53 protein-coding genes and 7 pseudogenes (1 of these 60 only partly in view) are annotated in these 56,084 nt (G+C 67.8%); 33 read left to right on the top strand and 27 right to left on the bottom strand.

Annotation, left to right across the window (positions count from 1 at the left end; genetic code table 11):
- Nucleotides 1–2,025, top strand: a 2,025-nt coding sequence (locus BN4332_RS01630) for a DNA translocase FtsK (protein WP_066896723.1), incomplete at its 5' end; no start/stop codon positions are given.
- Nucleotides 2,026–2,129: 104 nt separating this feature from the next.
- Here the strand turns inward: BN4332_RS01630 and BN4332_RS01635 are convergent.
- Nucleotides 2,130–2,651, bottom strand: a complete 522-nt coding sequence (locus BN4332_RS01635; RefSeq protein ID WP_235653993.1) for an amino-acid N-acetyltransferase — start codon at nt 2,649–2,651, stop codon at nt 2,130–2,132.
- Between the two features lie 42 nt (nt 2,652–2,693).
- Between BN4332_RS01635 and pgsA the strand changes: the two genes are divergently transcribed.
- The 5 genes from pgsA (at nt 2,694) to pspM (ending at nt 6,070) form a co-directional block, all read left to right on the top strand.
- Entirely contained in the window at nt 2,694–3,299 is a 606-nt protein-coding gene (gene pgsA, locus BN4332_RS01640) for a CDP-diacylglycerol--glycerol-3-phosphate 3-phosphatidyltransferase (RefSeq protein WP_066896726.1), read from the top strand.
- Nucleotides 3,277–3,765, top strand: coding sequence for a CinA family protein (locus BN4332_RS01645; RefSeq protein WP_066896729.1), 489 nt, complete (start codon nt 3,277–3,279; stop codon nt 3,763–3,765). Before pgsA ends, BN4332_RS01645 begins: the two co-directional genes overlap by 23 nt.
- 96 nt (nt 3,766–3,861) lie before the next feature.
- Nucleotides 3,862–4,203 (top strand): transcriptional regulator ClgR, encoded by a 342-nt coding sequence (clgR, locus tag BN4332_RS01650; protein WP_066896732.1) that lies wholly within the window; start codon nt 3,862–3,864, stop codon nt 4,201–4,203.
- A gap of 212 nt (nt 4,204–4,415) precedes the next feature.
- Nucleotides 4,416–5,231 carry a phage shock protein PspA gene (gene pspA / locus BN4332_RS01655; RefSeq protein ID WP_066896734.1) on the top strand — a complete coding sequence of 272 codons (816 nt, stop codon included), beginning with the start codon at nt 4,416–4,418 and terminating at the stop codon, nt 5,229–5,231.
- 20 nt (nt 5,232–5,251) lie between these two features.
- Entirely contained in the window at nt 5,252–6,070 is an 819-nt protein-coding gene (gene pspM / locus BN4332_RS01660) for a phage shock envelope stress response protein PspM (RefSeq protein WP_066896737.1), read from the top strand.
- 7 nt (nt 6,071–6,077) lie between these two features.
- Here pspM and BN4332_RS01665 read toward each other — a convergent pair whose 3' ends face one another.
- The gene (locus BN4332_RS01665) at nt 6,078–6,512 is read right to left on the bottom strand and encodes a limonene-1,2-epoxide hydrolase family protein (protein WP_066896740.1); all 435 of its coding nucleotides are present in this window, start codon (nt 6,510–6,512) and stop codon (nt 6,078–6,080) included.
- A gap of 41 nt (nt 6,513–6,553) precedes the next feature.
- Between BN4332_RS01665 and BN4332_RS01670 the strand changes: the two are divergent.
- The 6 genes and pseudogenes from BN4332_RS01670 to BN4332_RS01695 all read left to right on the top strand — a co-directional run bounded on the left by BN4332_RS01670 (nt 6,554) and on the right by BN4332_RS01695 (nt 10,266).
- A pseudogene (locus tag BN4332_RS01670) lies at nt 6,554–7,514 on the top strand (glycosyltransferase).
- Between the two features lie 9 nt (nt 7,515–7,523).
- Nucleotides 7,524–7,718 (top strand): DUF3046 domain-containing protein, encoded by a 195-nt coding sequence (locus tag BN4332_RS01675; RefSeq protein ID WP_066896744.1) that lies wholly within the window; start codon nt 7,524–7,526, stop codon nt 7,716–7,718.
- A gap of 69 nt (nt 7,719–7,787) precedes the next feature.
- Entirely contained in the window at nt 7,788–7,994 is a 207-nt protein-coding gene (locus BN4332_RS01680; protein ID WP_066896747.1) for a hypothetical protein, read from the top strand.
- A gap of 148 nt (nt 7,995–8,142) precedes the next feature.
- The gene (recA, locus tag BN4332_RS01685; RefSeq protein ID WP_066896764.1) at nt 8,143–9,192 is read left to right on the top strand and encodes a recombinase RecA; all 1,050 of its coding nucleotides are present in this window, start codon (nt 8,143–8,145) and stop codon (nt 9,190–9,192) included.
- Nucleotides 9,161–9,724, top strand: a complete 564-nt coding sequence (gene recX / locus BN4332_RS01690) for a recombination regulator RecX (RefSeq protein ID WP_066896767.1) — start codon at nt 9,161–9,163, stop codon at nt 9,722–9,724. The genes recA and recX overlap by 32 nt, the downstream gene beginning before the upstream one ends.
- Complete coding sequence (locus tag BN4332_RS01695) at nt 9,721–10,266, top strand: AAA family ATPase (protein WP_096866807.1); 546 nt, start codon at nt 9,721–9,723, stop codon at nt 10,264–10,266. Before recX ends, BN4332_RS01695 begins: the two co-directional genes overlap by 4 nt.
- Before the next feature lie 6 nt (nt 10,267–10,272).
- Here BN4332_RS01695 and BN4332_RS01700 read toward each other — a convergent pair whose 3' ends face one another.
- From BN4332_RS01700 to BN4332_RS01715, 4 genes are read right to left on the bottom strand one after another with little or no spacing between them, the layout of a single operon-like run.
- The gene (locus BN4332_RS01700; protein WP_066896771.1) at nt 10,273–11,169 is read right to left on the bottom strand and encodes an amino acid ABC transporter permease; all 897 of its coding nucleotides are present in this window, start codon (nt 11,167–11,169) and stop codon (nt 10,273–10,275) included.
- A complete protein-coding gene (locus tag BN4332_RS01705; RefSeq protein ID WP_066896773.1) occupies nt 11,166–11,846 on the bottom strand; it encodes an amino acid ABC transporter permease in 681 nt (226 codons plus the stop codon). Before BN4332_RS01705 ends, BN4332_RS01700 begins: the two co-directional genes overlap by 4 nt.
- Nucleotides 11,847–11,868: 22 nt before the next feature.
- Nucleotides 11,869–12,684: a glutamate ABC transporter substrate-binding protein gene (locus BN4332_RS01710; RefSeq protein WP_066896776.1), complete on the bottom strand. Its 816-nt coding sequence runs from the start codon at nt 12,682–12,684 to the stop codon at nt 11,869–11,871.
- A 25-nt stretch (nt 12,685–12,709) separates the two neighbouring features.
- Complete coding sequence (locus tag BN4332_RS01715; protein WP_066896779.1) at nt 12,710–13,438, bottom strand: amino acid ABC transporter ATP-binding protein; 729 nt, start codon at nt 13,436–13,438, stop codon at nt 12,710–12,712.
- Nucleotides 13,439–13,596: 158 nt separating this feature from the next.
- On the opposite strand from BN4332_RS01715, the gene miaB reads away from it, so the two are divergent.
- Both miaB and BN4332_RS01725 read left to right on the top strand, forming a co-directional pair.
- Nucleotides 13,597–15,132 carry a tRNA (N6-isopentenyl adenosine(37)-C2)-methylthiotransferase MiaB gene (gene miaB, locus BN4332_RS01720; RefSeq protein ID WP_066896940.1) on the top strand — a complete coding sequence of 512 codons (1,536 nt, stop codon included), beginning with the start codon at nt 13,597–13,599 and terminating at the stop codon, nt 15,130–15,132.
- A pseudogene (locus tag BN4332_RS01725) lies at nt 15,120–15,698 on the top strand (Rv2732c family membrane protein); the annotation flags it as partial. The gene miaB and the pseudogene BN4332_RS01725, both read left to right, overlap by 13 nt.
- 21 nt (nt 15,699–15,719) lie before the next feature.
- Here BN4332_RS01725 and BN4332_RS01730 read toward each other — a convergent pair.
- Nucleotides 15,720–16,658: pseudogene (locus BN4332_RS01730) on the bottom strand (DUF349 domain-containing protein); the annotation flags it as partial.
- A 3-nt stretch (nt 16,659–16,661) separates the two neighbouring features.
- On the opposite strand from BN4332_RS01730, the pseudogene BN4332_RS01735 reads away from it, so the two are divergent.
- The 3 genes and pseudogenes from BN4332_RS01735 to hflX all read left to right on the top strand — a co-directional run.
- Nucleotides 16,662–16,850 (top strand): annotated as a pseudogene (locus BN4332_RS01735) (diaminopimelate epimerase); the annotation flags it as partial.
- A 45-nt stretch (nt 16,851–16,895) separates the two neighbouring features.
- Nucleotides 16,896–18,080, top strand: coding sequence for a diaminopimelate epimerase (dapF, locus tag BN4332_RS34845; protein WP_268811506.1), 1,185 nt, complete (start codon nt 16,896–16,898; stop codon nt 18,078–18,080).
- Nucleotides 18,081–18,125: 45 nt separating this feature from the next.
- A complete protein-coding gene (gene hflX / locus BN4332_RS01745; RefSeq protein WP_066896785.1) occupies nt 18,126–19,535 on the top strand; it encodes a GTPase HflX in 1,410 nt (469 codons plus the stop codon).
- Nucleotides 19,536–19,538: 3 nt separating this feature from the next.
- On the opposite strand, the gene BN4332_RS01750 is transcribed toward hflX, so the two are convergent.
- Both BN4332_RS01750 and BN4332_RS01755 read right to left on the bottom strand, forming a co-directional pair.
- On the bottom strand, nt 19,539–21,035 hold the full coding sequence (locus BN4332_RS01750; RefSeq protein WP_066896787.1) for a PE-PPE domain-containing protein: 1,497 nt from the start codon (nt 21,033–21,035) through the stop codon (nt 19,539–19,541).
- 107 nt (nt 21,036–21,142) lie between these two features.
- Nucleotides 21,143–23,431, bottom strand: a complete 2,289-nt coding sequence (locus BN4332_RS01755) for a molybdopterin guanine dinucleotide-containing S/N-oxide reductase (protein ID WP_066896790.1) — start codon at nt 23,429–23,431, stop codon at nt 21,143–21,145.
- A 102-nt stretch (nt 23,432–23,533) separates the two neighbouring features.
- Here BN4332_RS01755 and BN4332_RS01760 point away from each other — a divergent pair, with 102 nt between their 5' ends.
- Nucleotides 23,534–24,694 (top strand): acyl-CoA dehydrogenase family protein, encoded by a 1,161-nt coding sequence (locus tag BN4332_RS01760; protein WP_066896792.1) that lies wholly within the window; start codon nt 23,534–23,536, stop codon nt 24,692–24,694.
- Nucleotides 24,695–24,881: 187 nt separating this feature from the next.
- Nucleotides 24,882–26,651 (top strand): LGFP repeat-containing protein, encoded by a 1,770-nt coding sequence (locus tag BN4332_RS01765; RefSeq protein ID WP_235653994.1) that lies wholly within the window; start codon nt 24,882–24,884, stop codon nt 26,649–26,651.
- A 36-nt stretch (nt 26,652–26,687) separates the two neighbouring features.
- On the opposite strand, the pseudogene lexA reads toward BN4332_RS01765, so the two are convergent.
- A pseudogene (gene lexA / locus BN4332_RS01770) lies at nt 26,688–27,098 on the bottom strand (transcriptional repressor LexA); the annotation flags it as partial.
- On the opposite strand from lexA, the pseudogene BN4332_RS01775 reads away from it, so the two are divergent.
- Together BN4332_RS01775 and nrdR are read left to right on the top strand one after the other, a co-directional pair.
- A pseudogene (locus BN4332_RS01775) lies at nt 26,984–27,385 on the top strand (LysM peptidoglycan-binding domain-containing protein); the annotation flags it as partial. The pseudogenes lexA and BN4332_RS01775 sit on opposite strands and share 115 nt — an antisense overlap.
- A 164-nt stretch (nt 27,386–27,549) precedes the next feature.
- A complete protein-coding gene (gene nrdR, locus BN4332_RS01780) occupies nt 27,550–28,005 on the top strand; it encodes a transcriptional regulator NrdR (protein WP_019348288.1) in 456 nt (151 codons plus the stop codon).
- A 9-nt stretch (nt 28,006–28,014) separates the two neighbouring features.
- Here the strand turns inward: nrdR and BN4332_RS01785 are convergent, their stop codons facing one another.
- The 4 genes from BN4332_RS01785 to sthA form a co-directional block, all read right to left on the bottom strand.
- Nucleotides 28,015–28,701 carry a PhzF family protein gene (locus tag BN4332_RS01785; protein WP_066896794.1) on the bottom strand — a complete coding sequence of 229 codons (687 nt, stop codon included), beginning with the start codon at nt 28,699–28,701 and terminating at the stop codon, nt 28,015–28,017.
- 65 nt (nt 28,702–28,766) lie between these two features.
- Entirely contained in the window at nt 28,767–29,789 is a 1,023-nt protein-coding gene (locus tag BN4332_RS01790; protein WP_066896795.1) for an alpha/beta fold hydrolase, read from the bottom strand.
- A gap of 36 nt (nt 29,790–29,825) precedes the next feature.
- Entirely contained in the window at nt 29,826–30,851 is a 1,026-nt protein-coding gene (locus BN4332_RS01795; protein WP_066896797.1) for a proteasome assembly chaperone family protein, read from the bottom strand.
- A gap of 140 nt (nt 30,852–30,991) precedes the next feature.
- Entirely contained in the window at nt 30,992–32,407 is a 1,416-nt protein-coding gene (sthA, locus tag BN4332_RS01800) for a Si-specific NAD(P)(+) transhydrogenase (RefSeq protein ID WP_066896799.1), read from the bottom strand.
- Between the two features lie 177 nt (nt 32,408–32,584).
- Here sthA and BN4332_RS35325 point away from each other — a divergent pair, with 177 nt between their 5' ends.
- Both BN4332_RS35325 and BN4332_RS35330 read left to right on the top strand, forming a co-directional pair.
- Nucleotides 32,585–32,833, top strand: a complete 249-nt coding sequence (locus BN4332_RS35325; RefSeq protein WP_435405142.1) for a DUF4192 family protein — start codon at nt 32,585–32,587, stop codon at nt 32,831–32,833.
- Nucleotides 32,827–33,264: pseudogene (locus tag BN4332_RS35330) on the top strand (DUF4192 domain-containing protein); the annotation flags it as partial. The gene BN4332_RS35325 and the pseudogene BN4332_RS35330, both read left to right, overlap by 7 nt.
- A gap of 4 nt (nt 33,265–33,268) precedes the next feature.
- Here BN4332_RS35330 and BN4332_RS01810 read toward each other — a convergent pair.
- From BN4332_RS01810 to BN4332_RS01820, 3 genes are all read right to left on the bottom strand, one after another.
- Nucleotides 33,269–33,958: an iron-dependent transcriptional repressor DtxR gene (locus BN4332_RS01810; protein WP_066896805.1), complete on the bottom strand. Its 690-nt coding sequence runs from the start codon at nt 33,956–33,958 to the stop codon at nt 33,269–33,271.
- A 177-nt stretch (nt 33,959–34,135) separates the two neighbouring features.
- Nucleotides 34,136–35,125: a sigma-70 family RNA polymerase sigma factor SigB gene (gene sigB / locus BN4332_RS01815; RefSeq protein ID WP_264076785.1), complete on the bottom strand. Its 990-nt coding sequence runs from the start codon at nt 35,123–35,125 to the stop codon at nt 34,136–34,138.
- Between the two features lie 117 nt (nt 35,126–35,242).
- Nucleotides 35,243–35,689, bottom strand: a complete 447-nt coding sequence (locus tag BN4332_RS01820) for a DUF3099 domain-containing protein (protein WP_235653995.1) — start codon at nt 35,687–35,689, stop codon at nt 35,243–35,245.
- A gap of 60 nt (nt 35,690–35,749) precedes the next feature.
- On the opposite strand from BN4332_RS01820, the gene BN4332_RS01825 reads away from it, so the two are divergent.
- Nucleotides 35,750–35,986 carry a DUF3039 domain-containing protein gene (locus BN4332_RS01825; RefSeq protein WP_003880577.1) on the top strand — a complete coding sequence of 79 codons (237 nt, stop codon included), beginning with the start codon at nt 35,750–35,752 and terminating at the stop codon, nt 35,984–35,986.
- Here BN4332_RS01825 and BN4332_RS01830 read toward each other — a convergent pair.
- A complete protein-coding gene (locus BN4332_RS01830; protein ID WP_074132938.1) occupies nt 35,976–37,001 on the bottom strand; it encodes a YihY/virulence factor BrkB family protein in 1,026 nt (341 codons plus the stop codon). The genes BN4332_RS01825 and BN4332_RS01830 overlap by 11 nt on opposite strands.
- Before the next feature lie 70 nt (nt 37,002–37,071).
- Nucleotides 37,072–37,263 (bottom strand): DUF7455 domain-containing protein, encoded by a 192-nt coding sequence (locus BN4332_RS01835; protein WP_066896811.1) that lies wholly within the window; start codon nt 37,261–37,263, stop codon nt 37,072–37,074.
- Nucleotides 37,264–37,433: 170 nt separating this feature from the next.
- Here BN4332_RS01835 and BN4332_RS01840 point away from each other — a divergent pair, with 170 nt between their 5' ends.
- The 4 genes from BN4332_RS01840 to BN4332_RS01855 all read left to right on the top strand — a co-directional run bounded on the left by BN4332_RS01840 (nt 37,434) and on the right by BN4332_RS01855 (nt 40,820).
- Nucleotides 37,434–37,805, top strand: a complete 372-nt coding sequence (locus BN4332_RS01840; protein WP_066896813.1) for a DUF952 domain-containing protein — start codon at nt 37,434–37,436, stop codon at nt 37,803–37,805.
- A gap of 43 nt (nt 37,806–37,848) precedes the next feature.
- On the top strand, nt 37,849–38,487 hold the full coding sequence (locus tag BN4332_RS01845; RefSeq protein ID WP_066896815.1) for a TetR/AcrR family transcriptional regulator: 639 nt from the start codon (nt 37,849–37,851) through the stop codon (nt 38,485–38,487).
- A gap of 87 nt (nt 38,488–38,574) precedes the next feature.
- Nucleotides 38,575–39,771 carry an LLM class flavin-dependent oxidoreductase gene (locus BN4332_RS01850; RefSeq protein WP_066896817.1) on the top strand — a complete coding sequence of 399 codons (1,197 nt, stop codon included), beginning with the start codon at nt 38,575–38,577 and terminating at the stop codon, nt 39,769–39,771.
- Entirely contained in the window at nt 39,771–40,820 is a 1,050-nt protein-coding gene (locus tag BN4332_RS01855; RefSeq protein WP_066896819.1) for an alcohol dehydrogenase catalytic domain-containing protein, read from the top strand. Before BN4332_RS01850 ends, BN4332_RS01855 begins: the two co-directional genes overlap by 1 nt.
- A 90-nt stretch (nt 40,821–40,910) precedes the next feature.
- Here the strand turns inward: BN4332_RS01855 and BN4332_RS01860 are convergent, their stop codons facing one another.
- Genes BN4332_RS01860 through BN4332_RS01875 form a run of 4 tightly spaced genes read right to left on the bottom strand, consistent with a single transcriptional unit; the run spans nt 40,911 to nt 45,137 of the window.
- Nucleotides 40,911–41,684 carry a glucose 1-dehydrogenase gene (locus BN4332_RS01860; protein WP_066896821.1) on the bottom strand — a complete coding sequence of 258 codons (774 nt, stop codon included), beginning with the start codon at nt 41,682–41,684 and terminating at the stop codon, nt 40,911–40,913.
- Nucleotides 41,684–42,481 (bottom strand): SDR family NAD(P)-dependent oxidoreductase, encoded by a 798-nt coding sequence (locus BN4332_RS01865; protein WP_066896823.1) that lies wholly within the window; start codon nt 42,479–42,481, stop codon nt 41,684–41,686. The genes BN4332_RS01860 and BN4332_RS01865 overlap by 1 nt, the downstream gene beginning before the upstream one ends.
- Nucleotides 42,482–42,519: 38 nt before the next feature.
- Complete coding sequence (locus BN4332_RS01870; protein WP_235653996.1) at nt 42,520–43,494, bottom strand: alpha/beta hydrolase; 975 nt, start codon at nt 43,492–43,494, stop codon at nt 42,520–42,522.
- Complete coding sequence (locus BN4332_RS01875; protein ID WP_074132939.1) at nt 43,491–45,137, bottom strand: AMP-binding protein; 1,647 nt, start codon at nt 45,135–45,137, stop codon at nt 43,491–43,493. The genes BN4332_RS01870 and BN4332_RS01875 overlap by 4 nt, the downstream gene beginning before the upstream one ends.
- Nucleotides 45,138–45,283: 146 nt before the next feature.
- On the opposite strand from BN4332_RS01875, the gene BN4332_RS01880 reads away from it, so the two are divergent.
- Entirely contained in the window at nt 45,284–46,786 is a 1,503-nt protein-coding gene (locus BN4332_RS01880; protein WP_235653997.1) for a wax ester/triacylglycerol synthase family O-acyltransferase, read from the top strand.
- Entirely contained in the window at nt 46,786–47,883 is a 1,098-nt protein-coding gene (locus BN4332_RS01885) for an acyl-CoA dehydrogenase family protein (RefSeq protein ID WP_066896826.1), read from the top strand. Before BN4332_RS01880 ends, BN4332_RS01885 begins: the two co-directional genes overlap by 1 nt.
- 4 nt (nt 47,884–47,887) lie before the next feature.
- Here BN4332_RS01885 and BN4332_RS01890 read toward each other — a convergent pair whose 3' ends face one another.
- Nucleotides 47,888–48,697 (bottom strand): IclR family transcriptional regulator, encoded by an 810-nt coding sequence (locus BN4332_RS01890; RefSeq protein ID WP_066896947.1) that lies wholly within the window; start codon nt 48,695–48,697, stop codon nt 47,888–47,890.
- A gap of 204 nt (nt 48,698–48,901) precedes the next feature.
- Between BN4332_RS01890 and BN4332_RS01895 the strand changes: the two genes are divergently transcribed.
- Nucleotides 48,902–49,969 (top strand): acyl-CoA dehydrogenase family protein, encoded by a 1,068-nt coding sequence (locus tag BN4332_RS01895; protein ID WP_066896828.1) that lies wholly within the window; start codon nt 48,902–48,904, stop codon nt 49,967–49,969.
- 80 nt (nt 49,970–50,049) lie between these two features.
- Here the strand turns inward: BN4332_RS01895 and BN4332_RS01900 are convergent, their stop codons facing one another.
- Entirely contained in the window at nt 50,050–50,841 is a 792-nt protein-coding gene (locus tag BN4332_RS01900; RefSeq protein ID WP_066896830.1) for an SDR family NAD(P)-dependent oxidoreductase, read from the bottom strand.
- Nucleotides 50,842–50,875: 34 nt separating this feature from the next.
- Nucleotides 50,876–51,652, bottom strand: a complete 777-nt coding sequence (locus tag BN4332_RS01905) for an SDR family oxidoreductase (protein ID WP_066896832.1) — start codon at nt 51,650–51,652, stop codon at nt 50,876–50,878.
- Between the two features lie 295 nt (nt 51,653–51,947).
- Here BN4332_RS01905 and BN4332_RS01910 point away from each other — a divergent pair, with 295 nt between their 5' ends.
- Nucleotides 51,948–53,594 (top strand): flavin-containing monooxygenase, encoded by a 1,647-nt coding sequence (locus BN4332_RS01910; protein WP_235653998.1) that lies wholly within the window; start codon nt 51,948–51,950, stop codon nt 53,592–53,594.
- A 54-nt stretch (nt 53,595–53,648) separates the two neighbouring features.
- Here BN4332_RS01910 and lipP1 read toward each other — a convergent pair whose 3' ends face one another.
- Nucleotides 53,649–54,626: a LipP1 family hormone-sensitive lipase gene (gene lipP1, locus BN4332_RS01915; RefSeq protein ID WP_066896836.1), complete on the bottom strand. Its 978-nt coding sequence runs from the start codon at nt 54,624–54,626 to the stop codon at nt 53,649–53,651.
- A gap of 225 nt (nt 54,627–54,851) precedes the next feature.
- Here lipP1 and BN4332_RS01920 point away from each other — a divergent pair, with 225 nt between their 5' ends.
- Nucleotides 54,852–56,084: the 5' portion of a histidine phosphatase family protein gene (locus BN4332_RS01920; protein ID WP_084459143.1), read on the top strand. It continues 231 nt past the right edge of the window; 1,233 of the gene's 1,464 nt are visible here — the first part of the coding sequence; it begins with the start codon at nt 54,852–54,854; its stop codon lies beyond the right edge, outside the window.

The raw sequence follows: 56,084 nt of genomic DNA on the forward strand, positions 1-56,084 counted from the left end.
TCGCCGCAGGATCCCGTCGCGCGCCAGCACGCCGCCGGCTTCGTCGGGTTCGCCATCGGCGGGCCGCTGTCCGACGGCCTGACCGAGTGGATCGCCGCGCCGCTGCTGTTCATGGGCGTGTTGTTCGGCCTGCTGCTGGTCACCGGCACCACGATTCGCGAAGTGCCCTCGACACTGCAGGCCATGTTCACCACCCGGGCGTTCCGGGACGACTACGACGACGAGTACGACGAGTACGACGGCGAGTACGCCGACGACTACGACGGGCCCGAGTCGGACGATTTCTCCGACGGCTACTACGACGACGACGCCGCGCGCGGCGACGCCCAGACGTGGCCCACGCCTGCGATCGAAGCCCCCAAGCCGCCGGCGGGCACGCCGATGGACAACTACCCGCTGCCCGACGACGTCGACGCGCCGACCATCCCCGAGCCCGCGGTCAAACCGCGCCGCAAGAAGGCCGAGAGCAAACCCAAGACCGACGACACCCTGGTGATGGACCGGGTGGTCGAGGGGCCGTACACGCTGCCGTCACTCGAGCTGCTCATCGCCGGCGATCCGCCGAAGCTGCGCACCGCCGCCAACGACCAGATGACCGACGCCATCACCTCGGTGCTCGAACAGTTCAAGGTCGACGCCGCGGTCACCGGCTGCACCCGCGGCCCGACCGTCACTCGCTACGAGGTGGAGCTCGGCCCGGGCGTCAAGGTCGAGAAAATCACTGCGCTGCACCGCAACATCGCCTACGCGGTGGCCACCGAGAGCGTCCGGATGCTCGCGCCGATCCCGGGCAAGTCCGCCGTCGGCATCGAGGTGCCCAACACCGACCGCGAGATGGTGCGGCTGTCCGACGTGCTCACCGCACCGTCGACCCGACGTGACCATCACCCGTTGGTGATCGGTCTGGGCAAGGACATCGAGGGCGACTTCGTCTCGGCCAACCTCGCCAAGATGCCGCACCTGCTGGTGGCCGGTTCGACCGGTTCCGGTAAGTCCAGCTTCGTCAACTCGATGCTGGTGTCGCTGCTGGCGCGGGCCACCCCCGAAGAGGTCAGGATGATCCTGATCGACCCGAAGATGGTGGAACTCACGCCGTACGAAGGCATTCCGCACCTCATCACGCCGATCATCACCGAACCCAAGAAGGCCGCGGCCGCACTGGCCTGGCTGGTCGAGGAGATGGAACAGCGCTACCAGGACATGAAGGCGTCCCGGGTGCGGCATATCGACGTGTTCAACGAGAAGGTGCGCAGCGGCGAGATCAGCACACCGCTGGGCAGCGAGCGGGTCTACAAGCCCTACCCGTACATCCTGGCCATCGTCGACGAGCTCGCCGACCTGATGATGACCGCGCCGCGTGACGTCGAGGACGCCATCGTGCGCATCACGCAGAAGGCCCGCGCGGCGGGTATCCACCTGGTGCTGGCCACCCAGCGGCCGTCGGTGGACGTCGTCACCGGTCTGATCAAGACCAACGTGCCGTCGCGGCTCGCGTTCGCCACCTCATCGCTGACCGACTCGCGCGTCATCCTGGACCAGCCGGGCGCCGAGAAGCTGATCGGTATGGGCGACGGCCTGTTCCTGCCGATGGGCGCCAACAAGCCGCTGCGTATGCAGGGTGCGTTCATCACCGACGAGGAGATCCACGCGGTCGTCGAGGCCACCAAGTCTCAGGCCGAGCCCGAGTTCGTCGAGGGCGTCACCGCGGCCAAGGCGGGCGAGCGCAAGGACGTCGACCCCGACATTGGCGACGACATGGACGTCTTCCTGCAGGCCGTCGAGCTCGTGGTGTCCTCGCAGTTCGGTTCGACCTCGATGCTGCAGCGCAAGCTGCGGGTCGGGTTCGCCAAGGCCGGCCGCCTGATGGATCTGATGGAGACCCGCGGCATCGTCGGGCCGTCCGAGGGCTCCAAGGCCCGCGAGGTGCTCGTCAAGCCCGACGAGCTGGCCGGAACGCTGGCCTTGATCCGTGGGGGCTCCGACGCCAACGGTGCCGACACCGACGACGATCCGGACGAGTTCTGACGCTTACGTAGCCGTCGCGCCGACGGTTGTCACGCTGGAGTGGCGTTCGCCACCGAGAGCCACTCCAGCGTGACAAGGCGGGAGTGGTACCGAGCAGCGCCCACTCAGAGCGTCAGCAACATCCGGGTGTTGCCCAAGGTGTTGGGCTTGACGTAGGACAGGTCGAGGAACTCCGCCACACCGGTGTCATAGGAGCGGCACATCTCCTCGTACACCTCGGCCGTCACCGGGGTGCCGTCGATCTCCTCGAACCCGTGCTTGCCGAAGAAGTCGACCTCGAAGGTCAGCACGAAGATCCGGCTGAGGTGCAGCTCGCGAGCGACGTCCAGCAACTGCTCCACCAACACGTGGCCGACACCGGTGCCGCGGACCTTCGGATGCACGGCCACAGTGCGCACCTCGCCGAGGTCGGCCCACAGCACGTGCAGCGCACCGCATCCGACGAGTTCGCCGTCGAGTTCGGCCACCCAGAATTCCTGGACCGCCTCGTACAACGTCACCAGGTTCTTCTCCAGCAGGATCTTGCCCGCGTAGACGTCGACGAGGCGCTTGATCGCCGGGACATCGGACGTGCGGGCACGGCGCACCACAGGGTGTTTGCGCTCCTCGACACTGCCTGGGTTCACAGGCGCAAGAGTATCGGCTGCGGCAACCGATATTCTGTTGCGGTGCCGGGCCAACCTTCGACCGATCCGGTGGTCCCGCGTGCGCGCGTGGCCAACCTCGCCAACGTGCTCACCGGAGTGCGGTTGGTGCTTGTTCCGGTCTTCCTTGTGTTTCTGTTCGTCGGAGACGGTCATGAAACCGCCTGGCGGATCGCCGCTTTCGCGGTGTTCGCGATCGCGGTGATCACCGACCACTTCGACGGGGCGCTGGCCCGCAGCTACGGCATGATCACGGAGTTCGGCACGCTGGCCGATCCGATCGCCGACAAAGCGCTGATCGGGGCGGCGCTGATCGGTCTGTCGATGCTCGGTGACCTGCCATGGTGGATCACCGTCGTCGTGCTGACCCGCGAGATCGGCATCACGGTGCTGCGTTTCGCGGTGTTGCGCCACGGGGTCATCCCGGCCAGCCGCGGCGGCAAACTCAAGACGCTGGTGCAGGCGATCGCCATCGGGCTGTTCATCTTGCCCCTGCATGCGTGGCCCGACATCTGGCTCACCGTGGCCTGGGTGATCATGTGGGCGGCAGTCGTGCTGACCGTGCTCACCGGTGCCGACTACGTCATTTCCGCGATCAGGGATTCGCGTGGACGATCCGCTGCTCACTGACGACGCCAGGGCGCTGGTCGCCGACCTCACGGTGCGCGCCCAGAGCGTGGCCACCGCCGAATCGCTGACCGGCGGGCTGCTGGCGGCCACCCTGGCCGGGGTGCCCGGCGCCAGCTCTGTGCTGCAGGGCGGCCTGATCACCTACACCGAGGACACCAAGATCTGGTTGGCGGGCGTGGCTCCGCAGGTGCTCGACGCGGTCGGCCCGGTGGCGGCGCCCACCGCCCGGGCACTGGCCGTGGGCGCTCGCCAGCGTTGCGCAGCTACCTGGGGCGTGGGCCTGACGGGCGTGGCCGGACCGGAGGCGCACGGGGGACACCCGGTGGGCACCGTGTTCATCGGCCTGGCCGGCCCGGTCGACACCGAGGTCATCGAGCTCTCGTTGTCCGGTTCGCGCTGGGACATCCGCCGCGGCGCGGTCGAGGAGGCGATCTCCCGGTTGCGTTTTCTGGTCGAGCATCAGTGACCGAGATCTCGGAGTGCACGGGATCGGGAACCTTGCGGTGGCCGGTGGCGTTGGTCTGTTAGCGAACCTGTCACAGGCCAGGCGAAGGAGGGCACGATGACGGCATTGCTGCGCGAGGTGATTGGCGACGTGCTGCGTAACGCCCGCACCGAGCAGGGACGCACTCTGCGCGAAGTCTCCGATGCGGCGCGGGTCAGTCTCGGATACCTGTCCGAAGTGGAGCGGGGCCGCAAGGAGGCCTCGAGCGAATTGCTGAGCGCCATTTGCGACGCCCTCGACGTCCCGCTGTCGCGGGTGCTCACCGACGCCGGTGAGAACATGGCCGAACGTGAGCACGCGACCGCGTCGGCCCACCTCGACGTCGCTGCCACCGTCGCCCACATCGACGCGGCGACCAAGGTGGTCATCCCACAGGTCGTCTCGATGGCCGTCGCGTGACCGTGGCATGAGGATGGCCCCGATGCCGGGCTGATTGCGCTGTTCGGGGGTGCGGGCGAATTTTCGCGAAACACCCATGCGAACGGCCTGCGGGACTGTGGCGGCATGCCCGGAACCGATAAGTTGGCATCAGAGGAATGCCGCAACGTGAATCGTGAGGCCCGACCATCGGGCCGGACCGACAAGCCCGACAGATAAGGCGGAACGAACCCATGGCCAATCCGTTCGTCAAGGCGTGGAAGTACCTGATGGCGCTGTTCAGCTCCAAGGTTGACGAATACGCCGATCCGAAGGTGCAGATCCAGCAGGCCATCGAGGACGCACAGCGTCAGCACCAGGCGCTCACCCAGCAGGCCGCCCAGGTCATCGGCAACCAGCGCCAGCTCGAGATGCGCCTGAACCGCCAGCTGGCCGACATCGAGAAACTGCAGGTCAACGTCCGCCAGGCGCTGACCCTGGCAGATCAGGCCACCGCGGCCGGCGACGCCGCCAAGGCCACCGAGTACAACAACGCCGCCGAGGCGTTCGCCGCCCAGCTGGTCACCGCCGAGCAGAGCGTCGAGGACCTCAAGGGTCTGCACGATCAGGCCCTGCAGGCCGCCGGCCAGGCCAAGAAGGCCGTCGAGCAGAACGCGATGATGTTGCAGCAGAAGATCGCCGAGCGCACCAAGCTGCTGTCTCAGCTGGAGCAGGCCAAGATGCAGGAGCAGGTCAGCTCGTCGTTGCGGTCGATGAGCGAGCTGGCCGCCCCGGGCACCACGCCCAGCCTCGACGAGGTGCGCCAGAAGATCGAACGCCGCTACGCCAACGCCATGGGCGAGGCCGAGCTCGCGCAGAACTCGGTGCAGGGCCGCATGATGGAGGTGCAGCAGGCCAGCGTCCAGATGGCCGGTCACTCCCGGCTGGAGCAGATCCGCGCCTCGATGCGAGGCGAAGCCCTGCCCAGTGGCGGTGCGGCCCCCGCGACACCGGCCACCCCCGCGACCAACCAGACTCCGGCCACCCCCGAAAACCCGCTCGGCCAATAGAGATTCGAGTGTTCTAGATCATGGCTACCAAGACCGGCCGACCAGAAGCCTGGAAGTCGTTGGTGCAGCGGGGTATTGACACCGCCGCGGATCTCTCGGGCGCGCTGACCGAAAAGCTCAGTGCGGCTGCCGATCCGCGTGCCAAGCTGCTGCGCAAGCGGCGGTGGGCGGTCCGCTTCGCGGTGTTCTTCACCCTGTCCAGCGTGTTCTGGGTGCTGGTCACAGGTCTACTGGCGTCGTGGAGCACGCCGGTCTGGGGCCTGATCATCACCGGTGCGATCGCCGCCGGTGCGGCCTTCCCCGCGACGCTGTTCTGGCTGCGCTACCGGTGGCTACGCGCCGAACCTCTTCCCGCCGAGCGGCCGATCTCCGGACGCCGGCTGCCGCCGTGGGGTTCTGCGGCGCGCCAGCCCATGGCGGCACTGATGGCTTCTGAACGGGGCATGTTCTCGTTGCTCGGTGTGCTGGAGCGCGGACGGATGCTGCCGGCCGACGAACTGCGGGAGCTGACCGCGGTGGCCAACCACACGGCACGGACGATGGCGGCCACGGCCGCCGAGGTGGTCTCGATGGAACGCGCGATCAGCAATGCGCCGCAGTCGCGCCAGCACCTGGTGCCCACCATCAACGCCTTCGCCGCGCAGCTGGGTCAGGGTGTCCGGCAGTACAACGAAATGGTCACTGCCGCAGCGCAACTGGTGTCAACGGTGAACAGCGGCCAGGGCACCGCGTCACCATTGTCGCAACAGCGCTACCGCAACGAGTTGACCGGTGCCACCGATCGTCTGGTCGGCTGGGCGCAGGCGTTCGACGAACTCGGTCAGCTGCGCCGCGCCTGAATCACGACTACAGCGAGGTGCGCAGTGACGGCACCACCACGCCGGCCAGGCCGCGCAGTGTCGCCTTGAACATGTCGAACATGTCGAAGTAATCCCGCCACAGCGTGATTCGGCCCTCGTACACCTCGAATACCCCGCACACCCAGAATTGCAGCCGCAGCGGGCCGAACGTGATGGCATCGGTGCGCTCGGTGAGCACGGTGGCGCCGTCGGCGGCGATCCGGTGAATCTTCACCTCGAAGCCCATCGGGCCCGGCATCGAACGGAACAGCTTGATCGCCCGGTTGCGGCCGTAGATGGTCGGAAAACCCACGTTCTGGTAGACGAGGTTCTGCGCCAATGCGCTCTCGGCTGTGTCGAAGTCCTGCTCCTGCAGTGCGTTGAGGAACGTCTCGACCGTGGCGGCCGTGCTCTGCACCGCGGTGGATGATTGGTCAGCCATGTCCGCAGCCTAGTGGGATCGTGCTGTGGCAGGGTAGGCCGGTGCGCGTAGCAGTGGTGGCCGGACCCGATCCCGGACATGCCTTCCCGGCCCTTGCCCTGTGCCTGAAGCTTCTGGCCGCCGGGGACACTCCGACCCTGTTGACCGGGGTGGAATGGCTCGACACCGCTCGGGCCGCGGGCGTCGACGCCATCGAGCTCGCCGGCCTGGATCCGACCGAGGACGACGACGACGCCGACGCCGGCGCCAAGATCCACCGGCGGGCCGGCCGGATGGCGCAGCTCAACGTGCCCGGGCTGGCGGAGCTGCGGNGGCCTGGCGCAGCGTGCCGCGGTCCGGGCCCAGATCGGGCTGCCCGCCGCCGACCCGGGTCCGTTGCGCCGGCTGATCGCCACGCTGCCCGCGCTGGAGGTGCCGCGTCCGGACTGGCCGGCCGAGGCGGTGGTGGTGGGACCGCTGCATTTCGAGCCGACCGATGCGGTCCTGGCCGTGCCAACGGGTTCGGGGCCGGTCGTCGTGGTGGCACCGTCGACGGCCATCACCGGAGCCCAGGGAATGGCGGAGCTGGCCCTGGAGACGCTGCGGCCGGGGGAGACCCTGCCCGAGGGTGCCCGCGTGGTGGTGTCCCGGTTGGGCGGCGACGACGTCGAGGTCCCGCCGTGGGCGGTGGTGGGGCTGGGTCGTCAGGACGAGTTGTTGGCCCGCGCCGATCTGGTGATCTGCGGGGGCGGGCACGGGATGGTGTCCAAGACCTTGCTGGCCGGGGTGCCGATGGTGGTGGTTCCCGGCGGCGGGGACCAGTGGGAGATCGCCAATCGTGTTGTGCGCCAAGGTAGTGCGCAGCTGGTGCGGCCACTTTCCGGCGATGCGCTGACCACGGCGGTCGGCACTGTCCTCGGATCGCCGTCCTACCGCGCCGCCGCGCGCCGGGCCGGCGCGTCGATGGCCGGGGTGGCAGATCCGGTACGGGTGTGCCATGACGCGCTGGTCGGTGCTGGGTAGGTTGGGCCCGTGCGGTTGACGGAATTCCATGACCTCGTGGACGGCCAGTTCGGCTCGATTCGGGGTCGCTCGTTGCTCGTCGACCATGTGCTGGCAGCACTCGACGGCCGGACGGCGGCCCAGGCGATCGAGGATGGCGTGGAGCCACGCGCGGTGTGGCGGGCGTTGTGCGCGGACTTCGACGTCCCGCGTGATCAGTGGTGACCGAAGCGGATTGATCAGAGGTGCGTAGGCGGGCTTTTCCCGGCCGCATTTTCGGCGTATACCGGAGTTATGGGTCTCGGTGACCATCCGATGCGGACTCCGCTCTACGGTGTCCTGCTGGTGATCGCAGCGGTTCTGCTGTGCTGGTTGGTCGCGTCGACGTTGGGCGGATGGCAGGCGGCGATCGGATATCTGCTGGCCATCGCCGTCGGCGGCGTGGGCTTCGTGATGACCCTGCGGGATCTCGACAACTTTCCGAACTGGCGTCGTCGCTGACCCGCGCCCTCTCCGGCGTGTCTGCTTGAATCGAACAGATGTTCGTCTAGTGTGGGCGATGTTCGACCGACTTGTCGGTGCCCTGGCCTAGCGTCACGGTCAACCGATCGGAACACCGGTCAGCACGACTACTCGGAGAGGCACCATCATGGCGCAACAGGCCCCTGATCGCGAAAAAGCGCTCGAACTGGCGATGGCCCAGATCGACAAGAATTTCGGTAAAGGCTCGGTGATGCGCCTCGGCGACGAGGTCCGCCAGCCCATCTCGGTGATTCCCACCGGCTCCATCGCACTGGATGTGGCGCTCGGTATCGGTGGCCTGCCGCGTGGCCGCGTGGTCGAGATCTACGGCCCGGAATCCTCGGGTAAGACGACGGTGGCACTGCATGCAGTGGCCAACGCCCAGGCCGCCGGCGGCATCGCGGCGTTCATCGACGCCGAGCACGCCCTGGATCCCGAGTACGCCAAGAAGCTCGGCGTCGACACCGACTCACTGCTGGTGAGCCAGCCCGACACCGGTGAGCAGGCGTTGGAGATCGCCGACATGCTGGTGCGCTCGGGCGCGCTCGACATCCTGGTCATCGACTCGGTGGCGGCGCTGGTGCCCCGCGCTGAGATCGAGGGCGAGATGGGTGACAGCCACGTCGGTCTGCAGGCCCGCCTGATGAGTCAGGCGCTGCGCAAGATGACCGGCGCGCTGAACAACTCGGGTACCACCGCGATCTTCATCAACCAGCTGCGCGAGAAGATCGGTGTGATGTTCGGCTCGCCCGAAACCACCACGGGCGGTAAGGCATTGAAGTTCTACGCCTCGGTCCGGATGGATGTCCGGCGTATCGAGACGCTCAAGGACGGCACCGACGCGGTCGGCAACCGGACCCGCGTCAAGATCGTCAAGAACAAGGTCTCGCCGCCGTTCAAGCAGGCCGAGTTCGACATCCTCTACGGCCAGGGCATCAGCCGCGAAGGCTCACTCATCGACATGGGTGTCGAGCACGGCTTCATCCGCAAGTCCGGCTCCTGGTTCACCTACGAGGGCGAGCAGCTGGGCCAGGGCAAGGAGAACGCCCGCAAGTTCCTGCTGGAGAACGTTGACGTCGCCAACGAGATCGAGAAGAAGATCAAGGAAAAGCTCGGTATCGGTGCCGTCGTGACCGCTGAAGCTGATGACGTCCTTCCCGCTCCGGTCGACTTCTGAGTCCTCCGGCGAGCCAGAGGGGGAGCAGACGCAGGATCCTCGCAAACGTGAGGAGCAGGCCAAGAACGTCTGCCTGCGTCTGCTCACCGTGCGGGCCCGCACCCGCGCCGAGCTGACCGAACACCTCGCCAAACGGGGTTACGAAGAAGGACTCAGCGCGCGGGTGCTCGACCGGCTCGCCGAGGTCGGGCTGGTCGACGACGAGGACTTCGCCGACCAGTGGGTTCGTTCCCGCCATGCCAACGCGGGAAAAGGCAAGCGCGCCTTGGCTGTCGAGCTTCGCAAGAAGGGCGTCGACAACGATGTGATCGACGCAGCGCTGGCCGACCTGGACCCTGCCGCCGAACGCAGGCGGGCCGAGCAGTTGGTCCGCGACAAGCTTCGACGCGAGCGGCTCAACGACGATGACGGCGACGTGAAGGTGACCCGCCGGCTGGTCGGCATGCTGGCCCGGCGCGGCTACTCTCAGTCGATGGCCTTCGACGTGGTCAGCGTCGAGCTGGCCAGTGAACGCGAGCGGCGCCGGGTGTGACTGTGCCGGGAGATGTGGTGATCCTGTCCGGTCCGCCGGCTTCCGGCAAGACCACGGTGGCAGAGCTCATCGCCGCCTCGGCGGCCAGGCCCACCGTGCACATGACCACCGACCAGTTCTACCGCGCCATTCGGGCGGGCTACATTTTGCCGTATCTGCCTGAGGCGCAACGTCAGAACGAAGTCGTCGTCGACGCCATCGTGGCCGCTGTGGCGGCCTATGCCCGGGGTGGATTCGATGTGGTGGTCGACGGCATCGTCGGCCCGTGGTTCTTGGCGCCGTTCCGCGATATGGCGGCCGAGGCCGGATTCTCGTTGTCCTACATCGTGCTTCGGCCCGCGCTCGACACGTCGTTGCGACGTGCGCACACCCGCAGTGGCGACGACCTGAAGGACCCCACCGCCATCACCGGTCTTCACGACGCGTTCAGTCGACTCGACGAGCTGGAGACTCACGTCATCGACAACACGCATCTCGACGCCGAGGGCACCGCCGGCCAGGTCCGGCAGGCGATCGCATCGGGCCGCTACCGGCTGGTCTGAACGCGGTCAGTCGCGCTGGGTGTGCAGCACCTGAGCGCCCGGTGCGCCTTCCTGCTCGACGGCCTCGGGCTCCAGCGGCGCGGGGCCGCGGCTGGACCGGCGCAGCCGGCGTTCGATCCGCGTCGCCAACACCGACAGTGCGAAGTTCACGCTGATCATCAGGATCGCGATGACGATCAGGGCCGGCAGGATGTTCGTGTAGGCCGAGCCGATGTTCGTGCCCTGGCGCACCATTTCGACGAAGGTGATCTGGTAGCCGATCGCGGTGTCCTTGAGCACCACCACCAACTGGGAAACCAGCACCGGCAGCATCGCGGTGATCGCCTGCGGCAGCAGGATCAGCCGCATCGTCTGCCCCCACGTCAACCCGAGCGACCACGCGGCCTCCTGTTGCCCGCGGGGGAGGGAATGGACGCCCGCGCGCACGATCTCGGCGATGACCGCGGCGTTGTAGAGCGTCAGACCCGTGACCACACCGGCCAGCGCGATGTGCTTGGACGGGAACAGGTCGTACATCCCGTAGAGGAAGTACGCGAAGATCATCATGATCAGCACGGGCACCGCGCGGAAGAACTCGACGATCACCGCGCAGATCCAGCGCACCGGGCCGACCGGGGACAGCCGGCCGACGCCGAGCAGCAGACCGAGGATGAGCGCCAGCACGATCGATATCCCGGCCGCCGTCAACGTGCCCTCGATGCCAGGCAGCACGTAGGTGGTCCACAGGTTCGAGGTGAGGAACGGCTCCCATTTCTCGGCCTGGAACTGGTCTTTGGTCCACAGCTGGAACAGCACGAACGCGATCACCACACCGGCCACCACCACGGTGAGCGCGGTGAAAACGTGGTTGCGTGCGCGCGCCCGCGGACCCGGGGCGTCGAACAGGACCGATGCGCCGGTCACCTTGCAACCGCCAATCGCTTACCCAACCACCCGAAGAACAACCCCAGCGGCAGCGTCAGCAGGATGAACCCGGCCGCCATGATGACGCCGATGGTGATCACCGCCGCGGTGTCCTCGATCATCTCCTTCATCAACAGCGCGGCCTCCGCCACCCCGATCGCCGAGGCGATCGTGGTGTTCTTCGTCAGGGCGATCAACACCGAACCCAACGGGATGATCACCGCCCGAAATGCCTGGGGCAGCAGGATCAATCGCAGGTTCTGCCCGAAGGTGAAACCGAGTGATCGCGCGGCCTCGGCCTGCCCCAGCGGCACCGTGTTCACCCCGGACCGGATCGTCTCGCAGACGAAAGACGCCGTGTACACGGTCAATCCGAGCAGGGCCAACCGGAAGTTGGTGTCCACGATGGAGGTTGGCGAATCGGGGTCGGTGAACGTGATCTGCAGTGTCTGGCCCACCCCGAGCGAGCAGAACACGATGATCAGGGTGAGCGGGGTATTGCGAACCACGTTGACGTACGCGGTGCCGAGCCAGTTGAGCACCGGCACCGGCGCCAGCCGCATCGCGGCCAGCACCGTGCCGAGGATGAGTGCCCCGATCGCGGAGAACACAGTCAGCTGGATGGTGGTCCAGAACGCCGCGAATATCTCGTCGCGGTACTCGGTGAAGATCTCCACGGTCGGAGCGCTACCTCGCCGCTCAGTCGCGATCGACGGACGGCGGCTGCGGCGCCTCGATGCCGGCCGGGCCCAGGTTCTTGTCGAAGGCTTCCTTCCAGGCGCCGCTGGATTCCATCTTCTCGATCGCGTCGTTGATCTTGTTGCGCAGCTCGGTGTCGCCCTTCTTCAGGCCGATGCCGTAGCGCTCCTCGGAGAAGGTGTCGCCGACGAGCTTGAACGTGCCTGGGCTCTGCGCGGCGTACCCGGCCAAGATCACCTCGTCGGTGGTCAGCGCGTCGATGTTGCCGTTCTTGAGCGCTTCAAGGCACAGCGAGTAGGTGTCGTACTGCTGCAACTGCACCTTCGGGTACTCGTCCTTGATGCGCTGTGCCGGTGTCGAACCGGACACCGAGCACAGTTTCTTGTTGTTCTCCAGCGACGCCGCACCGGTGATGTCGGTGTTGTCGGCGCGCACCAGCAGGCTCTGCCCGGTGAGCAGGTACGGCCCGGCGAAGTCCACCTTCTCCTTGCGCGCGTCGGTAATGGAGTAGGTGGCCACGATGTAGTCGACCTGATCGTTCTGGATCAGCGTCTCACGCTGAGCGGACGGCGCTTCCTTCCATTCGATCTGGTCGTCGGTGTAGCCGAGTTCCTTGGCCACGTACTTGGCGACGTCGACGTCGAATCCGGACATCGTCCCGTCCGGATTCTTCTGGCCCAGGCCGGGCTGGTCGTACTTGGTGCCGATGACGATCTTGTTGCCGTCATCACCACCGCCACCACACGCGGTCGCGGCGAAGGGGAGTGCGATCGCGAGAGCGACGGTACCGACCAACTTGAACGGCACGGAGGGCATGTCGGGGTTTCCTTTCGGCGGAGCGTCAGTGATGGAGAATCTTGCCGAGAAAATCTTTGGCGCGGTCGGATTTCGGGTTGTCGAAAAACTCGGCGGGCGCCGCGTCCTCGACGATGGCGCCGTCGGCCATGAACACCACCCGGTCGGACGCACGGCGGGCGAAGCCCATCTCGTGGGTGACGACGACCATCGTCATGCCCTCACCGGCCAGTGAGGTCATCACCGCCAGCACCTCGTTGATCATCTCGGGATCGAGGGCGCTGGTGGGCTCGTCGAACAGCATCACCTTCGGACTCATCGCCAGCGAGCGGGCAATCGCCACCCGTTGCTGCTGACCACCGGACAACTGGGCCGGGTACTTGTCGGCCTGGTTGGCCACCCCGACCCGCTCCAGCAGGGCCATCGCGTTGTCGCGGGCCTGTGCCTTGGACTTCCGCCGCACCTTGACCTGGGCGAGAGTGACGTTCTCGAGGATCGTCTTGTGCGCGAACAGGTTGAACGACTGGAACACCATGCCGACGTCCGAGCGCAGCTCGGCCAGCTTGCGGCCCTCGGCGGGCAGCGCCTGGCCGTCGATCGCGATCGTGCCGGAGTCGATGGTCTCGAGCCGGTTGATCGTGCGGCACAACGTCGATTTCCCGGAGCCCGACGGGCCGAGCACCACGATCACCTGGCCACGCCCCACATCGAGATCGATGTCCTTGAGTACATGCAGCGAACCGAAGTGTTTGTTGACCCCCTGAAGTGAGATCATCGGCACATCTGGTGGCGCTGCGTCGTCGACCTGCGGCTGCTCGCCGGGGCTTCCCATGGCAGGTGACCTTACCCAGGGAATGCCCGGCCTGCCCGGATCTTGTGAATCCGCCGGGTTAACGTTTCCGGCGCCTCCGTACCATTGAGGCCGTGACGACGATGGTGCCCCGGGCCGCGACGGCCGACGAGGAGTCGACGGCACCCGACGCAACCGTGCGTACCTATCAGGTGCGCACCTATGGCTGTCAGATGAATGTGCATGACTCCGAGCGGCTGTCGGGCCTGCTGGAGGACGCCGGATACCGGCGCGCCGAGGACGGCACCGACGCCGACATCGTGGTGTTCAACACCTGTGCGGTGCGGGAGAACGCCGACAACAAGCTGTACGGCAACCTCAGCCACCTGGCCCCGCGCAAGCAGGCCGATCCGAACATGCAGATCGCGGTCGGCGGGTGCCTGGCGCAGAAGGACCGCGACTCGGTGCTGAGCCGCGCCCCGTGGGTCGACGTGGTGTTCGGCACCCACAACATCGGATCGCTGCCCACGCTGCTGGAGCGCGCCCGTCACAACCGCACGGCCCAGGTCGAGATCGTCGAGGCGCTGCAGGAGTTCCCGTCGACCCTGCCCGCGACGCGGGAATCCGCTTATGCGGCATGGGTTTCGATCTCGGTGGGCTGCAACAACACCTGCACGTTCTGCATCGTGCCATCGCTGCGTGGCAAGGAGGTCGATCGCAGGCCGGGCGACATCCTGGCCGAGGTGCAGACCCTGGCCGATCAGGGCGTGCTCGAGGTCACCCTGCTGGGCCAGAACGTCAACGCCTATGGCGTGTCGTTCGTGGACCCCGATGTTCCCCGGGACCGAAGTGCGTTCGCCAAGTTGCTGCGCGCCTGCGGTGACATCGACGGGCTGGAACGGGTGCGGTTCACCTCGCCCCATCCGGCGGAGTTCACCGACGACGTGATCGAGGCGATGGCGCAGACCCCGAACGTGTGCCCGACGCTGCACATGCCGCTGCAGTCGGGTTCGGACCGCATCCTCAAGGCGATGCGCCGCTCCTACCGGGCCGAGCGCTACCTGGGCATCATCGACAAGGTCCGGGCCGCCATCCCGCACGCCGCGATCACCACCGACCTCATCGTGGGCTTCCCCGGGGAGACCGAGGAAGATTTCCAGGCCACCCTCGACGTTGTCGAGCGGTCCCGATTCGCCAGCGCGTTCACCTTCCAGTACTCGATCCGGCCCGGCACCCCGGCTGCGGAGATGCCCGACCAGTTGCCGAAAGCCGTTGTCTCCGAACGTTATCAGCGGTTGATCGAGCTGCAGGAGCGAATCTCGCTTGAGGAGAACCAAGCTCAGGTCGGCCGGGAGGTCGAGCTGTTGGTAGCCACCGGCGAGGGTCGCAAGGACGCCAGCACCGCCCGCATGTCGGGCCGGGCCCGTGACGGCCGGCTGGTGCACTTCAGCCCCGGCGCGGAAGCGGATCGCATCCGCCCCGGCGACATCGTCACCACCACCGTGACCGGTGCCGCGCCGCATCATCTGATCGCCGACGCCCCGGTGGTCGGCCATCGTCGTACCCGCGCCGGCGATTCCCATGAGGCGGGGCAGCGCCCCCGTACCGGCGTCGGCCTCGGGTTGCCCCGAATCGGCGCGCCGGCAACCCAGCCGTCATCAGGAGGATGTGGCCGTTGAGCAACGAGAGCGACTTCGACCGGTTCAAGGACGATCTCGCCGCCGTCGAACGCAAGGTCGCCCGAGAATTCGACTCGGGCCCGCGGGCGATGGTGGTGGCGATCCTCGTGTTCGTGGTGCTGATGACCTTCGTGCTGCCGCACACCGGTTCGACCAAGGGCTTCGACGTCCTGGTCGGTGATGCCACCGCCGTCCGCGACGGTGTCTCGCTGCCGTCGCGCGTGTTCACCTGGCTGGCGCTCGTGTTCTCGGTGGGATTCTCGACGCTGGCGCTGATCACCCGCCGCTGGGCGCTGGCCTGGGTGGCGCTGGCCGGATCCGCGGTGGCCAGTGCGCTCGGGATGCTCGCCGTGTGGTCGCGCCAGACCGCCACCGGCCATCCCGGACCGGGGATCGGCCTGATCATCGCCTGGCTCGCGGTGATCGTGCTGACCTTCCACTGGGCCCGCGTGGTGTGGTCGCGCACGGCCGTGCAACTGGCGGCCGAGGCGGATCGTCGTCGCGAGGCCGCCCAGCATCAGCAGCGCGGCCTGTTCGACGACATCACCGGGCCGGACGCCCCCGAGACCGATGCCCCCAAGGCCGAGGGCANGGGCCTCGGGGGGGATGCCCCCGGCCGGGGCGTCGCGGACCTTCTTCTCGATGGCACGCAGCCGCCGCTCCAGATCGGCGGCCCGCTCGCGGGGAACCTTGCCGATCGCGTCCCACTTGTCGCCGATCGTGCGCAACGCCGCGCGGGCCGCGTCCAGGTCGCTGGTGTCGATCTTCTCCGCCTCGGCGAGCAGAGCCTCCTTGGCGGTGGCGTTCGCCTTGAACTCGGCGTCGCGCTCGGCGTGGGCGGCGTTACGAGCCCCGAAGAACGTGTCCTGGGCGGCCTTGAAGCGGTGCCACAGCGCGTCGTCGACGTCCTTGGCGGCGCGTCCGGCGGCCTTCCACTGGGTCAGCAGATCGCGGAAGGCGGCGCTGGTGGCGCCCCAGTCGGTCGAGCCCGACAACTGCTCGGCCTGTTCGCACAGCGCCTCCTTGACCTGGCGGGCGCCCACGCGGCCACGGTCCAGTTCGGCGAAGTGTGATCCGCGGCGGCGGTTGAAGGTCTCCCGAGCCGTCGAATAGCGCTTCCACAATGCGTCGTCGAGCTTGCGATCCAGCCCCGTGATGGTGCGCCACTCGTCGAGGATCTCGCGCAGGCGATCACCCGCGGCCTTCCACTGAGTGGAGTTCGCCGCCAGGTCCTCGGCCTCCGCGGCGAGGGCCTCCTTGCGTGCGGTCTGCGCGGCCCGATGCTCGTCGCGTTGGGCGCGTTCGGTCTGAGCGGCGGCGTCGGCGTGCTCGAGGATGGCCGCCAGCCGGGCGCTCAATGCGTCTACATCGCCGAGAACCGCTGCGGTGGGCAGGCTTTCGGCCAGGGTGGCCGCCGCCGACTTGATCTTGCGGGCATCGCCGGTACCGGAGGACAGCCGGCGCTCGAGCAGCGCCACCTCGGTGTGCAGATCATCGAAGCGCCGGCCGAAGTGGGCGTACGCCGACTNGGCACCGTCGCGGCCACGCTGGCGGCGCTGGCCCACCAGGGCGCCGACACGGGCACGTTGCGGGTACGCATCCCCGGCGGCGAGGTCACCGTGACGATCACCGAGTCGACCAGTTACCTGCGTGGACCCTCTGTGCTGGTGGCACGCGGTGATTTGTCGCCGCAGTGGTGGGATGCTGCGCACACCTAATTGGGGTGCGCGCGGCCCGATCCACGTGACAACCTGTAAGTACATATGACTGATCCAGAACATCCCGTCACCCCCAGCACCGGTGAGCTGGCCCTCGAAGACCGCGCCTCGTTGCGCCGCGTCGCCGGGCTGTCCACCGAACTCACCGACGTCACCGAGGTCGAATACCGCCAGCTGAGGTTGGAGCGGGTGGTCCTGGTCGGGGTGTGGACCGACGGCAGCGCGGCCGACGCCGATGCCAGCCTGGCCGAGTTGGCCGCGCTGGCCGAAACCGCGGGCTCAGAAGTGCTCGAGGGGCTCATCCAGCGCCGGGACAAGCCGGACCCGTCCACCTACATCGGCTCCGGCAAGGCCATCGAGCTGCGCGAGGTGGTGCTCGCCACCGGTGCCGACACCGTCATCTGCGACGGCGAACTGTCACCCGCCCAGCTCAACGCACTGGAGAAGGCCGTCAAGGTCAAGGTCATCGACCGCACCGCGCTNGGCGCCGACGGCGTGCTGCGGGTGACCACGGCCGGTGCCGCGCAGGCCGCGGGGGTGTTCGAGCGACTGCCCGACGGGGTGGCTGCCACCGACTGGTACATGGACTACCGCAACGCGGACGGCTCGATCGCCCAGATGTGCGGAAACGGGGTGCGGGTGTTCGCGCACTACCTGCGCGCCTCCGGGCTGGAATCGGCCGACGAGTTCGTCGTCGGTTCGCTGGCCGGGCCGCGGCCCGTGGTCCTGCACAGCGTCGACGACACCACCGCCGAGGTCACCGTCGAGATGGGCAAGGCGAACCGGTTCGGCACGGGCACCGCCGAGGTCGGTGGCCGCAGCGTCAGCGGCATCGCCGTGGACGTGGGCAATCCGCATCTGGCCTGCGTCGGGCTGACCGAAGCCGAATTGGCGAACCTCGACGTGGGCGCACCGGTGTCCTTCGATGAACAGCTGTTCCCCGACGGCGTCAACGTCGAGGTCCTGACCGCCCCGGCCGACGGGGCGGTGTCCATGCGGGTACACGAGCGCGGCGTCGGCGAGACCCCGTCCTGCGGCACCGGCACCGTCGCGGCCACGCTGGCGGCGCTGGCCCACCAGGGCGCCGACACGGGCACGTTGCGGGTACGCATCCCCGGCGGCGAGGTCACCGTGACGATCACCGAGTCGACCAGTTACCTGCGTGGACCCTCTGTGCTGGTGGCACGCGGTGATTTGTCGCCGCAGTGGTGGGATGCTGCGCACACCTAATTGGGGTGCGCGCGGCCCGATCCACGTGACAACCTGTAAGTACATATGACTGATCCAGAACATCCCGTCACCCCCAGCACCGGTGAGCTGGCCCTCGAAGACCGCGCCTCGTTGCGCCGCGTCGCCGGGCTGTCCACCGAACTCACCGACGTCACCGAGGTCGAATACCGCCAGCTGAGGTTGGAGCGGGTGGTCCTGGTCGGGGTGTGGACCGACGGCAGCGCGGCCGACGCCGATGCCAGCCTGGCCGAGTTGGCCGCGCTGGCCGAAACCGCGGGCTCAGAAGTGCTCGAGGGGCTCATCCAGCGCCGGGACAAGCCGGACCCGTCCACCTACATCGGCTCCGGCAAGGCCATCGAGCTGCGCGAGGTGGTGCTCGCCACCGGTGCCGACACCGTCATCTGCGACGGCGAACTGTCACCCGCCCAGCTCAACGCACTGGAGAAGGCCGTCAAGGTCAAGGTCATCGACCGCACCGCGCTGATCCTGGACATCTTCGCCCAGCACGCCACCAGCCGCGAGGGTAAGGCCCAGGTGTCGTTGGCCCAGATGGAGTACATGCTGCCCCGGCTGCGCGGCTGGGGTGAGTCGATGTCGCGTCAGGCCGGTGGTCGTGCCGGCGGGGCCGGCGGCGGCGTGGGCACCCGTGGTCCCGGCGAGACCAAGATCGAAACCGACCGCAGGCGCATCCGCGAGCGGATGGCCAAGTTGCGCCGCGAGATTCGCGACATGAAGAAGATCCGCGACACCCAGCGCAGCCGGCGGCTGTCCTCGGATGCCGCCTCGGTGGCCATCGTCGGCTATACCAACGCGGGGAAGTCCAGCCTGCTCAACGCGCTGACCGGCGCGGGCGTCCTGGTGGAGAACGCCCTGTTCGCCACGCTCGAACCCACTACGCGCCGCGGGGAATTCGATGACGGCCGGCCGTTCGTGTTGACCGATACCGTCGGTTTCGTCCGGCACCTGCCCACGCAATTGGTCGAGGCGTTCCGGTCCACACTCGAAGAGGTGGTCGACGCGGACCTGCTGGTGCACGTGGTCGACGGCTCCGATGCCCATCCGCTGGCGCAGATCAACGCGGTTCGGCAGGTGGTCAACGAGGTGGTCGAGGAGTACGGCATCGCCCCGCCGCCGGAGCTCTTGGTGGTCAACAAGATCGACGCGGCCACCGACCTCGGGCTGGCGTCGCTGCGGCGCGCGCTGCCCGACGCGGTGTTCGTCTCGGCGCACACCGGGGACGGACTGGACCGGTTGCGGGCCAAGATGGCGGAGATGATCCCGCCGACCGATGCCACGGTCGACGTGACGATTCCCTACGACCGTGGGGATCTGGTGGCCCGGGTGCACGCCGACGGTCGCGTGGACGCCACCGAGCACACCGCCGAGGGCACCCGCATCAAGGCACGGGTACCCATGGCGCTGGCCGCCAGCCTCAGCGAGTTCGCCACCTTCTGAGCCTCAGGCCGCGGGTTCGGATTTGTCGTCGGACTTGTCCTGGCCGAGCGCCTTGCGCACGGTCTTGCCGAGTGACTTGGTGATGTCGCGAGCCGGGTGGGCCTTGACGCCGAGCGTTTTCCGCGACGACGGGCGCTGCGGGCCGCTGGTCTTGGTGTCTTCGGCGGTGGACAGGGCTTCCTTGGGGCCGGGAGTCGCGCGCAGCCGCAACGACGGCTTACGGTCGGGCTCGGCCACCACCGCGAGGTTCGCGTCCTCGGGTGTGCTCACCGGCACGCGCGAACCTTCCCCGCTGTCAGGCACTTTCGCGGTGTCGGCGGACTGCGTCGGGTCGGTCCAGCCGGGCAAGGGGTCCAGGCCCGGGTTCAGCGCCGCCCGGATGCCCTCGGGAACGTCGTTGACGAGATCGCCGACCAGCTTGACCGGATCGACCCGCGGTACCAACTGGAACGGCGTCGGGTTGCTGTAATCGGTGCGGGTGTAACCGGTTTCGATCAAGGTCTGCGCCATCGGAGAGATGAGGTCGACGAGCGGAATCACCACCGCGGACGTTCCGGTGGCCGCGCCCAGGTCGAGGAACGGCTGCATGAGCGGCAGCGTCTTCGCCGGCAGGGTGACGTAGTACGTGTCGCTGCCGTCCACCTTCTGACAGTGTGTCTCGGCGCTGCAGTTCGCCTTGGCGTTCTCGATCGCGGCCTGCACCTGTTCGGGCGTGTAGCCGTACGGGGTGGCGGTGGCCGGATCGTCGCCGCGCGGGTCCAGGTAGGTGCCGTGGACGTACTGGAAGCCGGCGAGCGCGTTCGCCAGGGCGAGCGGGTTGAGCACCCACGAGGGTGCATCGGCGACACCGTCGTATTGCAGTGCGATGTCCCAGGTCTCGATGCCGGTGTCGGTCGGGGTCGGTTGACCGAACGTCGCGTCGAGGATCGGGACGGTGCCCAGGATCGCCAGTCGTTCGAACAGCCCGCCGTCCGGCCGGTTGGGGTTGCCGATCAGGACGAAGCTCAGATTCTGTTTCTGCTCGTCGGTCAGATCAGCCAGGTTGCCCTTGACGATGCCGGCCACCGTGGCGCCCTGCGAATAGCCGAACACCACCACCGGGTGCGCGGCGCTGGGGTTGTTGGCGCCGACGAGCTCACTGGTCAGCCGGGTGACCCCGCTGGCCACCGAGACGTTCCACTTGGCCCCCTCCAGCCCGCCCCAGCCGGCGAACGGGAACGGCCAGAACTGCGCGATGTAGGGGACCGCGACCGGGGCCGCACAGGCGGTGTCGCCGCAACTGCCGCTGGGTTCGACGTAGTAGGCGACGGCGTTGGCCATGTAGTTGTCGGAGTCCTGGGGGTTCGGGGTTCCGGTGCCGGGCACGACCAGCGGCGTCGTCGCCACCACCAGGCCGACGGCGGCGGTCCCGACGGGAGTGAGACCGATGGCCACCGAGCCGGACACCGCGACGGCGCCGACCAGCAGGGACCTGGCGGCAGAACGGGGTGAAAAACGCATCGGCCCGGATCTCCTTCTGCTGACGCCGCGGTCAGCGCTGAAGGGATCTTTGCACCGGCTTGCATCGGCCACCGGCCAAACGACAGAAGTGGCAGCGGGCCAAGTCTTTACCGCGCGTGGAGCACCGGCGGCTGATGTGCCCGGACCGCGGGCAGCGGCCCGGTGAATTTCTCGATCTGCACCAGCACGTGGGCGCCGGTGCACCCACGAGCCAGCGCAGAGGTCCCGACATCGTCGGTCAGCACATTGGGATTGCCGTGCACACACATCGAATCGGGGTCCGCCGGATCGGCCGGGTCGTACCAGGCCCCGGTCGCCAGTTGCACCACCGCGCGCCGCAGCCGGTCGTCGATCACCACCCCGGCCAGGCAGGCCCCGCGGTCGTTGAACACCCGCACCACGTCGCCGTCGGCGAGTCCGCGCGCCGCCGCGTCCACCGGGTGGATCCGGATCGGTTCGCGCCCGTGCACTTTGGACGACTGACTGGTGGCGCCGCCGTCGAGCTGGCTGTGCAGACGGGTTGCGGGCTGATTGGCCAGCAGATGCAGGGGAAAGGTCTGCGCCCGCTCACCGCCGAGCCACTCCGCCGGTTCATACCAGCGGGGGTGCCCACCACAGTCGGGGTAACCGAATCCGTCGATGACGTCGGAGAAGATCTCGATGCGGCCGCTCGGGGTGGCCAGCGGGCGCCCGACCGGGTCGGCGCGGAAATCGCCGAGCAGGGTCAGGCCCGGTTCGGTGGGCAGCCGCAGGTGCCCGGCGGCCCAGAACTCCTCGAATGCGGGTACGTCGAAATCCAGCCCGGCCGACCACTTCTCGTACATGTGGACCAGCCATTCGCGGGCGGTGCGGCCTTCGGTGAACCGGTCGGCGAATCCGAGCCGGTGTGCCAGTGCCGAGAACGTGGTGTAGTCGTCGCGCGAGTCGGCGAACGGCGGTGCCAGCGCGGGCATGGCCACCAGCATCGGGTCGTTGCGGGATCCGGAGTAGTCCTCGCGCTCGTAGGCGGTGGTGGAGGGCACCACGATGTCGGCGTGCTTGGCCATCGCCGTCCAGTACGGATCGTGCACCACGATGGTGTCCACCCGGGACAGGGCCCGGCGCAACCGGGGAATGTTCTGGTGATGGTGGAACGGGTTGCCCCCGGCCCAGTACACGCATTTGATGTCCGGGTAGGTCAGCAGCCTGCCGTTGTAGTCGAACGGCTGCCCCGGTTGCAGCAGCATGTCGGTGACCGCGGCGACCGGGATGAAGGTCTGCACCGGGTTGGGGCCTTGCGGCAGGACCGGCAGGGGGCAGCGCAGCGGCGGCAGGCCTGGCTCGTTCATCGAACCGTAGCCGTGGCCGAAACCTCCTCCGGGAACACCGATCTGACCCAGCATGGCCGCCAGGGTCAGGCCCATCCACGGGGCCTGCTCGCCGTGCCGGACCCGCTGCAGCGACCAGCTGACGGTGACCAGCGTGCGGGACGCGGCCATGCGCCGGGCCAGTGCAGTCAGGTCCTCGGCGGGCAGACCGCTGAGCGCCGCGGCCCACTGCGGCGTCTTGGCGACACCGTCGTCGCGGCCCAGCAGGTAGCGCTCGAACCTCGGGTATCCGGTGCAGTACGTATCGAGGAAATCGCGATCGGCCAGGTCCTCGGTGGCCAGCACGTAGGCGAGCGCGAGCATCACCGCCACGTCGGTCCCGGGCACCGGCGCCAGCCATCGGCAGTCACCGTCGACGTCGTCGCGCAGTGGGCTCAGCGACACGATCTGTCCGCCGCGTGCACGTAGCCGGCGCAGGGCATCGCGGGCCGGATGTGCCGTGGTGCCACCGTGATTGGTGCCGGTGTTCTTCAACGCCAGCCCGCCGAAGCACACCAGCAGGTCGGTGTGCTCGGCGATGACGTCCCAGTCGGTGGAGCGCTTGAACAGATCGTCGTGGGTGCCGACCACCCGGGGCATGATCACCCCGGTGGCACCGAGGCTGTAGGAGTGGCGGGACGACGTGTATCCGCCGAGCATCTTCAGGAACCGGTGCACCTGGCTTTGGGCATGGTGGAAGCGCCCGGCGCTGGCCCAGCCGTAGGACCCGCCGTAGATCGCCTCGTTGCCGTGGGTGTCGACGACCCGGCGCAACTCGTCGGCGAGCAACTCGGTCAATTCGTCCCACGACACCGCGACGTATTCGTCGGCGCCTCGATCGGCGCTGGGGCCGGGGCCGTCGCGCAGCCAGCCACGCCGCACCGCCGGGCAGGCGATCCGTGAGCGGTGCCGGATCGAGCCCGGCAGGTTGCCCAGCAAGGGAGAGGGATCGGCGTCGCCGGTGAGCGGGGTGACGGCGGCGATGTCGCCGTCGGTGACATCGGCGGTGAAGGCGCCCCAGTGCGCGAGGCTCGCGGGGGACTGGGGCATGGCCCGAGTTTACGGGCGGTACCCGACCTCCCCGGGACTGACCAACCACTCGGTTGGTATAGGTTGGCCCCAAATCCGTAACCCAGTACCGGAGGTCACACCATGGGCAGTGTTGTGAAGTACGAGCGCACGTTGTTCGAGCCCGAACACGAGTTGTTCCGCGAGTCGTACCGGGCGTTCCTGGACAAGCACGTCGCGCCGTTCCACGAGCAGTGGGAAAAGGACAAGATCGTCGACCGCGGGGTCTGGCTCGAGGCCGGTAAGCAGGGCTTTCTCGGCATGGCGGTGCCCGAGGAGTACGGCGGCGGTGGCAACGACGACTTCCGCTACAACACGATCGTCTGCGAGGAGACCGTCGCGGGCCGCTACAGCGGCATCGGGTTCAGCCTGCACAACGACGTCGTCGCGCCGTACCTGCTGCGGCTGGCCAACGAGGAGCAGAAGCAGCGCTGGCTGCCCAAGTTCTGTACCGGGGAATTGATCACGGCGATCGCAATGACCGAGCCGGGCACAGGCAGCGACCTGCAGGGCATCAAGACCCGGGCGGTCCGCGACGGCGACCACTACGTCCTCAACGGGTCCAAGACCTTCATCACCAACGGCATCCACTCCGACCTGGTGATCGTCGTCGCCCAGACCGACCCGGAGAAGGGGGCCCTGGGCTTCTCCCTGCTGGTGGTGGAGCGCGGCATGGAGGGCTTCGAACGGGGCAGGCACCTGGACAAGATCGGCCTGGAGGCCCAGGACACCGCCGAGTTGTCGTTCACCGACGTCAAGGTGCCGGTCGAGAACCTGCTCGGCGAGGAAGGTCAGGGTTTCGTCTACCTGATGCAGAACCTGCCGCAGGAGCGCATCTCGATCGCGATCATGGCCGCCGCGGCGATGGAGGCGGTGCTGGAGCAGACGGTGCAGTACACCAAGGAGCGCAAGGCGTTCGGCAAGCCGATCGGCAGCTTCCAGAACAGCCGGTTCCTGCTGGCCGAGCTCGCCACCGAGGCCACCGTGGTGCGCATGATGGTGGACGAGTTCATCCGGCTGCACCTCGACGAGAAGCTCACCGTCGAGCAGGCCGCGATGGCCAAGTGGTACTCCACCGAGAAGCAGGTGGAGCTCATCGACCGCTGCCTGCAACTGCACGGCGGCTACGGCTACATGCGCGAATACCCGGTCGCGCGGGCCTACCTGGACGCGCGCGTGCAGACCATCTACGGCGGAACGACCGAGATCATGAAGGAGATCATCGGACGTAGTCTGGGGGTCTGATGACCCGGGTCGGCCCCGCGTGATCCCGCCGAGAGGCCCAAATCTGGGTCGCTTGGCCCGGATATTGCGCCTTTTTTGGTCATGATCGGCCGCGTTCCTTGGTTATCGTCACGTGCTGAAGCAGAGTTGTCGGGCGGGACATTTCTGAGAGAACTTTGCCGAACGAGCGGGNGCCGGTGTGCTGGGCGTGCCCGCCGAAGACGAGTCGTTCGACGGCGACGTGATCTCGCAGAAGTTCACCGGTGGCGAGATCTCCTGGAACCGGAAGACGAAGGCGTTCACCACGGTTCCACCGGAGCTGGTCGATCAGCTGGCCGGCCTGGAGGTGCCGACGGACCCGGCCTCGGCGATCGCCATGGCGCGCCGCGCGGCCGGCGGGGCGATGGGACCGTTGGGAGCCAAGGACGGCGACCAGTACCCGATCGGCGACGACGGCGTCGGGCAGAACTTCGCCGGCGGCAAGATCTTCTACACCCCGGCCACCGGGGCCAACGCCATCACCGGCCAGCTGCTGGAGAAGTACGAGAGCGTCGGCGGGCCCGAGGGCGATCTGGGCTTCCCGACGGCCAGCGAGGCCGAGGGCGGTCTGGGGCCGAACAGCCGGATCAGCACGTTCGCCGCGGCGGACAACCCCGTCATCTTCTGGACACCCGATTACGGCGCCGTGATCGTCCGGGGTGCGATGAAGGCGGCCTGGGACAAGCTGGGCGGGGCCAAGGGCACGCTCGGTGCCCCGATGGCCGACCAGACCGAGGACGGCACGGTCATCACCCAGCGGTTCAGCGGGGGTGCCATCTCCTGGGACCGCGCCGCCAACAAGTTCACCACCGAGCCGTCGAAACTCGCCTCCGAGCTGAGCGGACTGCAGGTCCCCGGGGCCGACCAGCCCCAGGCCGGCGGTCAGCAGCCGTCCGGCGCCGACGCCGACAAGCCCTTCACCTGGCGGTGGAGCTGGTGGTGGCTCATCGCCCTGGTCCCGGTCCTGTTGCTGGCGGCCCTGATCGTCGGCGCCGCGCTGTGGCACCGTCGCCGGGCCGGTGACGACGACGACTTCGATCACGACCCCTTCGACGACGATTACGACGACGGTCGCGAAACACACTATGACGACGGCCGATACGACGACGCCCGCTATGGCGCCCGCGGATACGACGAGGACGAGTACGGGCGTGACCATGGCGCCGAGTACGGCGGCGAGCCCGCTACGGCGCGCTTCGCCGGATCGGCCGAGGAATCGCCCGCCGCATCGCCGTACGACGGTCCGACCGACACGGCCATTCCGGTCAGTCAGTGGGCCGCCCCGCACGGTGCAGCGCGCGGCTACGGCTCTCCCGGCGAGGACGACGAGCCGCCGGAGGATTCGTCGCGGCTGGCCGGTCCCGAGGGATACGACGACTACGGCGATGACGACTACGAGGGCGACGACTTCGAAGAAGACGACTACGAGGACGATTTCGAGGACGACGACTTCGACGAGGAAGAGAACCTCGACGAGCCGATCGACGCCGACTTCGAGGAGGTCGCCGAAGGCGAGCAGGGCGATCTGGAGGCCGAACTCGCCGACGAGGACATGGCCGACACCAGTGCGCTCGCCAGTCCGGGGGCCGGTCCCGGCGAGGCATCCGCATTCGCCACCCTGGGTGGCCTGGCGGCCGGCGATCAGGACAACGTCGACACGGCGCCCACTCGTGTGATCACCGAGGCCGAGGCGTACGGCGGTGAGGCCCACAGTGGGCGTCACGCCGCGATCGAACTCGACGAGATACCCACGGCCACGGCGATCCACCTGCCGCTGGACGATCCGAACCGGGCGCCCGAGGGCTATCCGATCAAGGCCGACACCAAGACCGGCCGGTATTGGTCACCCGACAGCAGTGAATACGACGATGCGGTGGCCGAGATCTGGTTCGCCAGTGAGGAGTTCGCTCGCACGAACGGATTCGTGCGAGCGGACTGAGATCCTCGGCGGGGCGTCACCCACCCGGTCCTGGGATCAGATCTTGCGGATCACGGTGACGACCTTGCCGAGCACCGCTGCGTCGTTGCCCGGGATCGGGTCAAAGGCCGGGTTGTGCGGCATGAGCCAGACCTGACCGCGGGTGCGCTTGAAGGTCTTGACGGTGGCCTCGCCGTCGATCATGGCCGCCACGATGTCGCCGTTGTCGGCCACGCTCTGCTGGCGCACCACCACCCAGTCGCCGTCGCAGATCGCGGCGTCGACCATCGAATCGCCCACCACCTTGAGCAGGAACAGCGAGCCCTCGCCGACCAGCTCACGGGGGAGTGGGAAGACGTCCTNGGCCGGTGCGCCGGGTCCGGCGGCCGGAGCCCGCGCGGCCGGCCGGTGGTTCGATCCACTACCGCGGCACGGGTGTGCTGATGTCGCGGGCATCGCATCGCAGCCGTCCCATCACCCCGTTGACCACGGTGTTGTTGGCGCTGGTCGCGGCAGGCATCACGGTGTGGCTCGGGTTGGTGGCCCAAATGGGCGGCGTGCTGGGTACCGAGGCCACGATGCCCACCGAGCTCGCCGTGGTGCAGGTCAAGTCGGGCGAGACACTGCATCAGGTGGCCCGGCGCGTTGCCCCCGATGCCCCCGTTTCTCAGGTGGTCGAGCAGATCCGCGATCTCAACCAGCTCGAATCCTCCGCGGTCGACGCAGGCCAGACGCTGCTCGCCCCGGTTGGCTGAGCAGCCCGATGGCCGTTGAATCGTCCTGGCGGGCAGTCACACTGGCCGGCGGCGGCATGACCACCTACGCACCACTGGACCCGGCGGTGAGTCTCCCGCGGGCATCGCGGGTACGCTCAAGGGCGCTCGAACTAGTTGTCCGGCGGCATGACGAAGGAGCGGTGATGCACTGTCCGTTCTGCCGTCATCCTGATTCGCGTGTGGTCGATTCCCGCGAGACCGACGAGGGCCAGGCCATCCGGCGCCGGCGGTCCTGCCCGGAATGCGGCCGGCGGTTCACCACCGTGGAGACTGCGGTGCTGGCCGTGGTGAAGCGCAGCGGGGTGACCGAACCGTTCAGCCGGGAAAAGGTCATCCGTGGGGTGCGCCGGTCCTGCCAGGGCAGGCAGGTCGACGATGACGCGCTCAACGTGCTGGCGCAGAAGGTCGAGGACGCCGTCCGTGGTCTCGGCACCCCGGAGATCCCCAGCCACGAGGTCGGTTTGGCCATCCTCGGGCCGCTTCGGGAACTGGATGAGGTGGCCTACCTCCGATTCGCCTCGGTGTACCGCTCGTTCTCGTCGGCCGAGGATTTCGAACGCGAGATCGAGGCACTGCGGGCCCACCGAGCCGAGGCCTAGTTCACCGGCTCACTCCAGGCGGGTGGTGCCGTCGTTGACGACGCGGCCGGCGATGCGTACCCAGCCCTCCGGGCTCCATCGGGTTTCGATCACCGAACCCTTTCCCTGCACGATCGTCAGGTCACGGCTCAGATAGTCGGTCATCCGCACGGCCGCCGCGCCGGTGGCCTCATCCTCGCGGATACCCAGGTGTGCGGCGAACATCCGGGACCGCACCACGCCGGCATCCCGGTCGAGCCAGGTCCACAGGTAGTTCTCCACATCGTCGGCGTAGTCGTCCGGTTCGGCGGCGAAAAGTTCGTCGGTCGAGGACAGGTCGTGGATGGCGAACTCCGGAGCCCACTCCGAACGGGCGCTGACCGCGGCCAGGTCGCCGTCGTAATCGACCTGAACGATCCCGGCGGGAACCTGCAGTGTGCGTACCGGCCGTCCGATGTCACGCAGCCACCACGACGCCCCGACCGTGGGATGTCCCGCGAAGGGCATCTCGGCGACCGGGGTGAAGATGTGGGCATGTGCCGAGCTGCCGCCCGGCTGCGGTAGGTCGATGAATACGGTTTCGCTGTAACCCAATTCGGCGGCGATGCGTTGACGATCACCCGGTGCGACGGTGCTGTTGTCAACGACACCAAGGGGATTGCCGTACTTGCCCTCGGAGTCGGTGAATACGCGTAACACGGTGACGTCGATGGCCATAGACCGATGCTACGTTGCGACGCGTCCTCGCCGGGTGGATCAACCCGCGTCGGGGGTGAGGTGGGTCAGGTCGCGCTGCGCTCGTCGGCGTCCATCGCGTCCAGCACCGCGACCTGGGTGTCGAGCGGTCCGCTGATCGCGGTATCGCTTCGCCCGGTGCGCAACAGCCGGCGCAGCCGATCCTGGTCGTACACCGATGGATCGGTGGAGTCGATGAAGCGTTCGACCACCTCGACGAAGCGGTCGGGGTCGTCATGAAACGGGAAATGCCCGGATCCGGGGAAGATCTCCAACTGGGAACCGGGCATGGCGGCATGTGCCATCTTGGCGTGGCTGACGGGGATGACCGAATCGCGTGAGCCCCAGATCAACTGGACCGGAACGGATTCGGTCAGATAACAGCGGTCCAGCATGGTCACCACCTGGCCACGCCAATCCACCACGGCGCGCAAGGTCCGGGCGAACGCCGACGATGCGGTCGGCTCAGGGAGGTCGGCCAGGATGCGCAACATGTCCGGAATGTCCTGCCCGAGACCGGTCGAGCCCAGCACCGTGCCCGCGGCGCGGCCGACGAGCTGCAGCGCCGGCAGCACCAGGGGCAATCGCAGCAGGGCCAGCGCCTCGCTGCCCATCGGCAGGGAGGCGACCCGCAACGCCGCATTGACGTCCTTGGTCACCCCGCCGGCGCCGACGAGGATGAGACGGTCCACCAACTGCGGGAATTGGTAGGCGAACTGCATGGCCACGCCGCCGCCCAGGGAATGGCCGATCACGGTCACCCGGTCGATGTCGAGCACGCTGAGCAGGTCGCGCATGCCGTTGGCGTAGGCCGCGACGGAATAGTCGGCACGGGGCTTGTCAGAACTGCCGTGGCCCAGCAGGTCCGGCGCGATGACGGTGAACCGCTGCGCCAACGTCGATTGCACGGTGTGCCAGGTGGTCGAGTTGTCCCCGATGCCGTGGATCAACAGGATCGCCGGCCCGGAGCCGGCTACCCGGAACGCCCGCCGGTATCCGTGAATCGTCCGGAATTCGAGCGTCGGAGTGAGCTCGCGGACGGTTCGCAGATGGGTTTTGCGCTCGGTCATGGTGGTCAACCTCGCTCTCAGCCCGGCACCGGGCTCCTATGAGTGGCTGTCGCCGTTCGGGAATCCGTCGCCGAACCCGTCTCGTCCGTCCTTGTACTTGTCGTCTTTGTACTTGTCGCCGGTCTGCTGGGCGAGGAACCGTTCGAACTCGGCGCCCAGCTCGTCACCGCTGGGCAGCTCCTCGTCCCTCGCCAGCAGAGACCGATTCTCCTGTGCGGCAACGAACGCATCGTACTGGCGCTCCAACCCCGTCACCACCTGAGCGACCTCGGCACTGGCCTCTACCTGCTCATTGATCTTGCTGTACACCTCCGCGCCGGCCTCGGACAGCTTCTCCAGCGGCAGTTGCAGCGAACCTGTTCGGGCCACCTCGGCCAGCAACGCCTCGGCGGCCGGCGGGTAGGCCGTCTGCGCCAGATAGTGCGGCACGTGCACGGTGTAGCCGACCACTTCGTGGCCGTGCTGCGCCATCCGGAACTCGAGCAGGTTGGACACACTGGCCGGCACCTGGACCTCCCCGACCCACGGCGTGTGGTCGGCGATCAGCTCCTTGTCGTTGGCGTGTGCGGTGAGCATCACCGGGCGGGTGTGCGGCACCGCCATCGGAATGGTGCCCAGCCCGATCACCCGCCGGACCCCGAGCTGTTCGGACAGCAGCCGCACCGCGGTGATGAAGCGCTCCCATCGCAGGTCGGGCTCCAACCCGGCCAGCAGCAGAAACGGCGTGCCCACGTTGTCGTGCAGCGCGTACAGGTTGAGCTCGGGCTCCTCGTAGCCGGTGAAGTGGTCCGTCTTGAACGTCATCAGCGGTCTGCGGGACCGGTAGTCCAGCAGCTCGTCGATGGCGAAGGAGGCCACCAGTTCGGTGTCGAGGGTGTCCTTCAGGTGCTCGGCGGCGAGCCGGATCGCGTGGCCTGCGTCGGAGAACCCCTCCAGGGCGTGGATCAGCACCGGGCCGCGGCCGTCCGACGACGAAAGCTGCGGCGCCGGGAATTCGAGCTCGTACATGCCGCTCTGGTCGGGCTGGTAGTGCTGTTCGGGGGTATCGCTGCTGTCGGTCATCTCGCTTCGTCTCCTCGTTGCGGCAGGGGCGCTGTGACGGCCTGCCACCGTTGTATCCAGTGTCTCGCATACCCACGTCGCGGGTTCGTGCCGCCCCGNGGGCCCGGCGACGCGGCGCCGGCGGCGCTCGGCTCCGACTGTTAGCCGCGGAACTGGCTCAGCGCGCGCAGCTTGTTCATCACGTCGAGGGCCGCGACCTTGTAGGCCTCCGAGAACGTCGGATAGTTGAACACGGCGTCGACCAGGTATTCGACGGTGCCGCCGCAACCCATGACGGCCTGGCCGGTGTGCACCATCTCGGTGGCGTTGGTGCCGAAGATGTGCACGCCCAGCACCCGCAGATCCTCGGTGGACACCAGCAGTTTGAGCATGCCGTAGGAATCGCCGGCGATCTGGCCGCGAGCCAGTTCGCGGTAGCGCGACACCCCCACTTCATAGGGGATCGAGTCCTTGGTCAGCTCCACCTCGGTGGCCCCGACGAAGGACACCTCGGGAATCGAGTAGATGCCGATCGGCTGCAGGCTCATCATGCCCTTGGTCGGTTCGCCGAAGGCGTGGTAGGCGGCCAGCCGGCCCTGTTCCATCGACGTGGCGGCCAGGGCCGGGAATCCGATGACGTCGCCGACGGCGTAGATGTGGTCGACCTTGGTGGTGAAGTTGTCGTCGACGTAGATGCGGCCGCGGCTGTCGGCTTCCAGTCCGGCGTTGGCCAGGTCGAGCTGATCGGTCTGGCCCTGGCGCCCGGCCGAGTACATCACGGTCTCGGCGGGGATCTGCTTGCCGCTGGCCAGGGTGGTCACCGTGCCGGCCGGGCCGACGTCGACCGCGGTCACCTCCTCGCCGAACCGGAACGTAACCGCGAGGTCGCGGAGATGGAACCGCAACGATTCGATGATCTCGGGATCGCAGAACTCCAGCATGGTGTCGCGCTTCTCGACCACGGTCACCTTGGTGCCAAGCGCGGCGAACATCGAGGCGTACTCGATGCCGATCACCCCGGCGCCGACCACCACCATCGAGGCGGGCAGCGTCGTGAGGTCGAGGATGCCGTCGGAATCCAGGACCCGCGCCTCGTCGAACTTCACCCCGGCCGGCCGGGCCGGTTTGGTCCCGGTGGCGATGACGACGAAACGGCCACGGACCGAGACGAGTTCGGCGCGGGTGGGGTCCTCGACGACGATGGTGTGTTCATCGGAGAACCGCCCGAGCCCGGTGTACAGCTCGATCCGGTTGCGCATGAGCTGCGACCGCACCACGTCGTTCTCCTTGCCGATGACGTGCTGGGTGCGGGACAGCAGGTCCACCGGGGTGATCTTGTCCTTGACGCGGTAGCTCGCGCCGTAGAGCTCGCGCTGGCTCATCCCGGTCAGGTAGACGACGGCCTCCCGAAGCGTCTTGGACGGAATGGTGCCGGTGTTGACGCACACTCCGCCGAGCATCATGCCCCGCTCGATCACCGCGACGGACTTACCGAGCTTCGCCGCGGCGATGGCGGCGCGTTGCCCGCCGGGCCCCGAACCGATGACGACGAGGTCATACTCCTGCATCGAACCCATGGCACAACTGTCTACGCGGGGTCGCCTGCACGGCACATGTGGCCGACGCCGAATAGCCGGTGAACATATGTCGCCGGAGTTATCCCCAGCCGGATTCATCCCCAGCGGCGGCGATTCCCACCGTGCCGCCCAGTTCGGCTCGCGGTGGGTGACGGCACCGGTTGGCACGGTCGGCGCATGACCACTCCACCGCCGTCCGGCCCCCATTTCGATTTCCATCTCAGCCATCCCGGTGCGCTGATCGCCGCCATCCCCGCGGTCCTCGGTTTCGTGCCGCAGGACAGCCTCGTCCTGGTCACCGTCGACCGCGGTGAGCTCGGCTGTGTCCTGCGCGCCGACCTCGCCGACGACATGACCGGCCGCATCGAGCACCTCGCTGAACTCGCGGCGGCGGCCGGGGCCGACTCGGTGATNAGGCCGCGCTGACCGCGGCCCGGCAGGTGGCCACGGGCGACCAACCCGGCCGCGACGAGCTGGTGCGCTTGGCCCTCGGGCTGGCCGACCCCAGGGTTCGCGACACGCTCTACGCCCTGGCTGTCGGGGAGTGCGCCGAACAGGCCGAGGCCTTGTGGGCGCTGCTGGCCCGTAATCTGCCTGACCCGTGGCGCGTGGAAGCGCTTGTTCTGCTTGCCTTTTCGGCGTACTCCCGCGGGGACGGCCCGCTGGCCGGGGTATCGCTGGACGCCGCCCTCACGGCGCGGCCAACGCATCGGATGGCCGGCATGCTCGACACCGCACTGCAATCGGGAATGCGTCCCGATCACATCCGCGAGCTGGCGCTCACCGGATACCGGTTGGCCGAGCAGGTCGGCGTGCAGCTGCCGCCCCGGCGCGGGTGGGGCCGGCGGGCGGGTTGAGTGACTAGACCTTTTCGACGCGGACCGCGTGCGCCATGTGATGGGGGAGCTCGACCTGCTCGTGCCCGGGGATCACGATCATCACGCCACCGTGATCGTTGGCCTCGACGGTGACCCTCGCATTCGGCACCACGCCGGCGTCCTTGAGCCGGCCGATGAGTTCGGTGTCGCCCTGAACGTGCTCGGTCAGCTGACGCACCACCACGGCCACCGGCAGCCCGACCGGGAGCTCGGTGAGCCGGACCAGGCTGACGTCATCGAAACCGGCCGAGCCGACTCCGAGGTCCGACAAACCGGGGATGGGATTGCCGAACGGAGAAGTGGTCGGGTTGTCGAGCACCTGAACCAGGCGCCGCTCGACGTCCTCGCTCATGACGTGCTCCCAGCGGCAGGCCTCGGCGTGGACGTCCTCCCACGGCAGCCCGATCACATCGACGAGCAACCGCTCGGCCAGGCGATGCTTGCGCATCACCGCGACCGCGAGGGCGCGGCCCTTGTCGGTCAATTCCAGGTGCCGGTCACCGGCGACATGCAGCAGACCGTCGCGTTCCATCCGCGACACCGTCTGGCTGACCGTCGGGCCGCTCTGGTCGAGCCGCTCGGCGATACGGGCACGCAACGGCACCACGCCCTCTTCCTCGAGGTCGTAGATCGTCCGTAGGTACATCTCGGTGGTGTCGACCAGATCGTTCATGCGCGCCTTCCCAGCCCAAACGTCAACGCACAGTCTACCGTTTCCGGCGTTTGAACTGCGGCGCAACATCGGGGCGTCGGGCACGTCACATCGGGTGGCAAAACCACAGGACGGGGCCCGGATACGCGATGTGCCCCGCCGGGGACCCGGCGGGGCACATCGATGAGCTCGGTACGACTAGCTGGCGTAGGAGCGGAGCCGGTCGGCACGCTCGCCGTTGCGGAGCTTGGCCATCACCTCACGCTCGATCTGGCGGACCCGCTCGCGGGACAGACCGAACAGCTTGCCGATCTGGTCCAGGGTGCGGGGCTGGCCGTCATCGAGGCCGAACCGCAACCGGATCACCTGCTGCTCGCGCTCGTCGAGGGTGGCGAGCACGTGGCGGATGTCGGTGTGCAGCAGCTCGGAGATGACCGCGTTCTCGGCCGACATCGCCTCGGAGTCCTCGATGAAGTCGCCCAGCGGCGCCTCCTCGTCGGTTCCGACCGGCATGTCCAGGCTCACCGGGTCGCGGCTGTGCTCCAGCAGGTCGTTGATCTTCTCGACCGGGATGCCCGACTCCTCGGCCAGTTCCTCGTCGGTGGCCTCACGGCCCAGGTTCTGGTGCATCTCGCGCTTGATCCGGGCCAGCTTGTTGACCTGCTCGACCAAGTGGACGGGAAGCCGGATGGTGCGGCTCTGGTCGGCCATCCCGCGGGTGATGGCCTGGCGGATCCACCAGGTGGCGTACGTGGAGAACTTGAAGCCCTTGGTGTAGTCGAACTTCTCCATCGCCCGGATCAGACCCAGGTTGCCCTCCTGGATCAGGTCCAGCAGTGGCATGCCCCGGCCGGTGTAGCGCTTGGCCAGCGACACCACCAGGCGCAGGTTGGCCTCGAGCAGGTGCCGGCGCGCGGCCTCGCCGTCGCGGACCACCGCGGCCAGATCCCGCTTGCGGTTCTCGCCCAGGCGCTTCTTGGTGTTCAGCACATGCTGGGCGTACAAGCCTGCCTCGATGCGCTTGGCGAGCTCTACCTCATCGGCGGCGTTGAGCAACGCCGTTTTGCCGATGCCGTTCAGATACACGCGCACGAGGTCGGCGGCAGGGCTCTGGGCGTCCAGATCACTGTCGACGCGGCTTGTGGTGGCATTTGCCATGACGGCCTCCTGATCGGCTCGAACTGTCATGACCTACAACGTCGTAGGCGTCATGAGAGTTCCCGCCGATCCGCGGATTCATGCCCGTTGAGCTGCAGTTTTTCCGAGCTGACCTGAGAATGTCCTGAGAATGGCTAAAGAAGCCGCTCAGCTGGGGGCATCGTGGTCGGACCGCGCCGCGTCCGGTTGCGGTGGCATAACCCATTCACTCTGTAACGCCGGCCGCTCCGCGGTGGGGAACAGCGGGATCCGGTTCCCGTGCCCGGAGTAACGGCGCGGCTCCTCGGCCCGTCGCGGGGGACGGTCGTTGGCGATCAGCACCGCCATCCAGGGCAGCGGGATCGAGACCAGGATGATGGCGAGCGAGATGAGCCCGTTCTGCCAGATGTTGTAGGCGACGGCGGCCAGGATGAGAGCCGGGATCCGGAATGCCATCAACGTCAGGTACTTGCGGACGCGTTGCCGATGCTGCTCCTCGTAGGCGGGGGCGGCACGGGTGATGAGGACTGGGCGGGCTTCAGCGCCGAAATCGTCGCCGGAATCGTCGTTGAAACTCAGCTCATGGCTTTGTTTCATGCCTCTACTGTTCCACATCGCTGCCGGGCCGTGACAGCTGGATTTCCCTGTGCACCGCAGCCAGGCACAATGGAAAACATGCAGACCCAGACCATCGAGCGCCCGGACACCGACGAACGCGTCGACGACGGGACCGACGACGACAGCCCCAAGTTCTTTCATTACGTCAAGAAGGACAAGATCGCCGAGAGCGCCGTCATGGGTACGCATGTGGTTGCGCTGTGCGGCGAGGTGTTCCCGGTGACGAAGTCGCCCAAGCCGGGCTCCCCGGTGTGCCCGGACTGCAAGAAGATCTACGAGCAGCTCAAGAAGTAGGCGGCTGCCGAGACGGTTCGACGGGCTCGGGCACCGGGGTGGCGGCCGGTGTCTGGCCGCCGCCCTCGGAGTCGCTGACGGTGCCGTTGGCGGTGCCGTTGAGCGCCTTCACCTCCAGCCATTCCCGCAGTCTCCTGGCGTGGGTGTCCGAAGCGGGCCACTCCTCTTGGATCGCGGCGTTGAGTTCGGCGCCGAACATGATGGCGAACCCCAGGAAGAACGCGAACAACAAGAACGCGATCGGCGTGGCCAGTGCGCCGTAGGTGTAGCCGGTGCTGGTGATCCAGGTCAGGTAGATCCGGAGCCCGAAGGTGGCGACCAGGAACACCACGGTCGCCAGCACCGCGCCGAGCACCAGGCGGTGCGTCGGGATCGGCGCGGGCAGTGACACCCGGTACAGGATCGTCACGCCGACCAGCACGGCCAGGAACAACGCCGGGTAGTAGCCGTAACGCAGCACGTTGTCCCAGCTGTCGGGGATGTGCTCGGAGATCGCGCGCGGTCCCAGTGCCAGCAGCGGTGCCATCGCGATCGCGAAGACCAGCATGACCACGTAGAGACCCAGTGCGTAGAAGCGCTGTCGCACCGGATGGCGCAACGGGGTCTGATCGTGGGCCTCGACGATGGAGTCGACGAACGCCGACACCGCCGACGAGCCGGCCCACAGCGAGATCACGAAGCCCACCGACACCACCTCGCCACGGGCTCCTCGCACGATGTCACGGATCGTCGGCTCGATGATCTCGTTGACGACATTGGGCGAGAAGAAGCTGTTCGCCGCGTTGATCAGCTGATCCTGGATCGTCGGCAGGGTGTCCGGCCCGAACAACGGCGCGATGTAGGCCAGGCTGCCGAGCATCCCCAGCAGTAGGGGAGGCAGTGACAACGCGCACCAGAACGCCGCCTGTGCCGACTCCGAGAAGATGGAGTCGTCCCAGCTCTTCGACAACGTGCGTCGAGTGATGTGCCAGATGTGGTGGCGTGATGGTGGTACTGGAAGTGGCTGGCCAGTCATGACCAGTCAAGCATTACTGACGAAACGTGCTCCTGCCCAGGCGGGTGGTCTCCGATGGCGGTGTCGACCGTCAGGCGTCTGCCGGGCTGGTTTCCAGCACGGCCGCCAGCTGGATCAGCTTGGCTTCGTGTTCATTGGCGTGGTGCTGGCAGAAGAGCAGCTCGGCTCCCGAGGGCAGCTTGGCGCGCACCCGTGCGGCCGCACCACAACGGTCGCAGCGGTCGGCTCTGGTTAGCTCCGGGCTTGTCAGAGTTGCGTTCATGGCTCCTCCGTCTTCTGCTCTGCGCATCCCGGCAAAGGCGCCGGGACTGCGTATCTCTACTCTGTCAGACGTTTTGGATTCCGGCCTTGTTCCCCAAGGGTTCACCGGTGTGTCGTGTCTCACTCGCCGGCGGTGTTGCTGGCCCGGCGAGCCGGCGGTAAGCATCGGTCATGCCTCCGTCGCTTGTCCTGGTTCACATGTGCAGCGCCGACGACTGGGCGGCGGCCCAGCACAGCGGCGAACTGCGGCCGGACTCACTGCCCACGCAGGGGTTCGTGCATCTCTCGACCCCCGAACAGGTACATCTGCCGGCGAACCGGCTGTACCCCGGGCGCCGTGACCTGGTCCTGCTGCACATCGATCCGGCGAAGCTGTCGGATCCGGTGCGCTGGGAACCCGGTGTGCCAACGGACCCGGACGCGATGTTGTTCCCGCACCTGTACGGGCCGCTGCCGGTGGCTGCGGTGACGTCCACCACGGCCTACCTGCCCGACGCTGACGGGCGGTTCATGCCACCCCCGGGCGACACGCCGCGTTCGTAACGCACAGCGCGGGGCGGTGCGCGACGCGTGACATGCTCATCGCGTGTCCGGCACGGCCCAGAATCGGCAGGGCGCGGCCACCCGGCTGCGTCTGGTGAAGGCTGCCGAGCGCCTGTTCGCCACCCAGGGGGTGGACGCGGTGTCGGTACGTGCGGTCAATGCGGCGGCCGGCCTGGGGGCCGCCTCGGTGCACTACCACTTCGGTTCCAAGGACGAGCTGTTGCGTGCGGTGCTGACCGATGTCGGTGCCCCGGTGCGCGACGAGATCGCGGCCAACATGGCCGCGCTCGCGGGTGATGACACCCCGCCGAGCCCCGACGCGCTGGTGCGCGCGGTCACCGAGCCGTACCTGAAACTGCTGCTGCGCCACCGGGTCCGGGGCATGCGGTGGATCAAGATCATCGCGCAGATCTCACAGGAGAACCATCCGGTGTTGCTCGATACCGAGCAGCGCCTGCCCGACGAACTGTTCGCCCAGGTGCAGCGCGCATTCCCGGATTCCGATCCGGCGCGCCTCGAGCTGCGCTGGGCGATCTCGATCATGAACTTCATCCAGGCCTTGAGTCGCGCCGACGAATGGCGGCGCGGCGGCAGCCGGTTGTCCGAGACGGAGCTCCGGGACTTCTACGAAGACCTGGTGAGTTTCGTTGTCGGCGGGGTCGATCGACTACTCGGTTCCTGACCGATCCAAGCGCATCGTGCGGGGTTTCGCGCGAGGGAATTTATGGATCACTTGATCCAATCATTCGCTCCAGATAGGGTCCGGTTCATGTGGAAAGCGAGTTCGATCAAGTTCGGCGCGTTCCTGGCGCCCTATCACCCCCTCAACGCCGACCCGGCACTACAGCTCCGCCGCGACATCGACCTGATGCAGCATCTCGACCACCTCGGCTTCGATGAGGCCTGGATGGGCGAGCATCACTCGACGGGCTCTGAGATCGTCCCGGCCCCAGATGTTTTCATCGCCGCCGCGGCCGAACGCACCGAGCGGCTCCGGTTCGGCACCGGCGTGATGTCACTGCCGTACCACCATCCGCTCGTCACCGCCGACCGCATCACCCAGCTCGACCTGCAGACCCGCGGCAGGCTGATCGTGGGCACCGGGCCGGGCAAGATCCCGCTGGACGCGCACATGATGGGGATCGACCCGATCGATCAGCGCCGCATGCAGGGCGAAGCGCTGGAGGCGGTGCTGAAGCTGCTGCGCGGCGAGGTCGTCAACATGGAGACCGACTGGTTCACCCTGCGCGACGCCCGGGCCCAGCTGCCCACATACGATCCGGCGGGTATCGAGGTGGCGACCGCGTCGACCATCTCCCCGAACGGCTCGGTGCTCGCCGGAACGCACGGTCTGTCCCTGCTGTCGCTGGCCGCCAGCTCGCCCAGCGGTTTCGAGGTACTCGACCGCAACTGGGGTGTATATGAGAAGGTTTCGGCCGAGAACGGGTTCCGGGCCGACCGCTCCACCTGGCGGCTGGTCAATCCGATCTTCATCGCCGAGACCCGCGCCGAGGCCGAACGGGCGGTCAGCCGCCGGATCCACGCCATCGCCGAGTACGTCAACCGGCAGCAGGGCATCAGACCGGACTGGGCGCAGACTCCCGAGGGCATCATCAATCAGTGGCGCACCGACAATCTCGGTGAGTTCGGGCAGGTCATCATCGGCACCCCCGAAGACGCGATCGCGCAGATCGAGCGGCTCATCGAGAAGACCGGCGGATTCGGGACGCTGCTGATCATGCATGTCGACATGGCGAGCTGGGATGACACCCTACGTAGCTACGAGCTGTTCGCCTCCGAGGTCATCCCGCACTTCAAGAACCGCAACGCGGGCCGGCAGGCCAGTCTGCAGTTCGCCGAGGACAATTCGGAATACCTGCTCGGCGGTCTGATCGGGGCCATCACCAAGGCGCACACGGACTACTACGGCCGGCCGGCCGACCAGCTCGCCGGGCAGGGCGCCTGATGCGCGCGGCGAAGTACTTCGAGGGCCGGTTCACCGTCACCGACGTCGACGAGCCGCCGGCCACGGGCCCCGGTCAGCTGCGTATCAAGGTTGCGGCCTGCGGCATCTGCGGCAGCGACCTGAGCATGTCCAAGGATCCCTGCCGGTTCGTCGAGGTGGCCGCGGGCGCCGGCTACCCGTTCGCGGTGTTCGATCACAGCAAGCCGGTGGTGCTCGGGCATGAGTACGCCGGGACCGTCGTCGAATGTGGTTCGGATGTCACCGATTTCGAGGTGGGCGACCGAGTCGCCGGAATCGGGGTGGCCACCGAGGCCAATGGCATGCCGACGATCATCGGCTATTCCAACGACTACCACGGAGCCTTCGGGGAGACGATCGTCGTCGACGCGTTCTGGGTGCGCAAGGTGCCCGACGGGTTGTCGCTCGAGCACGCGACGCTCGCCGAACCGCTGCACGTCGGCGAGATGCATGTCCAGCAGTCGGGCCTGACCGAGGCTGACGCCGCCCTCGTGATCGGTTGTGGCTCGATCGGTCTCGGCACGATCCTGGCCGCCAAGGCGCACGGTGCGCACACGGTGATCGCTTCCGAGCCGTCGCCCAAGCGCCGCGAACTGGCGCTCAAGATGGGCGCCGACATCGTGGTGGACCCCGACGAGCAGGACCCCATCGAACTGTGGAACTCGATGCTCATGGAAGGCTGTGGCGGGAGCGGAATCCTGATCGCCTATGAGTGCAGCGGCCGGGTCGGCACGCTCGACAGGCTGACCCACACCCTCCCGTTCGGCTCCCGGATCCAGGTCGTGGCCTCACCTTTCGGGGAGGAGACGATCATCCCGGTGGTCGCACAGTTCCGGCAGATCGCGATCAACTTCGGCCATGGGCCCTACCACGAGGCCTACGAGACGGTGCTGAAACGGTTGGCCGACGGCGAGATCGACGCCGAGGCGATCATCACCGGCCGGGTCGGCCTCGACGGCCTGGGGGACGCGTTCACGGCGCTGCGCGACCCCGAAGCGCACGTCAAGATCCTGGTGCTGCCCGGGCAGTGAGTGCAGTGGCCTGACGTCGGTTGCGCTCGGCGAGCGTCGCGGAGCGCAACCGACGGCCCGATGTGCGGTTCCTGCCGTGCCGACCCGAACTCAGTCGGTGGGCACCGGCGTGACCGGAATCCGGCCCGCACTCGCGCCGCCGTCGACGGTCAGATCGGCGCCGGTGATGTACGACGAGGCATCCGACGCCAGGAATGCCACGACCTCGGCGACCTCGTCGGGAGTGCCGACGCGGGTCAGCGGTGCCCCCGGGTGCCCACCGAGTCCGCGGTGGACGTCGAGGTGGGCGATCATCGGCGTGTCGATCATGCCGGGGTAGACGGTGTTGACGCGAATGCCCAAGGGACCCAACTCGATTGCCGCGACCTTGGACATGCCGCGCAGGCCCCATTTGGACGCACCGTACGCCGTGTAGCCGGCAAGCCCCTGCACGCCGGCCTGCGACGAGATGTTGACGATCGATCCGCCGCCGGCAGCCTTCATGGGTTCGGTGACCGCCTGCATGCCGAGGAACGCGCCGATCAGGTTGACCCGCAGCATCTGCTCGAATCCGGGAGCGTCCTGCTCGGCCAGCGGCACCACCTTGCAGATGGCGGCGTTGTTCACCAGCACATCCAGCCGGCCGAACTCGGCGATCGCGGTGTCGACCACTGTCCGCCAGTCACCTTCGTTGGCGACGTCATGGCGGACGAAGCGGGCGGCGGCACCGATGGTCTCGGCGACCCGTCCGCCCTCCTCGACGAGGAGGTCGGTCAGCACCACCTTGGCGCCCAGTGTGGCGAACAACCGCGCCTCGGCCTCACCCTGTCCGCGGGCCGCGCCGGTGACGATCGCTACCTTGCCGGACAGATCGACCCCGGCCATCAGTCGCGGTCCTGGTCGATGCCGGTGAGCATGAGTTCGGAGACCCGGCGCGGGAATTCGGTGAACTTGGCCATCGCGACGATGTTGCGCGGCAGGATGACATGCCTGCGGTTGTGCTGAATGGCCTCGGCTATGGCCTCGGAAACCGCCACCGGGCACAGGGATTCGCGCGGGATCATCCGCCACCGGATGGACCGCTCGATGGTGCGCCGGGCCGGGCCGAAGGCCCGGATGTGATCGATCATGTCGGTCTTGACCTCGCCGATCTGGACCAGCGTGGTGCCCACCGGCTTGCCCCGGAGTTCGCCCCGGATACCGGCGGTGAAATGGCTCAGCCCGGCCTTCGACGTGCCGTACAGGGTCAGTCCGGGGCCCTGCGAGATCGCGCCCATCGACGACACGTTGACGATGTGGCCGCGTCCACGCTGGACCATCCGCGGTATCACCTGACGGCAGATCTCCATCGGTGCAGCGAGATTGACCTGCAGCAGATCGCGGATCTGCTCGGGGCTGACCTGGTGGAACCGGCCGACATGGTCGATACCCGCGTTGTTGATCACGATGTCCACCGGCCCGTCGGCCTCGATGCGGTCGATCAGAGTCTCCACCGCTGCCGGGTCGCCCAGATCGGTCGGATACGCCTTGCCGTCGAGCTCCTTGGCCAGCAGCTCGAGCGCGTCGCCGTTACGGGCCACCAGTGCCACGTCGACGCCGCGCGCGGCCAGCACTTCGGCGATGCTCTTGCCCAGCCCGCGGCTGGCGCCGGTGACGAGGGCGCGGGTGTTTCTCAGCTCCATGGGGTGCCTTTCAGAAGTTCGGAAAGTGATGTGGTCGATCAGTTCTCGGGGTGCACGGCGGCGCGGACGACGGCGCACACGTCTTCGGTGGCCTCTGCCGCGGCCGGGAGATGGTCGGCGAGGTTGAAGAATCCGTGGAAGCCACGCTCGTAGCGCCGCACGCTGACTTTCGCGCCGCCCGCGGCGAGCATGCGGGCGTATTCCTCGCCCTCCTCGCACAGCGGATCCAGGGCACCGGTCAGCACGTGTCCGTCCGGGAGCCCGGTCATGTCACCGAGAATCGGCGATGCCGACACGGCGGCGCGGTCGCCGTCGCGGCCGAGGTACTGCGCGGTGAACCACTGCATGTGCTCGGCGGTGAGCACTCCGCTCTTGGTGTGCGGGCTGGACAACGACGACTTGCGCCGCTGGTCGACGACGGGATAGATCAGCACCTGGAACGCGATGGCCGGGCCGCCACGGTCGCGGGCCGTCATCGCCACCACGGCGGCGAGGTTGCCGCCTGCGCTGTCGCCCGCGACCACCAGCCGGGCCGGATCGGCGCCGAGTTCAGCGGCGTGGCCGGCCACCCATTCGGTTGCCGCCCAGGCATCTTCGACCGCGGCCGGGTACGGGTGCTCCGGTGCGAGGCGGTAGTCGACCGACACCACGATCGCGCCGATGCCGTTGGCGAGCCTGCGGCAGCAGGAGTCGTGCGAGTCGAGGTCACACAACACGAAGCCACCGCCGTGGAAGTAGACGAGGACAGGTAGGCCGGCGGCAGTGTCGATGCGGGAGTCCACCGCGTCGAGCGGATGGTAGATCCGCACCGGAATGTCGGTGGCGGGACCCGGGATGACACGGTCCTCGACGTTGGCCACCGCAACGGGTTTGGCGGGACGGCGGCTGGCCTTCAACCGGGCGCGCACCTCCGCCGCAGCGGCGATCGGATCGAGGACACCCTCGGCGATCGGGGCGAACGCGTCACCCATCCGGTTGGCGACCTCGCGCTTCATGGTGTCCGAATCGCTCACTTGGCGCCTCCCGTCAGCTCGCCGCGCAGCACCTTGCCGGTGGCGTTGCGGGGAAGTCTGCTGAGGAACTCGACGTCCCGGGGGACCTTGTATCGGGCCAGATTCGCCCGCACGTAGTCCTTGATGTCGTCGGGGGTCGTGGTGGCCCCGTCGACCAGCACCACGTAGGCGTTGAGCCGCTGGCCGAAATCGTCGTCGCTGACCCCGATCACGGCTGCCTCGTCGACATCGGCATGGCCGTTGATGAGGTTCTCCACCTCGAGCGGATAGACGTTCTCGCCGCCGCAGATCACCATGTCGTCGTCGCGGCCGTCCACGTACAGGCGCCCGGTCTCGTCGAAGTGGCCGACGTCGCCGCTGCTCTGCAGTCCGTCGATGGACTCCTTGGTGCGACCGTCGGTGTAGCCGGCGAAGCTCACGTCGCTGCCGGCGAAGATCCGGCCGATCACGCCTGGTTCGGTGATCTCCTTGCCCGCCGAGTCGTACAGGCGAACCGCACATCCGACCGGCGCGCGGCCGGCGGTGCGGGGATCGTGTTGCAGGTCTTCGGGCATCGCGACGGTCATCACCGCGAGTTCGGTCGATCCGTAGAGGTTGTAGAGCACGGGGCCGAATTCGGCGAGAGTGCGCTCGACCAGATCCGGTGACATCGCCGAGCCCGAGACGAAGATGATCTTGAGCGACGATGTGTCGTAGGCATCGCGAACATCCTTGGGCAGGGCCAGGATTCGCTGCAGCATCGTGGGCACCACGACCAGCACGTCGCACCGGTGGTTCTGCACCGCGCGCAGCGTCGCCTCGGGATCGAACTTGCGGCGCAGCACCAGGCGGTTGCCCAGGGCCAGCGACAGCACGGCCTGGCCCAGCCCGGTGCCGTGGAACATTGGCGCGGCCAGCATGCAGGTCTGACCGCGCCGGCGCGGTACCCGGTCGAGCAACTGCGCCGAGAACAGGGGAGAGGTCTTACCGCGCGGGGCCCCCTTGGGCGTGCCGGTGGTGCCGCTGGTCAACAGGGTCATGCCGCCGGGTTTGGCCGGGGCGGCCACCGGCGCGGGGGAGGTGGCGGCGATCAGGCCTTCCAGCGAACCCTCGACATCGGAGGTCGAACGCGCCTGCGTCCAGGCCAGGAACCGGCGCACCCCGGGGTCGATGGCGCTGACCAGATCGGTGAACTCCTCGTCGTAGACCAGGACGTTGACCTTCTCGCGGGCCGCGACGTCGGCGAGCTGCGGCTTGGCGAAACCGGTGTTCATCAACAGCAATTGCGCACCGACCTTGCCCGTCGCAGCCAGGATGGTGACCAGTCCGCGGTGGTCCCGGCAGAGCGCCGCGATGACTGAGCCCGGCCCGATGCCGCGGGCGTTCCAGGCCCGGGTGAGCGCGTTCACCCGTTCGTTGAGCTGGGCGAACGTGACGTCGCCCCATTCGTCGGTGATGGCGATGGCGTTGGGGTCGCGGGTGGCGGCGCTCTCGATGACGGCGGCGAATCCGCCGAATTGGCGGACCAGCTTCGCCTGCCGGATTCCGTCGGCAGCTCCTCCGGACAATCCCGACTCGCGGAGCACAGCGATGCTTCGGGCGATCACCCGAAACCGGTGGACTCTGGCGGCTAGTCGGGCGCGTCGCGGATTGGCTTGCTTCATGGCGCAAACGGTACGACCGGCGCCCGAAGGGATCAGGCCTCAAGTCTCGCTGGGCGAGACAGCTTGTCTCGTGCGACACACGCATGGACAACAGTGATGGCAGCCACAACACGTGCCGTATCGGCGGCCGGACAAGCGAGGTGAGAATGCGGCGTTTGAAAGGTGAGGACAACAGCTTCCTCGCATGGGAAAGCCCGGTGCAACCGCAACACACGATCAAGGCCGTGGTCCTGGATCCCGATCAGGTCTGCGAACCGCTCACCTTCGACCGGCTCAAGACGGCCGTCCAGGGCTGGGTCGATCAGGTCGAACCACTGCAGTGGCAACTGCTCTCGCCGCGCGTGGGATTCGGCCGGCCGTGGTGGATCTCGCGCCCGCAGATCGACATCGACCACCACGTCCAGCGGACCACGGCTCCCGCGCCGGGCGGCGACGAGGAGCTGGCCGCGACCATCGGCGAGATCTTCGAGGTGGGTCTGGACCGCGACCGGCCGGCCTGGCAGCTCTGGTACGTCGAGGGCCTCGCCGGCGGCCGCGTGGCGCTGGTGCTCAAGATCCACCACGCCGTGGCCGACGGCACCGCCTCGCTGCGGCTACTGGAAACGCTGTACAGCACGGACCAGGAGGCACCGCTGCCGCGGCCGCGGCCGACGGCGCTGCTCAACGAACGGCGACCGGCACCGTGGATCTGGTGGCCGCTGGTGCTGCGCCACCAGCTCACCGCGCTGGCCCGTTTCCCGAGCATCGTCGCCCGCACGGTGGCGGTCACCGGCGTGATCCGGCGCCGGCAGAAGGCCGGAAAGCCCGGATACGCCGAGGCTTTCGCCGCCCCCGCCATGGCGTTCAACGAGCCGTTCTCGGCCAGCCGCCGGTTCGCCTACCGGCGTTGCGACGTCACCGAGATCAAGCGGGTGTCCAAGGCGTTCGGGGTCACGATCAACGACGTCTTCCTGAGCATTTGCGCCGGAGCACTGCGCGAATACCTGGCCGAGAAGGGCCAACTCAGCGACGAGAGCATGACCGCGGTGGTGCCCGTGTCGATGCGCCCGGCCGAAACCGAGGCGGAGTGGGGCAACAAGGTGGCCCGGTGGAACGTCGACCTCGCGACGCACATCGCCGATCCGGTGGAGCGATTGGCGGCGATCGCATCGGCGACCCGTACCGCGCGCGAGGTTCAGGCCGAACGGGACGCCTGGCTGCAGCACGACTGGATGGAGTACTGGCCGCTGTTCTGGTTGTACTCGCGGGTGCTTCCGATTCTCGGTGCCAAGTTCAAGCGCCGGCCGATGTTCAGCCTCATCGCCTCGAACATGCGTGGCCCGCAGCGCACGCTGTACTGGGGTGGCGCGCCGATCGAGCAGCTGATCTCGTCGGGCCCGATCGTGTTCCCGATGGGGTTGAACTTCACCGGGTGGAGCTACCGCGACGAGATGGCGATCTGCGTGCTCACCTGCGGCGACCAGGTGCCGGACCCGTACGGTATCGCCGATCGGGTGCCGCAGGCCCTGGCCGAGCTGTCCGCCCGGGCGGACTCAGTAGGCGCCGGGACCCTCGTNTGCCTCGGACTCGGCCATATGACCTCCTGGGAGGAGCGACGGATGGTATTCACGATGGTGACATACCCGACGGGCAGGATAGGGCGGCACTGATGACGCAGAGTGTGCGCGCCGCGGCGCGTGAGGCACTGCCGGCGATCGCCGACGCCGCAGCCGATGTCGACCGCAACGGCGCCGTCGACCCGTCGGTGATCGCGGGCCTGCATGATGCGGGTTTCTTTGCGATGCTGCGGCCCAAGACGTTCGGTGGCGTGGAGGCCGATCCGGCGCAGTACCTGGCGGTCACCCGCGAGCTGTCGGCCGCGTGTACCTCCACGGGCTGGCTGGCCGGCTGGCTGGGCGTCAACACCTGGCACCTGTCGCTGTTCGACGAGCAGGCGCAACACGACGTGTGGGGTGATGATCCGCGGACCCTGCTGTGTGAGTCCTATGCCCCGACCGGCCGGCTCGAGCGGGCCGGTGACGCGTTCCGGTTGTCCGGCCGGTGGAGCCGGTGCACCGGGATCCATCATGCGTCGTGGTTGATGGCGGCCGCAGTCCTCGTCGGCGACGACGGCGCGGCTCAGGACTTCCTGGTGGCCCTGGTGCCGAGCGACGACTACGTCGTGGAATCGAGTTGGAACAGCGTGGGATTGCGCGGTATCGGCGCCCACGACGTCGTCGTGTCGGGCGCGGTGGTACCGCGTTACCGCACGTTCGGCTGGGTAAGCGGTGATCAACTGGGCACGCTGCCCCCGCTGTACCGGTTGCCGCAACCGACGATGTACACCCACACCGGCACGGTGCCGCTGCTCGGCGCGGCGGAGAACATCCGCGCCGCGCTGCAGCCCCGGGTCGGCTCGTCACTCGATCCGGTCGCCATGGCGATCGGCGATCTCGAGCTGTCGGTCCGGCAGATCGAACGCAACCTCGATGAGCTCATGGAGTGTGTGCGCGCCGGGGTGACCCCGGGTAACGACCGCGTGCTGCGATCGCGCCGGGACCAGGTGCTGGCCTCCGAACGTGCGGTCGGGGCGATCCGGACGTTCATGGCGCACTCGGATGGGCGGGATGCCGAGGACGCTGTGGTGGAGCGGGTCTGGCGGGATGTCCAGACCGCGCAGACCCATGTGGCCAGCAATGTGGACCAGGTGCTGGCGCTCGTCGGGCGCTATTCGTTCGGCATGGAGGTCGACGACATCCTCTGGTAGTCCGTCACACCCACGCGTCGGACGTGAGGGTGCGCAGTACGCGTGACAACAGGTTGTCGGTCACCTGCGACGGGGTCGCGGCCGATGTGGCATCGCGCTCGGCGCCGAGTTGCTGCGAGATGTGGCGGGCGGCGCGGATGACGAACGGGGCGGTTCGCTGCAGTCGGTGCAACGGGACGGCGCCGGTCAGCGAAAGGCCCGCCACCTCACCGTCGGCCGAACGCAGCGGGGCCGCGACGCTGGTCAGCCCGATCGTCAATTCCTCGTTGTCGTAGGCCAGCCCGTGCCGGGAACGGATCCGCGCGAGTTCGCGGTGCAGGGTCGGAAGATCGCTGATGGTGGAGCGGGTGCACCGGGTCAGCCGTGGGCCCAGCACGGCGTCCACCTCCTCGGCGGGGAGCTGGGCCAGCATCGTCTTCCCGAGCGCGCTGGCGTGGGCCGGGGACTGGCCTGCGACGCGGGTGGGGACGATGGCGCTGTTGCGGCCGGCCACCTTGTCCAGGTAGATCACATCTCCGCCGAACAGCACCCCGAGCTGGACCACCAGCCCGGTGTCGGCGTGCAGGCGGGACAACGTCGGCGAGGCCACGCCGCGCAACTGCGAGTGGTCGACCATCCTGGTCACCGGCAGCGGCGACGCCGCCAGGGTGTAGCCGTCGCGCCGGTGTTGCAGCAGCCCGGCGCTGTGCAACTGCTTGAGGATCCGATGCGTGGAGGACCGCGGCAGCTCGGTGCGGCTGGCGATCTGGTCCAGCCTCAGGTGCTTGCCCGGCTCGTCGAAGGCGTTGAGGATCAGCGCGACGCGATCGACCATCGACACGGCGGCATCACGTGGCTCGGCATGTGCGGTTACTTTGCTGGCGGAGCTCGACACTGTGCCCCCTCGGACGTCGGACAACTGAGTGATTCACCATCCCACTGAGCGAGATCGTGCCGCAACTCACTCGAGGTCTGCTTGACCATAGATGTCAGCACGCGACGCGGGCGACGAGGGAGTTTTTGGATGCGTGGTGTTGAAATGACCAGAGATGTCCTGGACGGCATCGACGACAATGCCGATCGGATACGGGCGCTGGGGCCGGTCAACGAGGCGCTCGGTCGACTCGACGACCGCACGGTCGAGGCGCTGCGCGAGACCGGGGTGATGCACATGCTGCAGCCCGAGGAGTTCGGCGGTATCGAGACCCATCCCGGCGACTTCGCCGAAGCCGTGCTCGAGATCGCCCGGCTCGACGGATCGACGGGCTGGGTCGCCGGTTCGGTCGGCGTCCCGCCCTGGGCCCTGGCCTCCGCCGACCGGCGGCTGCGCGACGAGGTGTGGGAGGCCGACCCTGACGTCTGGATCGCCTCGGCGCACCCCCCGTCAGGTGTGCTCCTACCCGTCGACGGCGGCTACCGGCTCTCCGGTGAATGGCGCGCCGTCGCGGCCATCGACCACTGCGCGTGGGCCGTCGTCGGCGCGCGGGTGGTGGGCTCCGGCGGCACCGAGGGCCTGGGATATTCGCTTGTGCCGCGGGCAGATCTGCTCGTCATCGAGGAATCCTGGGACGCGATCGGACTGATCGGCACCGGCAGCAAGAGCATCGCCATCGACGACGTGTTCGTCCCCGGGCACCGGTTGCTCAACCACAACAGCATCGTCGACGGGACGCAGGCCGGCCGTGCCGGACTGCGCAACCCGATCTACCACATTCCGCTCAGCACGATCGCCCCGCTGGGCATCACCGCCGCGGTGATCGGCATGGCCGAGGGCGCGCTGGCCCACCACACTCAGACGGCCGACCCCGAGGGGCCGGTCGCCGAGCAGGCGGCCGCTGAGATCCGGGCCTCACGGCTGGCGCTGCTCGACACACTGACGGCTTCGTTCAACCAGGTCCTGGACGGGCCGATCGACGCAGGCATGCGGGCTCGTGCGCGCCGCGACCAGATCGCGGCGGCCCGCCGGGCCGTGCGGGCGATCGACGAGATCGTCGGTAACTCAGGCGTCGACGCGCTGCGTCGGACCAGCCCGGTGCAGCGGCTGTGGCGGGATGCCCATGTCGGCCTGGCGGCCGTGGTCGCCGAATCGAAGGCGGTCTCCCCGTAGCGGGACGGGTGCCCGAGGTTCCCGGACAGACGACTGTGGGCGGCGCCGAGATCAGCGCCGCCCACAGTCGTTCCGCGTGACTAGGCGTGGGTTCCGCCGTCGATACGGATCTCGGTGCCACTGATGAACGCGCCGTCGTCCGAGACCAGCATCGCGATCACCCCGGCGACGGTGGCGGGGTCCGCCATTCCGGACGCGCCGTTGCTCAGGTCGGTCGCCACGATCGGGGCCAACTTGGTGAACAACGACCAGTCGACATCGGCGGGGAGCAGTCCCGGTGTGGCGTCGGTGATCCCGGACTTGATGCTGCCCGGTGCCACGCTGACCGCCCGCAGCCCCTGCTTGCCGTACTCGAGGGCCAGGGCATGGGTCATGGCCTGGATGCCGCCCTTGCTGGCGGCGTAGGCCGCCATGTACGGGTGGGCGAACGCGGCCGAGGTGGAGCTGAAGTTCACGATCACGCTCTGCGGATTCTTCAGCAGCGCGGGCAGCGTCTCGCGGATCACCAGGAAAGTCCCGGTGAGGTTGACGCCGATGATCTGGTTCCACTCCTGCAGACTCATCTCGTGGGTGTGTACGGCGCGGAGCATTCCCGCGGCGTTGACCACCGAATCGAGGCCGCCGAGCGCCGCGACGGCAGTGCGGACGCCCTCGACCACCGATGCCTCGTCGCCGATGTCCATCCGCGCAGCGGTGAATCGATCGGCGGTGCCGGCCTGCTGCGCGGCCTGCCCGGTGGCCTCCAGGCCCTCGGCGGAGATGTCGGCACCGACCACTGCTGCGCCCTCGTCGAGCAGTCTGCGTGCGGTGGCCGCCCCGATACCCGAACCGGCGCCGGTCACCAGGATCCGGCGGCCCTCAAGTCGCTTCACGATATACCTTCCTGCTTGTCGGTTTCGATCATTGTCATTGCCCCATCACGTATTTCACGGTAGGCCCGGCCGTCCAGCCGCCGTCGACGGCGATCTCGGCCCCGGTGACGTAGGTCGAGGCATTCGACAGCAGATAACCGACCGCGCCGGAGATCTCGTCGGCCTCGCCGACGCGGCCCATCGGCGTGTTGGGGTAGTTGCCCTCACCCTGTTGGATGCCGATCTGGGCCGTCATCGGCGTGTAGGTCATCCCGGGATGCACGGAGTTCACCCGGATGCGATCGGGGGCCAGCTCCACCGCGGCGATCTTGCTCAGCCCGCGTACGCCCCACTTCGACGCGCCGTAGCCGGCGGTCAGCGCCAGGCCCATGAGGCCGGCGGCCGAGGAGATGTTAACGATCGAGCCGCCGCCCGCGGCGCGCATCGGCGCGATGACCGCCTGCACGCCGTTGAAGACACCGACCAGGTTCACCTCGAGCACGGTGCGGAAGTGGTCCAGCGGCTCGTGTTCGATGAACTGGCCGGTGGAGATGCCTGCGTTGTTCACCAGACCGGTGAGGCTGCCGAACTCGGTCTGGGTCAGCTCGACCGCGGCCTGCCACTGTGCCGGATCGGTCACGTCGAGATGGACGAATCGGGCGTGGTCGCCCAGCTCGGTCGCCAGCTCGGCCCCATCCTCGTCCAGGACGTCACCGATGACGACCTTGCCACCACGCGTCACGATGTGCCGCGCGAAGGATGCGCCCAGGCCCCGGGCGCCGCCGGTCACGATCGCCACCACATCTGACAATGAGTTCGAATCTGCCTGCATTGCAACAACTTCCTTTCAAGGTGACTCCTGGCTGAAGCACTGCCGGCGGTGGCCGCAGCGCCGCCGGTGCGAGCACGCAACCACGCTCCGTCTGGGTCACGCTTATCAGTCTCACCCCATGGGAGTGGCTGCGGCAGTGCCTCGGGGATGCCGCTCGACCAGCGACGTCACGTCATATCTCACCGTTTTGCCGGGGCGGTCGTGGCCCGCGTACCGGTGAGTGGGACAACCGGTGTCCGCCGTAGATGCTCGTTCGTAACGTGACAAGCCGAACATGAAGCGAAAGGCAACGATAGTGACAGCGCAGCCAGCTCCGTCGGGCACCGCCGAAAAAACCTCAGCCGCGGTGGATGTCGTCGTGGTGGGAGCCGGTTTCGCCGGACTGTACGCATTGCACCGCCTTCGCAAGCAGGGCCTGTCGGTGCGCGTCTTCGAGGCGGCCGACGGCGTGGGCGGGGTCTGGTACTGGAACCGCTACCCGGGCGCCCGCTGCGACGTCGAGAGCGTCGACTACTCCTACTCGTTCGACGAGGACTTGCAGCAGGAGTGGAACTGGACCGAGAAGTACGCCACCCAGCCGGAGATCCTGGCCTACCTCAACCATGTGGCGGACCGATTCGATCTCCATCGCGACATCTCGTTCGAGACCCGGGTGACCGACATGGTGCTCGACGAGAAGACCCTGCGCTGGGAGGTGCGCACCGACCGTGGCGATGTGGTGTCCGCTCGGTTCTGCATCCTGGCCGTCGGGCCGCTGTCCAACGCGAACATCCCGGCGATCGAGGGGCTCGATTCCTTCGCCGGAGAGGTCTACCACACCGCGCACTGGCCGCACGAGGGCGTCGACTTCACCGGTAAGCGCGTCGGGGTGATCGGCACCGGATCCTCTGGCATCCAGGCGATTCCGTACATCGCCAAGGAAGCCGCCCAGCTCTACGTCTTCCAGCGCACACCGAACTACAGCGTGCCTGCCGGCAACGTGCCGCTCGACGACGAGACCCGGGCGGCGCAGAAGGCCGGCTACGCCGAGCGGCGCCGGCTCTCGATGCTCAGCGGGGGTGGATCCCCACATCAGCCGCATCCCAAATCGGCCCTCGAGGTCTCGCCGGAGGAACTGCGGCAGACCTACGAGCGGCGCTGGGAACTGGGCGGGGTGCTGTTTTCCAAGGCCTTCCCGGATCAGCTGCTCACCATCGAGGCCAACGACACCGCCAGGTTGTTCTGGGAGGAGAAGGTGCGGGCGGTGATCGACGATCCCGCCGTGGCCGAGGTGCTGATCCCGAAGGACCATCCGATCGGCGCCAAGCGAATCTGCACCGACGACAACTACTTCCAGACCTTCAACCGGGACAACGTGTCGTTGGTCAACTTGCGGGCGACGCCGATCGAGCGGATCGACCCGACCGGAATCGACACCACCGAAGCGCATTACGACGTCGACGCATTGGTGCTGGCCACCGGGTTCGACGCGATGACCGGATCGGTCCAGAAGCTCAACGTGGTGGGCCGGGACGGCCGCACCCTCAACGAGGCATGGGCCGAGGGGCCCATCACCTACCTCGGACTCGGCGTGCCGGGCTTCCCCAATCTGTTCAACATCGCGGGCCCGGGTGCCCCTTCGGTGCTGGCGAACATGGTCCTGCATTCGGAGTTGCACCTGAACTGGGTGGCCGACGCGATCGAATACCTCGACGCCCAGGGCGCTCCGGCGATCGAGGCACGGGCCGACGCCGCGGCCGAGTGGGTGCAGGAATGCACTCGCCGCGCGGCCGGGACCCTGATGCCGCAAGCGAATTCGTGGTACCTCGGGGCGAACATCCCGGGCAAACCGCGGGTGTTCATGCCGTTCGTCGGTGGCTTCGGTGTGTACGGCGAGATCATCGCCGATGTCGCCGCAGCCGGATACAAGGGCTTCGACATCCACCAGGATCTGACCGCGTAGCGGTCCCTGCGGGGGCCGGCTGCTTCGGGCGCCGGCCTCCGAGACAGGGATCGGTCAGCCGTCGGAGGCCAGCATCGCGCGGATGTCGTCACACACCTGCCGCGTGGCCGCACCGGCCAGTTTCAGCACCGGCATGGTCATGAACCCGTGGATCGCACCCTGGTAACAGCGGTGCGCCACCGGAACCGCTTCGGCAGCAAGCGCTTCGGCATATGCGTCGCCCTCGGATCGAAGCGGGTCGAATCCTGCGGTCACCACCACCGCCGGTGGCAGCCCGGCCAGCGCGGCGTGGCGCGGCGCGGCGTGCGGATGGCTGCGGTCGGTGGCATCGGGGATGTACTGATCCCAGTACCAGGCCATGGCGGCGCGGGTGTTGTAGTACCCCGTCGCGAACTCGCGGTACGACTGGGTGTCGAAATCGGCTGCGATCACCGGATACAACAGCACCTGGCCGGCGATCGCCGGTCCTGAGCGGTCGCGGGCGAGCAGCGCCGTCACCGTCGCGAGGTTGCCGCCGGCGCTGTCACCCGCCACGACGATCCGGGACGCATCACCGCCGAGGCCGGCGGCCGACGCCGCGGCCCAGCACAGCGCGGTGTAGGTGTCCTCGGCCGCGGCGGGCCAGCGCGATTCGGGTGCGAGCCGGTAGTCGACCGAGATCACCACCGCGCCAACGCCGTTGCTCAATGACCGGCACAGGTCGTCGTGCGTGTTCAGATCGCAGAACACGAATCCGCCGCCGTGCGCGAACACCACGATCGGCTGTTCTCGCCCGGCAACCGCGCCGCCCGAAGGCGATGCCGGCCAGTAGATCCGCACCGGTACGTCGCCGGGAATCACCCGGTTCTCGACCGCCCCGATCGGTTGTGGCTGCTGCGGTGGCCGGTATCGCGCCCGCACGGCGGCCCTCGCCTCAGCCCCGGTCATCGTCTCGACGGCGGGGAACCCGGTGTTCAGTGCCGGCAACAGCGCGGCGATCTCGGGGTCGAGGTGCCAATCGTTTCGTTCTGGCCCGGCAGGATCGGCGGTCATTTCTCGATACTCCACCCCCGCCATACCACGCTGCGCAATTTTGTACCGCTGAGCGAGACTGCTCCAGCCGGATCCGATTCCAGTGCGCACGATCACATGACGCGATGCGGTGAGGCCCCCGACACATCGGGGCGCTATCGGGCGAGAGTCGCCGGAATGAACTCCACAGCAACGGAATCCGAGCCCTCAGAAGGAGTGCTCGACCACCTGATAGATGGAGAGGAAATGGAACGAAGTAGCGAGTTCGACGACGGAGGCGTACCCGGCGTGCGTCGCCGTCGGCGAACGACATGGAAGGGCCTCGGCGTCGTGCTGACTGCCATGGGCTTTTTCGTGATGTCGGTGCTGCCCGCCTGGGCCGCCGAGAACATGAGGGTCACCTGGGTGCGGCATGGTCAGTCGGCCGGAAATACCTCGGGAGTGATCGACACGTCGACGCCGGGTCCGGTGCTCACCGATCTGGGGCAGCAGCAATCCCGGGACGTGGTCGACAGGCTGGGCGACAACAACTACGACGCCATCTACGCGTCGCAGATGATCCGTACCCAGCAGACCGCGATGCCGATGTCGGCATACCTCGGGCTTCCGGTCCAGGTGCTGCCCGGGCTGCAGGAGATCGAGGCGGGTGACTACGAGGGCACACCGGAGAGTGGCGCACTCGGTGGCTACCTCAAGGCCCCGATCGCCTGGGCGTTCGCCGGCCAGCTCGATCAGCGGATCCCGGGGTCCGTCAACGGGCATGAGTTCGATGCCCGTGTGGACGGTGCACTCAAGACCATGTACGACAAGGGCGACCGCAACGTCATCGTGTTCTCGCATGGCGGCACCATCATGTTCTGGACGATGATGAACGCGGAGAACCTCAGCACGGCGCAGAAGATCGAACTACTGAGCCACCATGCGCTGGGCAACACCGATTACGTTGTGGTCGAGGGCAACCCGGAAGACGGCTGGGTGCTGGTGGACTGGAACGGCCAGCGTTTCAGCCCGGAGCCGTCCTTCGAACATGAGGTCGGGCTGCAGATCCGCACCCTCAGCCGACAGCTCGAGGCCGCGATGAAGCAGGTCACCGACGCGTTCGCCACCGGTGACGTGTCCACGATCGCCACGGCGATCAACCGCGGCGTGGCCGACGCCTCGTTCTCGTTCGCCAAGTTCAACCGCGCGATCGGGGCGGAGGTGATCGAGCGCGCCGCCTTGGCCATCGATCAGCTCCGCGATCCGGAGTCCGATCCGGCCGAGGAGGTCAAGGAGCAGGTGTCGAACACGTTCGAGCGCATCGTGCCGGACAGCAAGCCGGCCACGGAGATGCTCAAGCCGCTCGGCACCGTGGTGGACGACTCGAAGGAAGCGCTGGATTCGGCAGAGCTCGACCGGACCCGTGTGACCGAGAAGGTCACTGCCACGGTTCGTGGCAACGGTGCCACCGACCTGACCGGCGGCAATCTGGTCAAGCCC

Origin of the sequence: Mycolicibacterium houstonense (genome assembly GCF_900078665.2) — a bacterium.
In the GTDB taxonomy this organism is placed as follows: Bacteria; Actinomycetota; Actinomycetes; order Mycobacteriales; family Mycobacteriaceae; genus Mycobacterium; species Mycobacterium houstonense.

Bases quoted from the DNA above. Each gene is read 5' to 3' on its own strand.
- clgR (WP_066896732.1), top strand. From the start codon at position 3,862: ATGACGGCATTGCTGCGCGAGGTGATTGGCGACGTGCTGCGTAACGCC.
- pspA (WP_066896734.1), top strand. From the start codon at position 4,416: ATGGCCAATCCGTTCGTCAAGGCGTGGAAGTACCTGATGGCGCTGTTC.
- pspM (WP_066896737.1), top strand. From the start codon at position 5,252: ATGGCTACCAAGACCGGCCGACCAGAAGCCTGGAAGTCGTTGGTGCAG.
- BN4332_RS01665 (WP_066896740.1), bottom strand. From the start codon at position 6,512: ATGGCTGACCAATCATCCACCGCGGTGCAGAGCACGGCCGCCACGGTC.
- BN4332_RS01680 (WP_066896747.1), top strand. From the start codon at position 7,788: ATGGGTCTCGGTGACCATCCGATGCGGACTCCGCTCTACGGTGTCCTG.
- recA (WP_066896764.1), top strand. From the start codon at position 8,143: ATGGCGCAACAGGCCCCTGATCGCGAAAAAGCGCTCGAACTGGCGATG.
- recX (WP_066896767.1), top strand. From the start codon at position 9,161: ATGACGTCCTTCCCGCTCCGGTCGACTTCTGAGTCCTCCGGCGAGCCA.
- BN4332_RS01710 (WP_066896776.1), bottom strand. From the start codon at position 12,684: ATGCCCTCCGTGCCGTTCAAGTTGGTCGGTACCGTCGCTCTCGCGATC.
- BN4332_RS01715 (WP_066896779.1), bottom strand. From the start codon at position 13,438: ATGATCTCACTTCAGGGGGTCAACAAACACTTCGGTTCGCTGCATGTA.
- miaB (WP_066896940.1), top strand. From the start codon at position 13,597: ATGGTGCCCCGGGCCGCGACGGCCGACGAGGAGTCGACGGCACCCGAC.
- hflX (WP_066896785.1), top strand. From the start codon at position 18,126: ATGACTGATCCAGAACATCCCGTCACCCCCAGCACCGGTGAGCTGGCC.
- BN4332_RS01750 (WP_066896787.1), bottom strand. From the start codon at position 21,035: ATGCGTTTTTCACCCCGTTCTGCCGCCAGGTCCCTGCTGGTCGGCGCC.
- BN4332_RS01755 (WP_066896790.1), bottom strand. From the start codon at position 23,431: ATGCCCCAGTCCCCCGCGAGCCTCGCGCACTGGGGCGCCTTCACCGCC.
- BN4332_RS01760 (WP_066896792.1), top strand. From the start codon at position 23,534: ATGGGCAGTGTTGTGAAGTACGAGCGCACGTTGTTCGAGCCCGAACAC.
- nrdR (WP_019348288.1), top strand. From the start codon at position 27,550: ATGCACTGTCCGTTCTGCCGTCATCCTGATTCGCGTGTGGTCGATTCC.
- BN4332_RS01785 (WP_066896794.1), bottom strand. From the start codon at position 28,701: ATGGCCATCGACGTCACCGTGTTACGCGTATTCACCGACTCCGAGGGC.
- BN4332_RS01790 (WP_066896795.1), bottom strand. From the start codon at position 29,789: ATGACCGAGCGCAAAACCCATCTGCGAACCGTCCGCGAGCTCACTCCG.
- BN4332_RS01795 (WP_066896797.1), bottom strand. From the start codon at position 30,851: ATGACCGACAGCAGCGATACCCCCGAACAGCACTACCAGCCCGACCAG.
- sthA (WP_066896799.1), bottom strand. From the start codon at position 32,407: ATGGGTTCGATGCAGGAGTATGACCTCGTCGTCATCGGTTCGGGGCCC.
- BN4332_RS01810 (WP_066896805.1), bottom strand. From the start codon at position 33,958: ATGAACGATCTGGTCGACACCACCGAGATGTACCTACGGACGATCTAC.
- sigB (WP_264076785.1), bottom strand. From the start codon at position 35,125: ATGACAGTTCGAGCCGATCAGGAGGCCGTCATGGCAAATGCCACCACA.
- BN4332_RS01820 (WP_235653995.1), bottom strand. From the start codon at position 35,689: ATGTGGAACAGTAGAGGCATGAAACAAAGCCATGAGCTGAGTTTCAAC.
- BN4332_RS01825 (WP_003880577.1), top strand. From the start codon at position 35,750: ATGCAGACCCAGACCATCGAGCGCCCGGACACCGACGAACGCGTCGAC.
- BN4332_RS01830 (WP_074132938.1), bottom strand. From the start codon at position 37,001: ATGACTGGCCAGCCACTTCCAGTACCACCATCACGCCACCACATCTGG.
- BN4332_RS01835 (WP_066896811.1), bottom strand. From the start codon at position 37,263: ATGAACGCAACTCTGACAAGCCCGGAGCTAACCAGAGCCGACCGCTGC.
- BN4332_RS01840 (WP_066896813.1), top strand. From the start codon at position 37,434: ATGCCTCCGTCGCTTGTCCTGGTTCACATGTGCAGCGCCGACGACTGG.
- BN4332_RS01850 (WP_066896817.1), top strand. From the start codon at position 38,575: ATGTGGAAAGCGAGTTCGATCAAGTTCGGCGCGTTCCTGGCGCCCTAT.
- BN4332_RS01855 (WP_066896819.1), top strand. From the start codon at position 39,771: ATGCGCGCGGCGAAGTACTTCGAGGGCCGGTTCACCGTCACCGACGTC.
- BN4332_RS01860 (WP_066896821.1), bottom strand. From the start codon at position 41,684: ATGGCCGGGGTCGATCTGTCCGGCAAGGTAGCGATCGTCACCGGCGCG.
- BN4332_RS01865 (WP_066896823.1), bottom strand. From the start codon at position 42,481: ATGGAGCTGAGAAACACCCGCGCCCTCGTCACCGGCGCCAGCCGCGGG.
- BN4332_RS01875 (WP_074132939.1), bottom strand. From the start codon at position 45,137: ATGAAGCAAGCCAATCCGCGACGCGCCCGACTAGCCGCCAGAGTCCAC.
- BN4332_RS01885 (WP_066896826.1), top strand. From the start codon at position 46,786: ATGACGCAGAGTGTGCGCGCCGCGGCGCGTGAGGCACTGCCGGCGATC.
- BN4332_RS01890 (WP_066896947.1), bottom strand. From the start codon at position 48,697: ATGGTCGATCGCGTCGCGCTGATCCTCAACGCCTTCGACGAGCCGGGC.
- BN4332_RS01895 (WP_066896828.1), top strand. From the start codon at position 48,902: ATGACCAGAGATGTCCTGGACGGCATCGACGACAATGCCGATCGGATA.
- BN4332_RS01905 (WP_066896832.1), bottom strand. From the start codon at position 51,652: ATGCAGGCAGATTCGAACTCATTGTCAGATGTGGTGGCGATCGTGACC.
- lipP1 (WP_066896836.1), bottom strand. From the start codon at position 54,626: ATGACCGCCGATCCTGCCGGGCCAGAACGAAACGATTGGCACCTCGAC.